Here is a 45,161-nt window from a genome sequence, read left to right on the forward strand (position 1 = left end):
ACATGGCACAGATTGCGGAGCCGTATCTGCCGCTGCGCGCCGACCGCCACCTAGAAAAGGGGCGCGTGGTTATCTTTGGCGCCGGCATGGGCATGCCGTACTTCTCCACCGACACCACCGCAGCGCAGCGCGCGCTGGAGATTGGTGCAGAAGTCCTCTTCTTGGCCAAGGCTGTCGACGGCGTCTATTCCGCTGACCCGCGCACGAATCCGGACGCGGAGCTCTACTCCGAGATCACCCCGCGTGAGGTCATCGAGAAGAACCTCAAGGTGGCTGATGCTACGGCGTTCAGCTTGTGCATGGATAATAATATGCCGATTCTGGTCTTCAACCTCCTCACCGAGGGCAATATCAAGCGCGCCGTGAACGGCGAGAAGATCGGCACGCTGGTCCAGTCTTAGTACAAACGGGCCGCGACCTGCTACATTCTTTCCCAGTACTTTTGACTATTTCAAGGGAGTTGTAACCCTCATGATCGACGAGATTCAGCTCGAAGCTGAAGAGCACATGACCGCCTCGGTGGAGCACGCCCGCGAGCAGCTGATCACCATCCGCACCGGCCGCGCCAACCCAGCCATGTTTAACGGCTTGGTCGCTGAGTACTACGGTGTGCCGACCCCGATTACCCAGATGGCAACCATCTCGGTTCCTGAGCCGCGCATGCTGCTCATCAAGCCTTATGAGCAGTCCGTGATGAATGAGATTGAGAACGCAATCCGCAACTCGGATCTCGGTGTGAACCCGACCAATGATGGTCAGGTGCTGCGCGTTACTATTCCGCAGCTGACTGAGGAACGCCGCCGTGAGATGGTCAAGCTGGCTAAGAGCAAGGGTGAGGACGGCAAGATTGCTATCCGTAACATTCGCCGCCGTGCCATGGAGCAGCTGAAGAAGCTGCAGAAGGACGGCGATGCTGGCGAGGACGAGGTCATCGCTGCAGAGAAGGAAATGGAAAAGATTACTTCCGGCTACATCGAGCAGGTGGACAAGCTCGTCGCCAATAAGGAAGAGGAGCTCATGGAGGTGTAGCCTCCACACACGAGCTTTGACTTGCCGCCGCGCCAGGCACCGACCAGCACGGCGGTCTTTTCTGTGTAGAGCTTAAGCACCCACGACTACCTGAGGAGCATGCGTGAGCACTGAGCACCCGAGCCGGATGCCGAAACCCAAGAATTCCGCGGGCCGAGACATGCCTGCGGCGATTGCCGTCGGCGTCGGCTTGGGCGCGCTCGTCGTTTTTGCGGTGTGGGCCGGGCCTTTGGTGTGGTATCTCGTCGTCGCCACCGCAGTGGGCTTGGGCATGTGGGAGGTTCTCACCCGGTTGCGGGAGCACTCCTACTATGTCCCGCGCACCCTGCTGATCGTTCTTGGCCAAGCCATGGTGTGGGTCTCGTGGTTCCTCAACGCCCCGGGCCTCGTTGCGGTGTATGTGGTTGCGGTTCTGGCGCTCATGTTCGGGCGCCTCTTCCACAACGGCAGGCACCGTCCGCCAATTAACTATCTCCGTGATATGTCGATGGGCATCTTCGTGCTGACCTGGATACCCCTCTTTGGCACGTTTGCCGCGATGCTTTCGCGGGTGGAGACGCCGTTTGCTTCGGGGGCGGCGTCGATTGTCGTGTTTATGCTCTGCGTGGTCGCCTCAGACACCGGTGGCTTTATCGCCGGCGTGATGTTTGGCTCGCACCCCATGGCCCCGGCGGTCAGCCCCAAAAAATCGTGGGAAGGTTTTGCCGGTTCGGTTGTTTTCGGAACCCTTACCGGCGCGCTTTCTTTCGCATTCCTGCTTCACCACAAGCCGTGGGTGGGCGCACTGATGGGATTGGGTCTTGTCTTTTGCGCCACCCTCGGTGACTTGGTGGAATCCCAGTTCAAGCGCGAGCTAGGCATCAAGGACATGTCTGCCTTGTTGCCGGGACACGGCGGCATCATGGACCGCTTGGACGGCATGCTGCCGTCCGCGATGGTGACGTGGGTGGCAATGAGCTTCCTTACCACCCTCGCACCTTAAGGCTTAGCGGCGAGCTTGCTTGCGCACCTGGCGGCGTAGCTCGAACATGCGCCAGCCGCCTACTAGGGCCATGATGAGCGCACCGGAGATGGCGCAGATGAGGTAGGTGACGCCGGCAGGGAACTGGACGGTCCAGTTAAGGAAGTTGAGCGGTACCTGGTGCTGGTTCTGCAGGATGAAAATGATGAGGACGATGAGCAGTAGGAAGCCCACGATCAGGGCGATCCACGTGCTGGCTGCGAAGGAGCCCTTCACCTTGCCATCATTTTTCTCCGCATAGTCCGAAGTTGTCGGAACCGGCTCTACTGGCCCTTCGGTCGCGGGGGCTTCCGCGGTGTAATCATTCAGCGGCTCCTCGGCCGGAGTGGTGGAGGGGCGGAATTCCTCGGGGGAGTTTTCTGGATTCGTCATGCATCTATTAAATAGGTTGAGATGTCACTTTCGCCACTCCAGCAGAACTTAGATTGGATAATGTGGCCGAAAACGTGGAAAATGGGCTCTACCATGGCTGAACCACTGAAACTGAATTTCTCCGCTCCGCGGCGCGGGCTACCCCCGAAGCACTTCGCGGACCTGACCGAGGCCGAGCGCATTGAGGCGCTCGCGGAACTTGGCCTGCCCAAGTTCCGGGCAAAGCAGCTGGCCAAGCACTACTACGTCCACCACACCGCCGATGTCTCTGAGATGACGGATATCCCGGCCGCCTCCCGCGAGGCGGTGCAGGAGCGTTTGTTCCCCACGCTCATGGAGCCCATTCGTCAGACCTCTACCGATGATGGGGAAACCACCAAGTCCCTGTGGCGTTTGCACGACGGCACTTTGCTGGAATCCGTGCTCATGCGCTACCCAGGGCGCGCAACACTGTGTATCTCCTCCCAGGCTGGCTGCGGCATGGCCTGCCCGTTCTGCGCCACCGGCCAGGGCGGGTTGGACCGCAACCTGTCCACCGCGGAAATCGTGGAGCAGTTTAGGCACGCTGCTCGCCTCATGGAAGAGGAAGGCGGGCGCCTAAGCAACGTTGTTTTCATGGGCATGGGTGAGCCGCTGGCTAACTACAAGCGCGTGGTTCACGCGGTGCGCCAGATTACCGGCGCTGACCTCACCGGTTTCGGCCTTTCCCAGCGCAATGTCACGGTGTCGACGGTCGGCTTGGCACCGGCCATCCGCAAGCTCGCGGATGAGGACTTGTCCTGCACCCTCGCCGTCTCCTTGCACACCCCGGACGATGAGCTGCGCGATACCCTCGTGCCAGTCAACAACCGCTGGCCGGTTGAGGAGGTACTTGATGCCGCTAAGTACTACGCCGATAAGTCGGGCCGCCGCGTTTCCATCGAGTACGCGCTGATCCGCGATAAGAATGATCAGGATTTCCGCGCTGACATGTTGGGCCGGAAGCTGCATGCGGCTCTGGGCTCCAAGGTTCACGTCAATGTGATCCCGCTGAACCCCACGCCGGGCTCGGAGTGGGATGCTGCCCCGAAGGCGCGCCAGGACGAGTTCGTTCGCCGCGTCATCGCGCAGGGCGTGCCGTGCACCGTGCGCGATACCAAGGGCGATGAAATCGCTGCCGCCTGTGGCCAGCTCGCTGCCGACGAGCGCGAGAGCGCTTAAGAGCTCTGCTTACAGTTTCCTAACAATAGTTTCGCCGGAGGAGAAAGCATTAATGGTTCTTGATACCGTTAATGCTTATGACTCATCCTTATCGCGAGGACTTAGCGGCAGATCCACGCACCCAAGCTTTAGCGGTGCGCGATCTGCGCAAGTCTTTTGGTTCTCAGATTGCCGTCAACAGCCTCAACCTGGATGTACCGCGCGGATCCATCTACGGGATAGTGGGGCCGAATGGCGCGGGCAAGACCACGATGCTGACCATGGCGTGTGGCCTCCAGCGCCCTGATGCCGGCCACAGCTTCATCGCCGGCCACAACGTGTGGGAAGAGCCCATCCCCGCCAAACAGGCCATGGGGCTGCTCATGGATGGGGCGCCGGTCTTTGACCGTCTCACTGGCGCTGAATACCTTCACTACCTCGGCGCCCTTCACAAGTTGGAGCGCTCCGAGTCGCTGCGCCGTGCGCAGGAGCTTCTCGACGCCCTCTCCCTCTCCGAGGCCGCCGATAAACGCATCGCGGACTATTCCGCCGGCATGACCAAAAAGATTCTCCTGGCCGGGGCCGTCCTGCACAACCCGGAGGTGCTTATCCTTGACGAGCCTCTGGAAGCCGTGGATCCGGTCTCCGGGCGCCTCATCCAGCAGATGCTGCGCGCCTATGCCTCCCGCGGCGGCACGGTTATTTTGTCCTCGCACGTCATGGAGCTCGTCGAGGGGCTGTGCGACCACGTCGCCATCATCAACGGCGGCCAAGTCATCACCGCGGGTCACGTCGACGATGTCCGCCAGGGCCAAAGCCTGAGCGATCTCTTTATCGCGGCCGTCGGCGGGCGGGACCTGGATGCCTCGAAGTTTGGGTGGCTGCGCTCGCCAGCGGCAGGTGACGCTGAATGACATCCACTCTGTTCAGCCTCCATCGCACTCTGTGGTGGCGAAGCGTTTCCTCCAACCCGGCGACGCTCATGATGGGGCTCATGATGCTGATCTACGGAGCAATCGGCCTCTTTTCCATCGCAGCCATGGTGTATGCAGATATCACCACGCCCGGACACGGCTACCAAGCACTGACCGTCGGCGTGGCGGGCGGCATGCTCATCTACGTACTCCTCGCTCTCTTTATGCCGGCGGGGGAGAATCAATTGAGCCCGACAACTCTGGGAGCCCTTCCTCTGACTCCCCGTGAGGTCCTTCCGGGCTTGTTCTTCTCCGGTCTGCTGACCACCCGCGCCATCATGTCGGTCGTCTTTTCCCTGGTGTATGCGATCATCGGCAGCATTTTCCTCATCCTGACAGGAACCGGGTGGGCTGCGGTGCCCTTCGTCGTGGGCATGGTGCTGTCGTGCGCGACGACCATCATCGTTGGCGAATGTCTTGGCCAAGTGGCTTCCGCTATCGCGGATTCCCAAAAGTCGCGCACCCAAATTGCGGCGATGGTGGTTATGGGCCTGCTGGTCTTTGGCATGCTGCAGGCACAGAGCGTCCTCGAGTCCTTGCCTCCGCTCGATTCGGTGGGCACCATCATGGCCTGGACCCCGTTGGGTGCCGGGGTGGGGTGGGCGCTCGCGCTTGCCGACGGCCACCTCATCACCGCCCTATCCCAACTACTGATCGCGGTGGGCAGCCTTGTCCTGCTGGTATGGGCATGGTCCCGTCAGATAGGCGGCCTCATGCGCAACCCCGGAACAGGCGGTGACGCAGCCAGCGAAGTGACGGGCAAGGGTGTGTCCAAGTTGGAGTTGGGCGCTTGGTCTTATTCCAGCCCGGCGGCGATGGAATACTCTCGCGCACTGCGTTATCTCACCCGCGATAAGCGGCAAACCGGCATGCTCTACACGATGCCTTTGTTTGGCGTGCTGACCCTATATCAGTTGTGGAAGGGCGATGATTTCACCGCATATTTCATGCTGTGCTTCAGCGCGATCGTGCTCTCTTCGCTCTTGGCTAATGATTATGGCTTCGATGGGCCGTCGAATTGGGTCCACATGGTGGCGCCGGTTGCTCCGCGTACCATCCTTCATGCGCGCCACCTCGCACACGTCACTATTCCCTTGATCGGGTTTGTGCTGCTTGCTGTAGTGGTTCTTGTCTTTAGCGACAACTTCACCTTGGGCATGTTGTGCACAGCTGTGGCTCTAGGCGTGTTCATTTCCACGGCGGCGGTGGGCTTGGGACTGACCGTGCTCAACCCTTATCCCTTGTCAGCCCCGGGACAGAACCGGTGGAATGACAAATCCGGCTATTCCGCTGGCGCTTTCTTCACGGCGTTCGTCGGCATGATGCTGGTGTGGGTGCCCGCGCTTCCCGGCATCGTGGTTTCTGCCCTCAGCTATGAGCGCGGCGGCTGGCTGCTGTATGCCGCTGTGATAGTTTCTCTGCTGGTTCCGTCACTTGTCTACGCCGCTGTCTGGCGCTTCGCCGGAAAGAGGGCGCAGGAGCGAACCCCGGAGATTTACGCCACGGTAAACCGTTACGTGAGCTAGGGGTTGAGCAGATAGTACAAAAGCTCCCTTCCCGCAGTTCATGAATGAACTGCGGGAAGGGAGCTTTTGTTTACAGCGAAGAAGCTTTAGTTAGCCACCGGCTTGGCAGCGTGGCGGCCGTCGGACACGCCGCGGAGGTGAGCGACGCGGGAGGGCTCAATGTTGAGGGCACGCAGCTCGTCATCGGTCAGGGAAGCGTAGACGTTGCCAACGGTTTTCTGCTCGTATGCCCAGTCCGGCTCCTCGTGGCCCACCGGCTTGTTGCGGGCAGTCAAGGTGCGTACCTGGGAGAGCTTCGGCTGTAGAGCGTAAATGACCAAGCCGAGGGCGATGAGGACTGCCAAGGCGATAAGCCAGACCGTCTCTACGTGGCCCTTGTGGTTACCAAAGTTATAAGCAAGCAGGAACGCGACGGACGTCCAGCCGGCGATCTGTACGCCCGAGCGGCTGATGCGGGACCAACCGAAACCTGCGGACGGGACGTCATCGGTGGATACGCCGTCGAAAACCTGCGATGCCGGCTTGTGGGAAGACACTTGCTCTCCTTTGCGTGTACATGCGGCCCGCCCTGGTTAGAACTAGTTGCGTGAGGCGAGCGCACGAAAATGCCAGTTATTCTGTGTAGTAGTTTAAATGATCCTGCCGGCAACCGCGATTAAACACCCCCGCTTATCGCTATCGGAGCGCACAGGACTCCGACTAGGGTTGACCGGCTAGGGTTGAGAGGGTGAGTACCCAACGCATTCTTATTCTCGGCTCTACTGGCTCGATCGGCACCCAGGCTCTGGACGTTATCGCGGATAACCCGGATAAGTTCACAGTCGTAGGCATTGCCGCCGGCGGCTCCAACCCGCAGCTCATTATCGAGCAGGCTCGTGCCCTCAACCTTTCGTTTGACCACGTGGCCGTCGCCAAGCCCGATGCGGCACGGACCGTCTCCGAGGCCCTCGGCGGCACCGTGCTCTCCGGCCCAGATTCCGCAGAGCAGCTGGTCCGGGCCATCGATGCGGATAAGGTCCTCAACGCGCTCGTCGGTTCAATGGGCCTAGCCTCCACGGTTGCGACTTTGGAAAAAGGCGAGCTTCTAGCGCTAGCGAATAAGGAATCCCTCGTCGCCGGTGGCTCCATCGTGACCCGCCTGGCGGGGGAGGGCCAGATTATTCCGGTGGATTCCGAGCATTCTGCTATGGCGCAATGCTTGCGCGCGGGCAGTGATGCGGAGCTTGATCACCTCGTCCTCACCGCCTCCGGTGGTCCCTTCCGAGGCTGGACCCGCGAGGAGATGTGGGATGTCACCCCGCAGCAGGCTGCCCAGCACCCAACGTGGTCGATGGGGCAGATGAACACCCTGAATTCCGCCACGCTGGTCAACAAGGGCCTGGAGCTCATTGAGGCCACGCTGCTTTTCGACGTCTCCCCAGAGCGCATCGAGGTCACCGTCCACCCCCAGTCCATCGTTCACTCGATGGCAACGTTCACTGACGGCTGCACCATCGCGCAGTGCTCGCCACCGTCGATGAAGCTGCCGATCTCCCTCGCATTGGATTGGCCGCGCCGCGTACCGGGTGCCCAGCCGGCATTGGATTTTTCCACCGCGCATGACTGGCATTTCGAGCCGCTGGATGATGAGTCCTTCCCGGCCGTTCGCTTGGCGCGCGAGGTTGCCGCCGCCGGAGGTACCCACGCTGCCGTGTACAACGCTGCCAACGAGGAGGCGGCCGCGGCCTTCTTGGCGGGGCGCATTCACTTCCCGGAAATTGTTGACGTTGTCAGCCACGTCGTGGATCAGGCCGCGCAGTTCGCTGGTGTACCCTCTAGCGTCGATGATGTCCTCGCCGTGGAAGGCGAGGCCCGCCGTCGCGCCAACGCGATGGTGGATTCGCTCGCTCGTTAGAAAGCCCTACGATCTATGGCAAATGTCCTCGGCATAGTTCTCTTCGCCTTGGGGATCGGCATCACCGTTGCCCTGCACGAGGCCGGTCACATGTTTAGCGCTCGTGCCTTCGGCATGCGTGTGCGCCGCTATTTCATCGGCTTCGGTCCGCGCGTTGCGTCCTTTACCCGTGGCCACACCGAGTATGGCCTCGCTGCCTTCCCGGTGGGTGGTTTCTGCGATATCGCAGGCATGACGGCGCAGGATGAGTTCCTCACGGAAGAGGAAAAGCCCTATGCCATGTACACGAAGCCGGCGTGGCAGCGCATCATCGTGCTGGCCGGCGGCATCACCGTCAACCTGCTTTTAGGATTTATTATCCTGCTGCTCATCGCCATGACGACGGGCTTGCCCAACCCAGACGCGGATGTGCGCCCGCGCGTTGGCGAGGTGTCCTGCGCGGCGAATCAGAAGGCCGATGGCGAACTCGAACCGTGCCAGGGAGTAGGCCCTGCTGGTGAGGCGGGCGTGGAACCTGGGGACATCGTTCTCGCGCTGAACGGCGAGACCATGGACTCCTTTGCGCAGCTTCGCGATACCGTCATGAACTATCCCGGCGACACTGTCACCCTCAAAGTCGAACGCGATGGCGAGCCGCGTGACTTCGACATCACGCTTGCTACAGTGACTCGGCTCAATGCCGAGGGGCAATTGGTGAAGGTCGGTGCCATCGGTATGAGCAACCAGATTATCGATATCAGGGAGACCTACTCCTTCGTCGATGCCTTCCCGGCGACCGCCCGCTACTCGGGCTATGCGCTCAACGCCACGGTCCAAGGAATCGCGCAATTCCCAGCGAAGATCCCGGGCGTGGTGGCCTCCATCTTTGGGCAGGAGCGCGACGTTAACGGACCAATGTCCGTGGTGGGAGCCTCCCGGGTGGGCGGCGAGTTGGTCGAGCGAAGCCTGTGGTCATCCTTCTTCATGATGCTGGCCACCCTCAATTTCTTCCTCGCGCTGTTTAACCTCATCCCACTCCCGCCGTTCGATGGCGGCCATATCGCCGTCATCATTTATGAGAAGATCCGTGACGCCCTGCGCCGCCTCATGGGCAAGGACCCGAAAGGGCCCGCGGATTACACCAAGCTCATGCCGGTGACCTATGTGCTGGCTTTCCTCCTCATGGCGGTGGGTGCTCTCATCATGATCGCGGACGTGGTTAACCCAATTCGGCTGTTTGGCTAGTGATCCACCTGCGGTGCGCGGTGCTAGAGTAGGGGCGTTAAAACCCAATTAGCAAGGAGCACACATGTCGACCCCTATTGGTCTTGGAATCCCCGACGGCCCGCCTCCCACCCTGGCGCCGCGCCGCAAGACGCGTCAGCTCATGGTTGGCCAGGTGGGCGTGGGCTCTGATCACCCGATTTCAGTGCAGTCGATGACCACGACGAAGACGCACGACGTCAACGCCACCCTTCAGCAGATTGCTCAGCTGACCGCCAGCGGCTGCGACATCGTTCGCGTTGCCTGCCCGAAGACGGTTGATGCGGAGGCTTTGCCAGCGATTGCGCAGAAGTCCCCGATCCCGGTGATCGCAGATATCCACTTCCAGCCCAAGTACATCTTTGCTGCCATCGATGCTGGCTGCGCTGCGGTGCGCGTCAACCCGGGCAACATCAAGGAATTTGATGGCCGCGTTAAAGAGGTGGCGAAGGCCGCCGGCGATGCCGGTATCCCGATTCGCATCGGCGTCAACGCGGGCTCCCTGGATAAGCGCATCATGGAGAAGTACGGCAAGGCCACCCCGGAGGCTCTCGTCGAGTCTGCGTTGTGGGAGGCCGGCCTCTTCGAGGAGCACGGCTACGGCGATATCGCCATTTCCGTCAAGCACAACGACCCCGTCGTCATGGTGGAGGCCTACCGCCAGCTCGCCGCTCAGTGTGACTACCCGCTGCACCTCGGTGTCACCGAGGCTGGCCCGGCATTCCAGGGCACCATCAAGTCTTCCGTCGCTTTCGGCGCCCTGCTCGCCGAGGGCATCGGTGACACCATCCGCGTGTCCTTGTCAGCGGATCCGGTCGAGGAGATCAAGGTCGGTGACCAGATCCTGCAGTCCCTCAACCTGCGCCCGCGCAAGCTCGAGATTGTTTCCTGCCCTTCCTGTGGTCGCGCACAGGTGGACGTCTACAAGCTCGCCAACGAGGTCACCGAAGGCCTCGACGGCATGGAGTTCCCGCTGCGCGTGGCTGTCATGGGCTGCGTGGTCAACGGTCCGGGCGAGGCCCGTGATGCCGACCTCGGCGTGGCCTCCGGTAACGGCAAGGGCCAGATCTTTGTCAAGGGTGAGGTCATCAAGACCGTTCCCGAGTCCAAGATCGTGGAAACGCTCATCGAAGAGGCAATGCGCCTAGCTGAAGAACAAGGCCTGGAAGCCGTAGAGGGTGCCAAGGCTGAGGTCCGCGTTACCAAGTAACTCACCTGCGGTGTGGGGCGGCCGTCTAGCCGCCCCAGGCTGCTACGCTGCCCAAGCATGAAGAGGTTCGTGGCGCTGCTCGGTGCGGCAGGTATCGCGGCGTCGTCATTGGTGGGATGCACCCCCAAGCCGGTGTCCGCACGTCCAGTCGCTGAGCAATTCCTGGAAGACATGGAAACCCGCAATAATGAGGACTTGGCGCAGCTTGTCGATGATGGCAGCACAGCTACGAACACGCTTGACGCAACCTTCGCGGGCCTGCAAGCGGAGGGGCTCGACGTCGAATTGACCGGGGTTGATCAACAAGAGGCCCAAGCCACCGCGCACTATTCGGTGACGTGGACCCTGCCTCGCAATCGTTCCCTGCGCTATGACACCTCGATGGCCTTAACGCGCAAGGAGAAAGACTGGACGGTGCGCTGGCAGCCCAGCATTATCCATCCCGATCTCGGCGCGCACCAACACCTCGAATTGCGCTCAATAGCTCCAAAACGCGCCGGCGTGGTCTCCTCCGATGGAGTGGAACTCATGTCTCCGGGCTTGCAATACCGCCTCGTTGTCGATACCGACGCCGTAGACGACCCACGCCCCGTCGCCGCGAAAGTATCCGGCGCGCTGAGCCAAGCTCATCAAGAGGATGATTCCATCCCGGAGATTGACTCTGGTGAGCTAGCCAAGAATCTCGAGGAGGTCGATGGTTCCTACTCAGTCACCATGCTCAATGAGGCTCAGGCAGCGCGGCTGCGCCCGGTTCTGGAGAACCAGAAAGGGATCCGCTTCAACGAGGAACCCGCGCTTATCACGCGCGATACTGGCTTGGCCCCGGACATCCTCGCCCGGGTGCGGTCGATGGTCTCCGAGGAGGTCGACGGAACAAATGGATGGTCCGTTTCTGTTGTCAACGAACACGGAGCCGCGCTTTCCGACGTCGAGCACCACGAACCCGAGGCAGCTCCGTCCATCAAGGTATCGCTGGACTATGACGTCCAGCGTGCCGCGCAAGAAGCCGTCAATCAGCGTGCTGAATACGAGGCCATGCTCGTGGCCATGCGTCCTTCGACCGGCGAGATTCTAGCCGTGGCCCAAACCCCGGAGGCAGATAAGAAGGGCGATATCGCCCTCCAAGGCCAGTTCCCACCGGGTTCGGTGTTTAAGATCATTACGGCCTCGGCGGGCGTCGACAAGCAAGGCCTTTCCCCAGACTCTATCGTTCCGTGCCCCGGCACCATGGAGCTGTATGGGCGCACCGTCACCAACTACAACGGGTTCTCCCTTGGCTCGGTGCCGCTGCGCCAAGCCTTTGCACAATCCTGTAACACCACTTTTGCGCAGATCTCTACGGATCTGCCGAAGGGTGAACTGCGCGATGTGGGCAAACAATACGGGCTGGGTATCGATTATGAGGTGCCGGGCTTATCGACGCTCACCGGCTCCATCCCAGAGGGCGAGACGCCCCTCGAGCGCACGGAATCCGGCTATGGACAGGGCCTCGACCTTGTTTCTCCCTTCGGCATGGCGCTTGTCTCTTCGACGGTTGCGGCGGGCAAGACCCCGACGCCGACGCTTATTGAGTCACGTGAGACCAAGGTGTCCGAAAAGGTCCCCGCGCCCAGCGAGGAGACCTTGACTCAGGTGCGGGACATGATGCGCCAGGTGGTGGCAAGCGGTACCGCCTCGGGGATGCAGGCACAGGGCACCGTCTACGGCAAGACCGGTGAGGCGGAGATCAATGGTGGCTCGCATGCCTGGTTCACCGGCTACCGCGACGACGATATCGCTTTCGCAACTCTGGTTGTTCTGGGCGGTGGCTCGACGATTTCGGTCAACATCACGGACAATTTCCTGCAGCGCCTCGACGCCCTCCGCGCGGAAGGCCACGGCGAGGTGGCCCCCGCACAAGAGCAGTAGCGCGTCGTAGTCAGCGCGCCTGTGGTGTCCTTTGTCGGGCGCTGGGGAAGAGGGCTACCATGAGTAGTTATGACTAAGCGCGCGATGCTGAAGCAAGAAAAAGATACTCCAATCCGCAAGGTACCGAAGGACATTGAGCGCCCGGAGTACGTGTGGAAGGACTCGGTTCAGGAAGCCCAGGGCGAGCCATTCGTGCAGACCCCAGAGGTTATTGAGGCCATGCGTGAGGCCTCCCGAATCGCCGCCAATGCTCTCCAGGAGGCCGGAAAAGCAGTGGCGCCTGGCGTGACCACGGATGAGATCGACCGCGTGGCGCACGAGTACATGTGTGACCACGGTGCTTACCCGTCGACTTTGGGCTACCTGGGGTTCACGAAGTCCTGCTGTGTCTCCCTCAATGAGATTGTCTGCCACGGCATTCCGGACACGACGGTGATTGAGGATGGTGACATCGTCAATATCGACGTCACTGCGTTCAAGAATGGTGTCCACGGCGATACGAACGCTACGTTCCTCGCAGGCAACGTCACCGAAGAACACAAGCTGTTGGTCGAGCGCACCAAGGAAGCGATGATGCGCGGCATTAAGGCCGCAAAACCGGGCCGTGAGATTAACGTTATCGGACGCGTCATCGAGTCTTATGCACACCGCTTTGGCTACAACGTGGTCACTGACTTTACCGGGCACGGCGTAGGCCCTACCTTCCACAACGGGTTGGTTGTGCTGCACTACGATTCCATGACCTACCGCGACATCCTCGAGCCCGGAATGACCTTGACCATCGAGCCGATGATCAACCTGGGTTCCCTGGATTATGAGATCTGGGATAACGGCTGGACCGTCCAGAACACCGATGGCAAGTTCACCGCCCAGTTCGAGCACACCATCGTCATCACCGATGACGGCAACGAGATCCTCACCCTGCCGGATGAGGCCTAGCGTTTAAGCGCCGAGCGTTTAAACGTCGAGCGTTTAAACATAGCCGAAACAAAACAAGCCCTCCACCTTCCCCGTGCAATACACGGTGGGGTGGAGGGCTTTGTGCTGCCAGTAAAGAGCGCTAACTAGAAGGAAACGTTCTTCAAAGCCTGGCCAACGTAGTCCGGAATCATGCCGGAGAACACGGCGTAGTTGTAGCCGGCGACTGCGGTGGAGACAGCGGCAGCGGCGACCATAGCGATGGTGCCACCACGCCAGAGGTCCAGCCACTGCGGAACCTGGGACTCGTTCTTGGTGGAGCCGAAAGCGTCGGCGCCGTTGCCGGTGATGTTGCCGTCGGTCACGCCACCCAGCTTGGAGGAGAGGGAGCCTTCGCCCTCAGAAGAGAGTGCGGAAGACATCTCGGAAGAGGTAGCGTCCTTCTGGAGCTCCTCCTGAACCTGCTGCTCGGTCAGGCCGGAGCCCTCAACAGCCTCAGCGGCGGAAGCAACGGTGGTGCCAGCGAAGGCGATGGTAGCGGCGGTTGCAGCAGCAACGGCGGCGGTGCGGAATTTACGCATCTTGAGTAAAGCCTTTCAGAAAGTGGGTTAGAAGGGGAAGGGGAGAACTACATGCCGTACTTGAGGTAGTTCAGTGCCGGGCCAACCAGACCACCGGCGATGGTGATGATGGTGGCGACGATACCGATGCCGGCGAGGGCCTGTGCCCACTTCGGCTCACCGGAGATAGAAGACTTCTGGCCGAAGATGTTCTGGCCGTTTGCTTCCTTCTGGGCGTCGAGTGCCTTGCCCAGCTCGGAGGAGCCGCCTGCCTTCTGGTTGCCCTGCTGCTCGCCAGCAGATGCGGAAGAGTTGGTGGCGGAATCGTTGCTGCTGCCCTCTGCGGCGGAAGCAACGGTGGCGCCGCCGAATGCAACAGCGAGAGCGGTAGCACCAGCAATGGTGGCCTTGCGAATGCGCATAGTGTGAATCCTTTTAAACCTCGTAGGAACTGGAGTAACTAGGGTGTCCCAAGTCACTTGAGCGATTCTAGCGTAAACATTGGAGGGATTCACGGAATCTTCACCACTAACTTTCCCATTTCCCTCTTAGAGAGCTCTAGTTACTTAGCTACGTTCACAGCCACATTAAACCGCTAAGAAATGATCAAGCCAGCATCAAGATTGTCCCGAATCATTAGAAAATCGGGCATGCAAAAGCGCCCATCCTCAAGAAAAGAGGATGGGCGCTAGAAAAAGCGCGCTGAGCTAGTCAGCGTACCCGCAGCTTAATTAGCGGCGGAAGATCGGATCGAGCACGTGCTGCGGAACGATGTTGTTGTACACAGCGAAGTTGTAAGCAGCGATCAGAGCGCCAGCGATAGCGGTGCCGAAAGCAGCGAAGGTGCCATCGCGCCAGATCTCAGCCCACAGCGGGTTGTCTTCAGCCTTCTCCTTGCCGAAGAGATCCTCGCCGGAGACCTTCTTGTCACCCTCGGTAGCGTCGCCCCACTTGGAGGACAGGGTAGCGTCGGAGTCGTTCTCCTTGACCTTGTCGCCAGCGGAGGACAGCTCGGAGGAGGTGGTGTTGGTCTCGGTATCGGCCTCTGCAGCGAAAGCAACGGAGGTACCAGCGAAAGCAACGGAAACAGCGGTTGCAGCAGCAACAGCGGCGGTGCGGAAGTTACGCATGAAATTTAAGCCTTTCGGAAAAGTGTGTGGGGGAGACGTCTTAGAAGGACGGGCCGTGGACGAAGAAGTTGTAAACAACGCCGATCAGGCCAGCCACGGAAGCGACGGCGCTAGCGATGCCCAGGCCGTAGAAGGTCTTGGCCCAGGTCGGCTGATCGCCGAGGGAGGTGCAGTCCTGGTCGGTCTCGTCAGCGTCGCAGTGCTCGTGCTTGGAGGAGCCGAAGATGGCGCGGCCGTCAGCCTCAGTGCCCTTGTTGTCGTTCTCATCAACGTAGAACCAGTCACCAATCTTGGAGGACAGGGAAGCCTCGCCCTTGGTGCCTTCCTCGGAAGCGGAGGAGCCGTTCTCCTGGGAGGTGGAGGAGGCGTTCTCGTCCTGCGGAGCAGCGTCCTGTGCGAAAGCGACGGTGGAGCCGCCGAAGGTAACAGCGAGAGCAGTAGCGCCGGCGAGGGCTGCATTGCGGATACGCATATCAAAAGTCCTTAGTGTCGTACGTGCAAGGCCTCCGGTTGAGAGGTCTTGATTTACAGGGATAGGGATTAGTTTGGTATCCCCAAAACACACTGAGCCGGTAGAGAGTATCGGCTCGTTCCGGTGTCCGTAATTAACCTAGCCAACGGTCAGGCAAAATGCACGTCAGTTGGAGCGTTCTTTTATGCACTGCCAGCAATCACCCCCGAAATGGGTGATTTTCTTAAAGGTTGCTGGCAGATGTTGTTGGTGTTAAGACGTGCTTGTAGTGGCTTTCAGTGGGAATGGCGAAATTAGTTTAACGCCAATGTGAAAAACGTTACATGATTCGATGTAACTTTCACTCTAGCCACTCTAGTCCCAAAACGGCGTTCTCCACTACTTCTGGCAGTGCCGGGTGGATCCAATACTGTGAACGGGCGAACTCGCGCATGTCGAGGTCGTAGCTCATCGCGGTGATCAATTGTTGGATAAGCGTGGAGGCCTGTGGGCCCATGATGTGGGCGCCGAGGAGCTTGCCCGTGGTCCGGTCCGCTACCAGCTTGCAGATGCCCGTCGAGTCCTCCATGGCCCAGCCATAGGCAACGTCGCCAAAATTTTGCACCTTTACAGTGACGTCATAGCCCTCCTCGCGGGCTTGTTCCTCAGTGAGGCCGACCGTCGCAATCTGTGGGTGCGTAAAGATGGCAGAGGGCACGTGCTCGTGGGGCATGGGCTGGAGATCGTCCGGGTGCAGCAGATTGTGCTGCACTGCTCGTTGCTCCGCATTGGCCACGTGCTTGAGCATGTACGGAGATGAAACATCCCCGAGCGCCCACACGCCCTCGCAGGTTGTACGGCCAAACTCGTCGACCTTGATTCGACCGTCCTCATGCATTTCAATGCCGCTGGCAGAAAGATCCATCTGGTCGCCGTTGGGCTGGCGGCCGGTGGCAACGAGGATGGCATCTGCCTCCACGACGTCCCCGCTGTCCAAGGTAAGGCGTACGCCGTCTTCGGTTTCATCGAGCGTAGTGGCGGTGCCGATGCGGACGTCGAAGCGCTTTCGTGCGAGGTCGTTGAAGCGGGAGCTTAGGTCCTCATCGAGGAAACGGAGGAATTTCTCCGAGCGGTTGACCACGGTGACGTCGGTCCCCAGGCCGTCGAAGACGTGAGCAAACTCCATGGCGATGTAACCGCCACCTACCACTATGAGGCTGCGCGGCTGCTTCTCAAGCCGCATGATGTCTTCATTGGTGTGAACCGGGGCAGTGGTGCTGGCATATGGCTCGGGTAGCACGGGGCGTGAACCGGTAGCGATGACAATATTGTCACCGGTGATGATGTCCTCACCCGCCTGCAGGGTCTTCGGTCCGATGAACCGTGCGTGCTGATCAAAGACTGTAATATTGGGCGTTTCCTCGCCACGGCGGTACTCTTCGCCGCCCTGGGCAATCTGATCAATTCGGTTGTGGAACACGCGCTTGACGATGCCCTCCCAATCCACAGCATCCACGTGGGTGCTGAGCCCAAGGCGCGTGGCCTCGCGCGCGGCGAGCGCAACGTCGGCGGCGTAGACGTACATCTTCGTGGGGATGCAGCCTACGTTGAGGCACGTGCCGCCGAACGTTCCCTTCTCAATGATGGCGATGGATTTATCGTCAAACTCGGGAGAGGGTATTGAATTTCCCGAGCCGGTGCCGATGATGACGAGGTCAAAGTGCTGTGCGGAAGTCATGCCGATCATTCTAAAGGTTGACTAGCCGCAAACCGTGGAGGCTTTTAGGAGCGCGAGGCGCGGGAGGCTAATCCGTCTCAAGTGGTGCTACTGTGCTCAACCATTCCGCCGTGGCGGAGAGAGCGTCTTGGAGCGGCTCGGGACGCGAGAGAAAGAGATCGTGGCGCCCATTGTTGACAACGTGAAGCGTGTAGCGAGCACTGAGTTCCTTGGCCCAGCGCTGGCTTTGCCGTACATCAACGACAGTATCGGCGGTATTGGAGGACTCGCTGTATGGCCGGTTGAGCTCGGAGCGTCCAGAGGTCATAGTGAGCAGCGGGAGCCCAATGTTGATGCGGCCGGAGTGGATTGCGTCGAAGCCGCGGAAGACTGCTGCAACCCAACCCAGGAACTTGGGGTGTCCGCCCAGCGGCTTCAGGCGAAGATCGAAGTCCCAGTCGCCCTGTTCCCCGGAATGGACCGACTCCCCATAGGTTGTGAGGTCACCGGCGGGTATTTCGAGTCGTGGGGCGATGGCAGCGCCGGCATAGATAACGTGCTTGAGTGCCTCAAAGGCACTATTCGGTATTCCCATCATGGCAAGCCAGGGGCTGTTGAACACGACACCAGCGATGCGTGCGAATCGCTCGCGATCATGGCGGCGAAGGCGATCGAGCCAGAGCGCGGTGATGGTGCCGGCGGTGGAGTGGCCCATGATGATGACACGCTGGTTGGGGATGGCATCGAGAGCTGCATTGAGATCAGCGTCGTAGTACTGCAAGTCGCTGATGTAGTGCCAGGTCTGACCGTCCCGTCGAGAGCGTCCGCACTTGCGCAGATCGAGGGCGTAGAAGGCATAGCCGAGCTCATAAAAGTACCGTGCCACGTGGTCATGGAAGAAATAGTCTGTCATCCCGTGGACCCACAGTAAGGCGGGGCGATCATCATGGGCGTCGCCGCCGGGGCAGTAGCGCACGAGCGTCGCGCAGACAGTGTCTTCGCCGTCAGGGTCGGTGCCGAGTTCGAGTGGAGCGGCCTGGAAGTCGGGGCCGAGGATGTCTTCTGACCATTCGAGTTCGTTATGCGTCATGGGATTCATGATAGGTTGCGCGGCCAGATGCGTCCGGCAGAGCGGAGCGCTGACGGGAAACACCCTGCACCACAAATGGGGTAACAAATTCGAATTCGGGCATTTATTTTTTCAGGAATGCCTATTTCGCAATAAGGGGCGTAAAGTGGAATTAATGCTTGACGGACCTTCCGCAGGGGTGGTCTGTATGCCAGCTTGGACCCTAGCATCGTCGAGCGCTTTCTCACCGCGCCCTGTGCACCCACATGTGCGGGGCATTTGACCACATCGAATACATCGACTTAAAGAGGTAATAAGTACAGTGTCCTCCGATAAGAAGACAACACAAGTAGTAGACGAGGTTGAGGTCGCACTCATTGGTGCAGGTATTATGAGCGCCACCCTCGGCGCCATGCTGCGTGAGCTCGAGCCCAGCTGGACCCAGATGGTCTTCGAGCGCCTGGACGGCCCTGCGCTTGAGTCCTCCTCCCCGTGGAATAACGCTGGTACTGGCCACTCCGCGTTGTGCGAGTTGAACTACACCCCGGAGAAGAACGGCCGCATTGATGTTTCCAAGGCCATGAACATTAATGAGAAGTTCCAGGTTTCGCGCCAGTTCTGGTCCCACCAGCTCAACAACGGCATTCTGACGGACCCGAAGGCCTTCATCAATCCAGTCCCGCATGTGTCCTTTGCACAGGGTTCCATCCAGGTTGACTACCTGAAGCGCCGCTTCGATGCGCTGAAGGACAACCACATGTTCCCGAACATGCAGTTCAGCGATGATGACGCTACCTTCCAGGAAAAGCTTCCTCTGATGTCGGAAGGCCGTGACTTCAACGCCCAGAAGGTCGCTATTTCCTGGACCGAAGTTGGTACCGACGTCAACTTTGGTGCCCTGGCGAAGCAGTTCTTCACCGCGGCTAAGGCAGCGGGTACCGAGATCCGCTACGGCCACGAGGTCGTCGATATCAAGCGCGATGGTTCCAAGTGGCGCGTGGTGGCAAAGAACCTGCACACCGGTGACTACGAGGCCGTCCACGCCAAGTTCGTCTTCGTGGGTGCAGGCGGCTACGCGCTCGACCTGCTGCGCAAGGCTGGGGTCCGCGAGGTTTCTGGTTTCGCAGGCTTCCCGGTTTCCGGTCTGTGGCTGCGTTCTAAGAACCCGGATCTGATTAAGCAGCACCACGCCAAGGTTTATGGCAAGGCTGCTGTGGGCGCTCCGCCGATGTCCGTGCCGCACCTGGATACCCGCGTCATTGATGGCGAGCAAGGCCTGCTGTTTGGCCCGTACGGCGGCTGGTCCCCGAAGTTCCTCAAGAAGGGCTCCTACCTGGACCTGTTTAAGTCCATTCGTCCGGATAACATCACCTCTTACCTGGGCGTTGCGGCACAGGAGTTCGGCCTGACCAAGTACCTGGTTACTGAGGTCCTCAAGGACTTCGACAAGCGCGTCGAGACCCTGAAGGAGTACGTCCCGAGCGCAGACCCGGCAGATTGGGAGACCGTCATCGCTGGCCAGCGCGTTCAGGTGATTAAGCCGGCGGGTGCACCGCAGTTCGGTTCCTTGGAGTTCGGTACCACCCTCATCAATAACCCTGAGGGCAACATCGCCGGCCTGCTCGGCGCTTCCCCGGGAGCGTCCATCACCCCGGCCATCATGGTGGAGCTGCTGGAGCGCTGCTTCGGTGAGCACATGATCCAGTGGGGCGATAAGATTCAGGAAATGATTCCTTCCTACGGCACCAAGCTCTCCAAGGACAAGAAGCTCTACAACGAGATGTGGGAGTACACGCAGAAGACACTGCAGCTTGAGTCCAAGTAATTTCTCCTTTCGGCTCGTAGGTGCTTGCCTCGCAGGTAATTCTCAGTAACTGGCAGGGAGCGTCCAGTGCACCGGAACGCTCCACCAAGGAGAGCGCCCCATAATAATGGTGTGCGTTTGAGAGAGCGCATGCGAGAGAGATAGAGAGAACCCCAGCCGCGCGGGGCGGTCGGCCTGAGAAACCGACCGGGAGCGCGGCAGTGAAAGATAGAGACGCACCGCCGCCCCGAGACTCCGTTTCCTTTCCTACGGAGGCCTCGGGGCGGCGGTGTGTTTTCCTTTTCTTCTCTTACGTTCCGCAGTAGGTGAGGTAGCCTTCCGTGCCACCCGGTTGCTCGTATTCTGGCGCGGCAGTAAAGGGACGCGTGGTGGCGTGAAGCAAGCGGGGGAATTCTTCAGCATCACTCAGTGCGGCCTCGACCAGACGCGGGCGGGGAATCACGCGGGGCACGGTTTGCTTGAGAGACTCGACGTTGGGGCCACTAGCACAGTAGGCATCAACAAATCGAGCGTCACCAAACATCTCATAGGCGTCTGCCGGTTCACCCGCCGCTGCGCTGACGAGACTGCGGTGGGCCTGCGTGAGATCCGGAGCGGACTGTGCAAGGGCCGCACTATAGTCCTGGAAGAGCTCGTCGGGAATCTGCAAACGGCTCGCGGCTTCGCGGCGGCGCGCCTTTTCATAGCGCTCGCCAAAGGAATTGATGGCCTCCTGGGCCCAGGTAAGGGAAGCGTCGGGGGAGACGTCGAAAAGCGGCAGCAGTGATTCCGCCAACCGCGCAAGGTTCCAGCCCAGCATGTCGGGCTGGCGCCCAAAGCGGTAGCGGCCCTGCGTATCGATGGAGCTAAACCAGGTATTGAGGTCATAGTTTTCCATGAACGCGCACGGCCCGTAGTCAATCGTCTCACCCGATAGCGTGGTGTTATCGGTGTTCATCACGCCGTGGATGAAACCCACCTGCATCCACCCGGCAACTGTCGCTGCCTGTGCGTCCATGACGCGGGTAAACAGCTCCCGGTAGTCGGCGCCAGGGTAGTGGCGTTCAATGGTGTAATCGGCGAGCCGCTGGAGCAACCCGGGTACCTGCGAGTGCGCGGCGAAGTGGAAGGAACCAACACGGATGTGGCTCGCGGCAACGCGCACGAGAACGCCTGCTTCCTCCACCATCTGGCGCTGAATGGGACGGCCGGTCCCGATGACCGCCAGCGACCTTGTGGTGGGTACACCGAGGGCGTGCATCGACTCGGAGAAGAGATATTCACGCAGCATCGAGCGCAGCGTGCCGCGCCCATCAGAGCCATAGCGCGAATAGGGGGTTAGTCCTGTCCCTTTGGCATGCAGATCCCAGAGGCCCGTGGGGTTGTGCGCAGCGGTGGGGCCGGTGACTTCACCCAAGAGGAGGGCACGGCCATCACCCATTGTCGGGTTGTATTGGCCGAACTGAAAGCCGGCGTAGGCCATTGCGTGGGGAGTAACTGGACCGCGGCCGAGGAGAAACTCTAGGCCGTCTTCGCTGCGCAGCCAGTCCAGGTCGAGGCCCAGTTCGGCGGCTAGCTCTTCGTTGAGCGCCACCAATCGCGCCGTTGGCTGTTCCTCGCCTCGGCTCGCCGTGACCATGTGGGGAAGGCGTTGGGCGAATTCGCTGCGTAGCTCGAAGGGGAGGGAGGCATCAGACATCGCGTGACTCCAGGGTTCCGCGCACGCGAACGTGGGCGTTGCCGCCGACCCAGATGTCATGACCATCGTCGTTGATATAGACGCGGCCATCGCGCCCTACCTGGCCGCCCTGTGCCGCGGTATAGCGGGCAGGAACAGCACCCTTGGCGCGCAGGAATTGGGCAGCGCCGCCGTTGAAGGAACCGGTGACGGGATCCTCGAATTGCCCGGTGATGGCGCGGACTACATAAGCGGGGTGATCATTACCGGTGAGCCCGACTACGCCCACTTTGACGCGCGGGGTGGGCGTGGGGCGAAGATTTTGCACGGCCTCGGCAGACTCGAGCTGGACTAGGCGCCAGCCGGGCCCGTTGTCTACCCAGCCGGAGTCAAGGATGCTGTCCTCGTCGATCCCAAGGGCGGCGGCTGCCTCAGCCCGCTCCTCATCACTTAGCGCCCCTTCACGCACCAAGGGCGGGGTAGCGAAGGCGAAGCGGCCCTCTTCCTGGCGCACGGTGACCAACCCAACTCCGCATTCCTGAATCAGGGTGCCGTTCTTTCCGAGTAGTTCCGCCGCCACGCGTGCGCTGCCCAGCGTCGGGTGGCCGGCGAAAGGAAACTCCTCGTACGGGGTAAAAATCCTCACTCGGTAGTCTGCACGTGGATCCGTAGGCGAGCACAGGAAGGTTGTCTCCGAAAAGTTTGTCCAGTGTGCGATGCGCTGCATCTCTTCGGTGCTCAAGCCGTCGGCATCCGCCACCACAGCAAGGGGATTTCCCGTAAACGGCCCAGTGGCAAAGACATCTACTTCAAAGAATCGGTGCTGCATGAGGCTTAAGTCTAGTCGCACCGGTGAGCAGGGAGGTCTACGCTGGGCTGCATGAGCGAAGCACTCTTTAGCCGCGTCGAACCTATCCAGACCATGGCGGATGGGACCGTCAAACAGGTCAACCCCTTCTCCGGAACGGAGGTGTGGACGGTGCCGGGACGTGGAAACCGTCCGCTCTCGCGTCCTGCGAAGGATCCGCAGCCCCTGACGGCCGATGCCATGACGCACAGCTGTGCTTTTTGCTCCGGGCGCATGTTAGACACCCCGCCGGAAAAGTCCCGCATCCTGGCTTCGGGGGAGATCCAGCGCGGGCTCCTTCCACACGAGCTGGACACAACCCAGCCGGTGTTTCGCCGGGTTCCTAACCTTTTTGAGATCGTGTCTTATGACTACTGGCATGAGAACTATGGCTTCACCATGGACCCAGACCTAGCTCAGCACAAGGAGAAATATGAAGCCGATGAGGCCGGGCGCCTGCACGTACTCAACGTGGTGCGCACCAAACTCAAGGCCGCGGGCAAAGACGCCGCGCTGGGCGACGACTCTCTCCTCGCCCTCGCCGATGGCTTCTTCGGTGGCGGGCACGATGTCATCATTTCTTCGCGCCACTTCGTGGAGGGGGCGGTCGACGACAGCCAGCTGGCTTCCTCCGGCACGCTGAGCCCCGATGAGCACTTTCTGCTCACAACCTTCACCGCGGAATCAACGCGCGAGCTCTACCAGCGAAACCGCTATGCCTCTTATGTCGCCGTGTTCCAGAACTGGCTGGCACCGGCGGGCGCGTCCTTCGACCACCTGCACAAGCAGCTCGTCGCGATTGATGCTCTGGGCATGGCAGCCCAGCAAGAAAATGCGATTCTACGTGCACACCCCAACATGTACAACGATTGGGCAGTTGGGTATGCGGCAAAGCGCAACCTTGTTATCGCAGAGAATGACTATGCGGTCCTCTTCGCCGGCTTTGGCCACCGCTATCCCACGCTGGAGATCTTCTCCAAGTCGCCCCGCTGTGAACCGTGGGAACAAACACCTGGCGAAGTCCGTGGAATGTCGGATCTGATCCATGCTGCACACGCCGCAGTGGGGCCGGATGTGGCATGCAATGAAGAGTGGCACCACCGCCCACCCAGCGTGGATCTGCCGCAGCCGTGGCGCGTGATGATCAAGCTCAGGGTATCGACCTTGGCCGGCTTTGAAGGCGGCACGAAGGTCTACATCAACACCATCGATCCATGGGGCTTGCGTGATCGCGTCGTGGACGCCATGTTCCGCCTTCGTGAGCGCGGAAAGATTGCCTCCGGCATCTCTATCGCCACTGAGTGCGAGCTCAAACGCAATAGTTTGCGTTATAACCCGCTGGTGTAATCAGTAACGTTTAGTCCACGTAGGTTTGTTCGCCGCCTGCGTGAAGATAATCGCGGAGGTACGGCAGGGCGAGAGCAACCGTGCCGTGCCGTGGGGCATCGATAAGCCCCTGCTCTAGCAAACGCGCGCGCACTTCACTGAGAGACGTCGTCGTTGTCTTCAGCTCGTGAGCGATAGCGCCAGATGTGGCCGTCCCCGCCTCATCTGCGATATCAGCCAGCGCGTGAAGGTACTCAAGTTGTCGTTGGCTGAGCGCACGTACCGCAGGATCGTGCACTTGGGTTCCCATTGTCGTGATTGCCTCACCAAGAACTGCGTCGACGGTTGTTGAGGAAATGGTCGTCTCACTGGCTTGGGATGCAGCGTTCCAGGCCAAGTACCCGATGAGCTGGATGAGGAAGGGATAACCGTGGCTCGCTTCAGTAGCGCGGTCGGCGGCTTCGTCGTTGAAAGCAATCGAAGTCAAAGCTGCCGTATCTTTGAAAGCGCTGGTCGTAGCTTGCGGGTTAACAGGTCCTAGGTGAAATCTGCGGGCACGGCGCAGAAACGTTGTTCCCGGCAGGTGTAGAAGCTTGTCAACACCGGCAGTAAGCCCTGCCATCACGATGGAAACGTCGAGTTCATCGCGAACAAGATGCTGGAATGCGACTGCGATTATCTCAAGGTCATGAGGATCGGCGTCCTGAATCTCATCGATAGTAAGTAGAATTCCGCTGTCTCGGAGATGAGCGGAGAGTTCGCGCAAGCGCGATTCTAATGTTGGCACTGGTGGCGTACCAATCTCTTCAGTACCAATGCCACCGAGGCCCGCTATACGTATGTCTTTGATTCGACGGGTTGATGGAGAAGCCAGCTGGTTGATCTTTTCTGGGATGATGGAGTCGATGAGCTGAGTGACTGAATTGCTTCGACCACTGACTCGAATAACAGCCCATCCTTGTTGGGCTGCGATGTCCTCGAGCTCAGTCAACAGGACCGTTTTGCCCATCCCACGATGACCGCTAATAAGCATTGCGCGATTAGGGTTGCCAACTCCGCCGTCGAGCCCAACCGTGAAGTCATTGAGGACCGCACTGCGGCCAGCCCACTTAAGTGGGCTGGCACCAAAGGTTGGGCGAAAAGGGTTTCCAGTCATGCTGGAAGTATATAGCAACCAGATAAATTGATAAATAGATAAATTGATAAATAGATAAATCGGCGGGCGTAGATAAATTGATAAATAGATAAATCAGACCACGAGCACCAGCTCGGTGCCGCGCAGTTCGGTGCTCATGCCCGCCTCCTGGGCTACGCGGGCGGCATCCTCGAGGGAGGAGACATTCTCGCCCTGGAGGGCGAGTACGCGAGCGAGTTCCCCCTTGTAGTGCTTGTTGAAGTGGGAGACCACCTTTCGGGAGCCATCCTCCTGCACTGACTCCACGCGCACCGTGGAGGCTTCTTTGAGCTTGCCCAGCTGTTGGTAGGTGCCCGAGCGCATGTCGATGAGGAACTCGCCTGCGTCGATAAGCGCGCGCAGCTCATCGGTGATGGCCGTACCCCAGCGAGACTTGAGAGTCTTCCCGCCCAACTTGGTGCCACCTGAAAGCCGGTAGTGGGGGATGAGATCATCGGCGCGCAGCAACCCGAAGAGAGCATCACCCACAGCGAGGTGTTGACGTGCGGCTGGGGGAAGGGAGGGGGAATCGAGGGCGTCGTACAGCACGCCCGTAAATCGCTCAAGGGCGGGCATGGTGGGGGAGGACGCCAACTCGCGGTTGGACTCGGCTTCCCCGCGCAGCTTCTCCGAGAGCTTGAGCACCTTTTGCGCCTCGTCGAGGTCCAAAGAAGACAATTCAGCAGCGATTTCTTGGCGTATCGGATTCAGCGCGGGGAAAGAGAGCTCTTCCCAGTTGAGGGGCGCGCCGCTGCCGCCGTGTGCTTTGGTCTCAGAAGGAGGGAGGATGATCAGCATGGCTACATGCTAGCGATGTAGACTGAGCAACCATGATTACACGTCTTTCTGAGCTTTTCCTCCGCACTCTTCGTGAGGATCCGGCTGATGCCGAAGTCCCCAGCCACAAGCTTCTCGTCCGCGCAGGCTATGTGCGCCGCGTCGCGCCGGGTGTGTACACCTGGTTGCCATTGGGACTGCGCGCCATGCGCAAGATTGAAGACGTTATTCGCCAGGAAATGAACGCCATCGGTGGTCAGGAAATGCTCTTCCCGGCGCTGCTGCCGCGCGATCCTTATGAGCAGTCGAACCGCTGGACGGAATACGGCGATAACTTGTTCAGGCTTAAGGATCGCAAGGGCGCGGACATGCTGCTGGGCCCGACCCATGAGGAGATGTTCGCCACCGCGGTGAAGGATATGTATTCCTCCTACAAGGACTTCCCGGTCACGCTGTACCAGATTCAGACGAAGTACCGCGATGAGGAGCGCCCGCGCGCTGGCGTGCTGCGCGGCCGCGAGTTCACCATGAAGGACTCCTACTCCTTCGACATGACGGATGAGGGGCTCGAGGAGTCCTATGCCCGCCATCGCAAGGCCTACCAGAACATCTTCGACCGCCTAGAGATCGATTACGCGATCTGCAAGGCCACCTCCGGTGCGATGGGTGGCTCGGCCTCCGAGGAGTTCCTTGCCGTGTCCGAGGTGGGTGAAGATACCTTCGTCCGCGCCACTGAGGGCGATTACGCAGCCAACGTGGAAGCAGTAGTGACCCAGGCGCCGGAAGAGATTCCCTTCGACGGTCTGCCGGAGGCACAGGAACACGAGACCCCGGACGCCGAGACCATTGAGTCCCTGGTGGAGTGGGCCAAGGGTGCTGGCATTACTGTCGACGGCCGCGAGGTCACCGCAGCGGACACCCTCAAGTGCATGATGATCAAGGTGGCTGCGCCCGCAGCCGCTGAGGAAGAAAAGGAATGGGAGCTGGCCGCCGTTCTCATTCCGGGCGACCGCGAACTGGATGAAAAGCGCCTCGAAGCTTCGCTGGAGCCGGTCGAGTTTGAGCTCGCCGGCGAGGGCGACTTCAAGAAGAACCCCTTCTTGGTCAAGGGCTACGTTGGCCCGCGTGCCCTCAACGCTCACGACGTGAAGGTTTATGCCGACCCGCGCGTTGTTTCCGGGTCGTCCTGGATTACCGGCGCGGATGCCCCGCAGCGTCACGTCGTCGGTTTGGTGGCCGGCCGTGATTTCACCGTGGATGAGTTCATCGAGGTCGCGGAGGTCAAGGAGGGTGACCCGGCGCCGAACGGTCAGGGCACTCTGACCCTGGAGCGCGGCATTGAGTTGGGCCACATCTTCCAGCTGGGCCGCAAGTACACCGAAGCATTCGACGTCCAGATTCTGGATGAGAACGGCAAGCGCGCCGTGCCGACCATGGGCTCCTATGGCATTGGTGTCACGCGCATGCTCGCCGTGCTGGCGGAGCAGCGTCACGATGAGAAGGGCCTCAACTGGCCAGTGGCCGTGGCGCCCTACCAGGTGCATGTCGCCGTGGCCAACAAGGACGCCGCTGCCCTTGAGGCCGGCCAGAAGCTTGTGCAGGACTTGGACCGCGCGGGCATCGAGGTGCTTTTCGACGACCGCCCCAAGGTTTCCCCGGGGGTGAAGTTCAAGGATGCGGAGCTTCTGGGCATGCCGTTCGTCGCCATCCTGGGCCGCGCTTTCGCTGAGGGCATCATTGAGCTACGCATCCGCGGCGGCGAGACCCGCGAGGTTCCCGCAGACTCCATCGTGGACACCTTAACGGAGCTCATCCGCGGCTAGGTACGTTAAGCGCGTAGGCTCGCGGGTATGAGTACTCACAACCCCGCACTGACATATTCAATGGCTGCAGCACTCTCTGCCATGGGAGTGCTGCATTTTGCTAAGCCGAAGCCCTTCGAGTCCATCATCCCGCCACAGCTTCCAGGGTCGGCTCGCTTCTACAACTTCACCTCTGGCGCCTGGGAAGTGGTGACCGGTGCACTCCTGGCGAACCCATCGACGCGGCCTGCAGGCGGCCTTTCAGCCCTAGCTTTGCTCGCCGCCGTGTGGCCGGCGAACTTCTACCAGGCCTACAGGGACTTAGAAAGCGGCAAGGCATCAACCGGCAAGAAGATCTACCATGCGGTGCGTCTGCCGTTGCAGATTCCGGTCATGCGCTATGCCTGGTCGCTGTACGCCGAAAAGAACGCCAAACGTCGGTAGCGCAGGAAAATCGAGCCCGCGAGGAAGGAATCAAGCTGCACTGATGCGGTGAGATTGGGCGGCTACAGAAATAAGCCAGCTTCGCCATTCAGCATTGGGTGCCGCTTGGTCGGGCACCTCCTGTGAGGCGGCGGAGGCCCATGTCACCGTGTCACTATGCGCGACGTAGTCAAGGAACGCGCGCGCTGAGGCGGCGTCTACGGGCAGCTCACCGGAGGACGAGGTGTAGGCCGCTGCGGGCTGTGGCACTGGTCCGATTTTGGCTACTGCTTCTTGGAGCGCGAGGACGCGGTTCTCGTGCAGAGCGAGGCGCTCATCAACCAGCTCTTCGACGTCAGGTGTGACATAGGAACGAGCAAAGTCCAAGGCATACACCTGCTGGTATTCCCAGTCCAAGAGTTCGGTGGCGAGGTCAGCGTCATCCTCCGTCAGCTCCGGCACAGCGCCCGGTTCATCGGTGGAGCGGGCCTCCATTGCGATGGCTTGGGCGACGAGCAAGGGCCGAGATTCCGGGGAGACCGCGTCAAGCTGCTCTTCAGTCGATGAAGAAGCTGCGGCAAGCACGGCAGCCGCATCAGTGGCCTCGTGTGCTTCACCCTCACGATTCACTTCGCAGGAGCGCGGAACGTGTCCTTCCTCGTCGCGGCCGCAGAGGCGCTCAATTTCGGAGTAAAGCTCGTCTGCGTGCTGCGCGCGCAGGGACGCGGCATCGGGATCGAGTTTCTGCAGTGCGTGGGCGTCGGCGCTGGCATCGTGAGCCAGAGAGGTCAACGTAGGGTCTGCATGGGGGCCAAAATAATCCACGATCGCGTCGGTGGCTTGGCAGCCACCCAGCCAGGGGGCGGCGCAGACTAAGAGGGCGGGCACAACTACTCGGCGGTTCACGCGATAGACCCTACCCGGGTGTCCTAGTCTAGAGCGCATGGCATTCCCAACACCCGCGCAACTAACCGAAATCCTGCAGCCTGTCGCCGCCGCGCGCGGCCTCGACATCGAAGACGTGAAGACCACTCGTGCAGGAAAGAAATCTCAGGTCATCATCCGTGTTGACGGTGACGAACGCCCAAGCTCTGATCTCATTGAGGAGCTCTCGCAGGAGATTTCGGCGCTCTTTGATGCCCAGGAAGAAGCGGGCACCCTCAACTTTGGCGCGGGTTACACCCTGGAGGTGTCGACGCCGGGGGTGGACTTTCCGCTGAGCGCCCCGCGCCACTGGCGCCGCAACCAAGGAAGGCTCGTGGGCTACGCACTCACCGAGGAACCTGGCACGACCCGCGTCGCCCGTATCGGAGCGCTGTCCAAGGATGAAGAATCCGTGGCGCTCATCACCACCGTGAAAAAGGAGGTGCGCTATCAGGTTGAGCGATTGGAAAATCTAAGCCGCGCAGTGGTAGAAATTGAATTTGCCCAACCTTCAGCTATGGAGCTGGAGGCGGCACAGCAGACGTTCGACTTCGCCGAGCAGAACTCGGCAACCCGAGAGGACTAACAAGTGAATATTGACCTAGAGGCACTTCGCACGATTCAGCGCGAGCGCGGCGTCCCGGTAAAGGACCTGCTCGAAGCGATTGCGGGTGCCCTTTTGTATTCCTACCTGGATCACCGTGCCGAGTCAGCCGAGACCAAGGCGGAAGGTACGAAGTCTCGCGTCGACATCGACGCCGATAGCGGTGCTGTCACCGTCGTCGTGACCGAGAGTGATCCGGAGACTGGAGAGGTCATCAGTGAATACGACGACACTCCCGACAACTTTGGGCGCATCGGCGCGCAGGCGGTCCGCGATGCCATCTTGCGTAAGCTGCGCGAGAATGAGGCGGAACGAACCTACGATTCCTATTCGGAGCTCACCGGAACGGTTGTGTCGGGCGTCGTCCAGCGCGATATTCACGCGAACAAGCGCGGCGTCGTCGTGGTGCAGCTGGGTACCGAACACGACTCGCAGGATGCTTTCCTGCTGCCTGCTGAGCAGCTGCCGGGGGAGAAGCTCGAGCACGGCGACCGCGTCAAGGCATATGTCGTAGGCGTGAACCGCAACGGAGCCAAGGTGCAGATCACGTTGTCGCGTACTCACCCAGAGTTGGTTCGCGGCCTCTTTGAACTTGAGGTCCCGGAAGTCGCAGACGGCGCAGTTGAGATTATCGCCATTGCCCGCGAGGCTGGCCACCGCTCCAAGATCTCCGTTCGCGGCCACGCCAAGGGCCTCAACGCCAAGGGTGCGTGTATCGGCCCGAAGGGCTCCCGCGTTAGCAACGTGATGCGTGAACTCGGTGGCGAGAAGATCGACATCATCGATTTCAACGAAGATCCTGCCGTCTATGTGGGCAACGCTCTTGCTCCGTCAAAGGTCGTGCGCGTAGAAATCCTCGACTCGGAGGCGCAAGTGGCCAAGGTGACTGTGCCGGATTACCAGCTCTCGCTCGCAATCGGTAAGGAAGGCCAGAATGCCCGCCTCGCGGCGCGCCTGACTGGATGGAAGATTGATATTCACTCTGATGCCGCTCGCGATTAGCTTTCCGACGGGCCTGCGGTGGGATTAAAGGTTTGGCCCGTTTTCGCGTAGAGTAGACAACGGCCCACATGCAGGAATGCTGTGGCGCAGGAATAGTGGCGATACGACGTAAGGAGTTGGATGTCTCAAGGACAGCGGCTCCGCACGTGTATTGCTACGCGTCAAAAGCATCCCGACACGGAACTGCTCAGGGTGGTCGCCGATAGGGACGATCCTTCAGGACGCCGTGTTGTTCCGGATCCAGGCCGCCGCCTTCCTGGGAGGGGAGCGTGGATTAGACCGGATCTGGAAGCAGTAGAGCTGGCGGAGCGAACCCGTGCCTTCAGGCGCGCGCTCCGATTGTCCACAGACGTGGACACAGGTCACGTACGTGAGTACCTCGCTGCTCAGCAGCAGGTGCAGTCGGCGGGCAAGCGCCCGTGCGACCCAGAGTTAAAAAGGAAGACCGAACACTGATGAGCGCACAACGATGAAGCAGCATCAGCGATGAAAGTCCATAGCCATTAACTAGGGGTCAAGCCGTGTTCCGCGGCCTTGGCTCCTAGAAAGATTAAAGAGGAGACAAGTGCCCGGAAAGCTACGTGTACACGAGTTGGCAAAGCAGCTCGGTGTAACCAGCAAGGAACTGCTCGCCACGCTGAAGGAACAAGGCGAGTTCGTCAAGACCGCATCCTCGACCATCGAACCGCCGGTGATCAAGAAGATGCGCGCACACTATGAAGCAAAGGGTGGCAACGACAAGCCCGCAGACAAGAACGCGTCTGCAGCTACCCCTGCTTCCGCTGCCAAGAAGACTGCAGAGAAGAAGCCGGCGGAAAAGAAGCCAGCAGCCACGCCAAAGCCTGGCCCCAAGCCGGGTGGTGCCCCGAAGCCAGGTGCTGCTCCGACACAGAGCGGCGCCCCCAAGCCGGGTGCCGCTCCCAAGCCGGGCGGTGCCCCGAAGCCGGGTGGCGCTCCCAAGCCCGGAGCACAGCGCAAGGGCGGCGAACGCGCAGTTACCCCGCGTTCCATGCCGAAGCCTGGCGGTACCCGCCGCGTGGCCAATAACCCGTTCTCCACGGGTAGCTCCAGCGATCGACCCAGCCCAGGGCCGCGCCCGGGCGGAAGCAAGGGTCAGCGCTCTGGCGGCAAGCCTGGAGATAACCGCGGCGGTAAGGGCGGCGCACGCCCGCAGGGCGATGGCAACCGTGGTGGTGGACGTCGTCCTTCGCCAGCGATGATGCCTTCGCATCCGAATCCGGCCAGTATGCCGTCGAAGGCCGCAGGTAGCGGCGGTGGCGGTCGCGGTCGTGGCGGCCGCGGTGGTGGCCCAGGCCATGGCGGTCCAGGCCACGGAGGTTTCCGTGGTGGACGCGGCGGACGCCGCGGTGGCACCGCTGGTGCATTCGGACGTCCCGGTGGCGCACCGCGTCGCGGTAAGAAGTCGAAGCGTCAGAAGCGCCATGAGTTTGAAGAGCAGCAGAAGCATGAGGTAGGCGGCGTACGCTTGCCTGACGGCGGCGGTAAGGTTGTTCGCCTTCGCCGCGGTGCTTCCCTGGCTGACTTCGCCGAGAAGATTGGTGCGGATCCCGCAGCATTGGTGCAGGCGCTCTTCAACCTCGGTGAGATGGTGACCGCTACGGCCTCCGTATCTGAGGACACCCTGCAGCTCTTGGGCTCGGAGATCAATTACGAGGTCCAGGTTGTCTCCCCTGAGGATGAGGACCGCGAGCTGCTCGAGTCCTTCGACCTGCAATTTGGTGAGGACGAGGGCGGCGAAGAAGCCCTTGAGAAGCGCCCGCCAGTCGTGACCGTGATGGGTCACGTTGACCACGGTAAGACCCGCCTTCTGGATACCATCCGTAAGACCAACGAAGGTGCGGGCGAGGCCGGCGGCATTACGCAGGGCATCGGCGCCTACCAAACCACGGTGGACGTTGAAGACGGTCCGCGAACCATCACCTTCCTGGATACCCCGGGTCACGAGGCGTTTACCGCCATGCGTGCCCGCGGTGCTAAGTCCACCGACTTGGCCATCCTGGTGGTTGCTGCTGATGACGGCGTGATGCCGCAGACCATCGAGGCAATCAACCACGCGAAGGCAGCGGATATCCCTGTGGTCGTCGCGGTTAACAAGATTGATAAGCCGGAAGCTTCCCCGGACAAGATTCGTGGTCAGCTCACTGAGTACGGACTTGTTCCGGAGGAGTACGGCGGCGACACGATGTTCGTGGACATTTCTGCGAAGAACAACATCAACATCGACGACCTGCTCGAGGCTGTCATCCTGACCGCGGACGCTTCCCTAGAGCTCACCGCTAACCCGGACATGGACGCGCAGGGCTCTGCCATCGAGGCTCACCTCGACCGCGGTCGAGGCCCGGTGGCTACGGTCATCATCCAGCGCGGTACGCTGCGCATCGGTGATTCCATCGTGGTCGGCGATGCCCACGGCCGCGTGCGTCGCATGCTCGATGAATTCGGTAACGATGTGGAAGAAGCCGGTCCGTCCCGCCCGGTCCAGGTGCAGGGTCTCAATGGCGTACCAGGTGCCGGCGATAACCTCTTGGTTGTTGAGGACGACCGCGTGGCTCGCCAGATTGCCGCACAGCGCGATGCTCGCAAGCGTTCCGCTCTGCAGGCGAAGGCGCGCAAGCGCGTCTCCCTCGAGGATCTGGATGCCGTGCTCAAGGAAACCTCGACGCTCAACCTCATCCTCAAGGGCGACAACGCCGGTTCCGTCGAGGCACTGGAAGACGCCCTCTTGGATATCGAGGTCGACGACGAGGTACAGCTCAACATCATCGACCGTGGTGTTGGTGCGGTGACGCAGACCAACGTCACCTTGGCTGCTGCCTCCGACGCCGTCATCATCGCCTTCAACGTCCGCGCTGAGGGTAAGGCAACCGAGGAAGCCAACGCTGAGGGCGTTGATATCCGCTACTACACGGTGATTTACCGTGCTATCGAAGAGGTCGAGGCAGCGCTGAAGGGCATGCTCAAGCCTATCTACGAGGAGCGCGACACCGGTGCAGCGGAGATCCGCGCGCTGTTCAAGTCCTCCGCGGTCGGCACCATTGCCGGTTGTATGGTCACCGAGGGCAAGGTCAAGCGCAACGGCAAGGTGCGCCTCGTACGCGACGGGAACGTCATTACCTCCGATGCCAAGATCGAGTCCCTGCGCCACGAGAAGGATGACGCCAACGAGATTAACGCCGGATACGAGTGCGGTATGGTTCTGTCCTACCCGGACATCCAGGTAGGCGATATTATTCAGGCCTTCGAAGAAGTCGAGGTCCCGCGCGACTAGCCGCACCTGAGTTCTTCACTTTGTGACAGAGCTCAGATACTAAAGCCCAGCCAGTAAATATTCTGGCTGGGCTTTAGTCGTTTCGGCCGAACGGCGTCGAATCGGTATCCTAGACTAGTTGCCAGTAACCGTACGCAAAGGAGCTTCACCATGGTTGATCACGCACGCGCCGCACGCATGGCTAAGCGCATTCAGACAATCGTTGCGAGTGCGATTGAACGCCAGATTAAGGATCGCCGCCTTGAACTGGTAACCATCACAGATGCCCGCGTAACGGGTGACCTGCACGATGCCACCGTGTATTACACGGTGCGCGGAACGGATATTGATTCTGAGCCGAATTTTGACCAGGCGGCCGAAGCACTCACAAGGGCCAAGGGCCAATTGCGCAAGATCGTGGGTGATGAGCTGTCCGTTCGCTTTACCCCGACGTTGTCTTTTGAGCTCGATACCGTCCCTGAAGCCTCCGCTCACATGGAGGATGTGCTCGCACGCGCACGCGCACGCGATGCGGAGTTGGCCAAGCTGAAGGAAGGCGCGAAGCCGGCTGGGGACGCGAACCCATATAAGACCTCGGATGAGGAAGAAGACTAAGTGTCACGAACCAACTACGAAGCCGCAGTTGATGCGCTGGTACAGGCCAGCAGCATTTGCATCATCACCCACTTGCGCCCCGACGCCGACGCTGTTGGCTCAGCGGCGGCCCTCACGTTGGCGCTTCGTCAGCGCGGTAAGCAGACCCGCACCGTGATTGGCCAGCGCCGAGACATTTCCGCCAACCTGTTTTCGATTCCCACCGTGGATGAAATCGAGTTGGTAGATGAGCTCCCGCAGGGCTATGACCTTTATGTCACTGTGGACTGCGGATCGATCGACCGGACCGGATCGGTAGCACGGGGCATTGAGGAGATGGCGGCCGTTGGGCGCGTCCTGTGCATCGATCACCACGCCTCGAACGACGGCTTTGGTGCGATCAATGTTGTGGATCCGGTGTGCGAGTCCACCACGGTGGTGTTGCTCGATATCTTAGATAGGCTGTCCATTCAGATTGATCGCGTCATCGCGCACTGTCTGTACGCCGGGCTAGTGACCGACACAGGTAACTTCCGGTGGGGCCGCCCAGCGATGCACGATATTGCCGCGCGCCTGATGCTCTATGGGCTTGATACCAAGCAGATCGCGTTGGAGCTTATGGACGCCAGCACCGCCGATGACCTGCAGATGATCGGTCGCGTCCTCTCGGACCTCAGGATCGAAGCAGCGGGAGAGCACAGACTCGCTGTCCTCTTCGTGCCGCATGAGGAAGTCAGTACGCACGCAGATTCCGCGATCGAGTCCTTCGTCGACTATGTCCGCGCCTTGAAAGGCACAGACATCGGGGTTGTGTTCAAGGAACAGGCCCCTGAAGTGTGGGCGGTGTCTCTGCGCTCCTCAGCAGTGAACTGTGCCGAGGTGGCCCTCACCTTTGGCGGAGGAGGCCATATTCCAGCCGCCGGCTATACCGCGCACGGCACGCCTGAGGAGGTTATTGCGCAGCTGGTAGGTGTGTTGTCTTAAATGGCTTCCGAGCAACCCGTCAAGGTTTCTGCGGCGGAAGTCTTCCGTCTTGCCGTGCCCGCTTTGGGTGTCTTAGCGGCCATGCCGCTGTATTTGCTTTTGGACACCGCGGTCGTGGGACGGTTGGGCGCGCAGGATCTGGCCTCGCTGGGGGCTGCGGCCACGATCCATTCGGTGGTCACTACCCAGCTGACCTTCCTGTCCTATGGCACTACCGCGCGTGCTTCGCGTTTGTTCGGCGCAGGCAAACGTGAGGAAGCTGTAGCCGAAGGTGTTCAGGCCACGTGGGTTGCGGTCGGCGTCGGCCTGGTCCTAGCGGTCCTTATGTGGCTCTTCGCCGGGGTTTTTGCCTCCTGGTTGACCGGCAACCCCGAAACGGCGAAGGGAACCGCACAGTGGCTGCGCATCGCCGCCATCGCGATTCCTTTTACCCTCATCACGATGGCTGGTAACGGTTGGATGCGAGGTGTACAAGACACCCGCAAGCCCTTGTACTTCACACTCGCCGGTATGATTCCTGGCGCTAGTGCAGTGCCTATTTTCGTGCACTTGTGGGGGCTGCAGGGGTCCGCCTTAGCCACGGTGTTGGGGATGGGAATCATCGCGGCATTCTTCCTCAGGGAACTGCGCCGCGAACATACCGGCTCGTGGGAAGTTCGCTGGCGCGTCGTACGCCGGCAGCTCGTGCTGGGGCGCGATCTCATTGTGCGCTCGTTGAGTTTTCAAGTGGCCTTTCTATCCGCAGCAGCTGTGGCTTCGCGCATCGGAACCGCACAACTGGCCGCGCATCAAATCTTGATGCAGTTGTGGAACTTCTTGTCCCTTGTGCTGGATTCCCTGGCAATTGCCGCCCAGGCCTTGACCGGCGCGGCACTGGGTGCAGGCTCAGCGCGTTATGCCCGCACGGTGGGTACTAAGGTGACGCTCTACTCGACGTCCTTCTCCCTTGGACTTGCTGTGATTCTTGCGCTTGGTTCCGGGATCATCCCGCGGATCTTCACCACGAGCCCGGAAGTCCTCGAGGTGCTCTCCGGACCTTGGTGGGTTATGACTTTCCTCGTCATCATCGGCGGGGTGGTCTTCGCCTTGGACGGCGTTCTCCTCGGCGCTGGGGATGCAGCGTTTCTTCGCACGCTTACCTTGGCGTCGGTACTTCTAGGCTTCCTTCCCGGCGTCTGGTTGGCTTTTGCTCTAGGCACCGGGCTTAGTGGAGTATGGGGCGGGATCGCCGCGTTCATTTTCATCCGCATGGTGGGCGTCGTCTGGCGCTTTCGCTCGATGCGGTGGGCGCGGGTCTAAGCCTGTGGTAGAAGTAGAGGGAATGTTCGTGTGAAGGAGGCATTATGACCACTCTGTGGGCCGTCTCCGATCTCCACGCGGCGGTGCGTGTCAACGGTGAGCGCATCGATGAACTCGTGCCGCCGAATCCCCATGACTGGTTGATTGTCGCAGGGGACGTCGCCGAGCGCATTGACCTGGTGATCAACACCTTGGCGCGGCTGAAGAACCGCTATGCCACCGTCATTTGGGTGCCCGGCAACCATGAGCTTTTTTCTCGGGGACAGGATGCATTTAAGGGGCGCGCAAAATACGACCGGCTTGTTGAAGGCTGCCGTGAGATCGGCGTGATCACCCCAGAGGATCCTTATCCGGTCTTCGGAGGGGTGACCGTCGTCCCACTGTTTACGCTGTACGATTACAGCTTTCGCCCGCCGGGGACCACGGTCGAACAAGAGCTTGCGAGCGCAAAGCAAAAGCAAATCGTCATGACCGATGAATTCGCCATCGCCCCCTTCGTCGATGTGCGTGCTTGGTGCTGGGACCGGCTGGCCTATTCAATTAAGCGCCTGTCCCGGGTGGAAGGGGAGACCGTCCTCATCAATCACTGGCCATTGGTCCAGGAGCCGACCCTCTACTTGCGCTGGCCCGAAGTGGCCTTGTGGTGCGGTACCCGCCACACGCGTTCGTGGCCGCGGCGCTACAACGCCAAAGCCGTGGTCTATGGACATCTTCACATGCCAAACCGTGCCAATATCGACGGCGTGGACCACATCGAGGTTTCGCTAGGGTATCCGCGTGAATGGCAGGCACACGGTGGCCTCCAGCAGTGGCCGTATCCGGTGCTCACCATCGATGAGACGACGGGGAGGGCCGAGCATGCTTGAGCCTTTCCTCTTCCCAGAGTCTGCGCGCTACTGCTATGTGCGCACGGATGAGTCGATGACTAATCTCCTCAATTTCCACCACCTATCCCCAGAGGAGCGCGCTGTGGTCTCGCAGGCCGTGGACGTCCGCAAGTCGGAATTTGGGGATGCCCGCTGGTGCGCTCACCGCGCGCTGAAGGAGCTTAATTACACCGGCGACGAACCTATTCTGCGCGGTGAGCGGGGCATGCCGCTGTGGCCGGAGGGCTACACGGGATCGATGACGCACACCGAGGGGTTGCGCGCGGCGGTGGCAGCGCCCACCACACACGTCCGCTCGATGGGACTCGACGCCGAGCCAGCGGAGCCCTTGCCGGAACACGTGTTGACGATGATCGCCCGGCCAGGGGAGATGCCGCAGTTGTCCCGCCTCCGCGCGGCGGGCATCTCCTGCCCGGACCGCCTGTTGTTTTGCGCGAAGGAAGCCACCTACAAGACGTGGTTCCCCATGACGCGGCGGTGGCTCGATTTCGATCAGGCCGAAATTGACTTGCGCCTCGACGGAACTTTAGTCTCCTACCTCCTAGCGCGACCGACCCCGGTGCCGTTTATTACCGGCCACTGGATCATTCGGGACGGCTATGTCATCGTCGCCGCCGCCGTCCCGGCGCTCAATTTTGAGAACTAAAGAGTGGAGGGGCGAGCGACAAAAACCGTGGCCAGGCGCTTGCCTTTCTCTTTGATCAGGGCGACGGATCGGCCCTGCGGATCGACGGCCGCGTAGGTGCCTTTCAACCCACGCGGCTCCAGCCACTTACCCATGGCCAAGGCCTGAGCCTCGTCATCGGTGACCTCCAAGACCGGATAGCTACGGGCGAGCGCCTCGTCGAGGCTCAAGGACAGCTTCGGGGAGGTCTCGAGGGTGTCGAGGGGGAGGGCGTCGTCAAGCGTAAAAGGCCCTACCTCCGTGCGGCGCAGCTCGGTGAGATGTCCGCCGACGCCGAGTGCTTCTCCCAAATCCCGCGCCAGCGAGCGGATGTAAGTACCCGAAGAACAGGCCACCGACACGTCCAGATCAATGAACTCTCCGGTGCGCCGCGTATCGAGGATATCGAAGCGGCTGACCGTGACGGGGCGCGCTGGAATCTCAACCTCTTCGCCCGCACGCACCCGTTCGTGGGCACGCTTGCCATCGATTTTGATCGCGGACACCGCTGCCGGACGCTGCATAATATCGCCGGTTAAGGCATCAACTTCCTGCGCAATGGCTGAATCTTCCACAGCGGTTGCCGGTTCGCCCCACGTTGGTTCCCCCTCCGCGTCGTCGGTGTGGGTCGCCATCCCGAGGCGAATCGTGGCGTCGTAAGCCTTGGTGGAGGCCACCATGTGGGCGAGGAACTTGGTGCCACGCTCAATGCCCACGATGAGCACCCCCGTGGCCATGGGATCTAGCGTGCCTGCGTGCCCCGCCTTGCGGGTGTGGAAGAAGCGCCGTAGTTTTCCCACGACATCGTGCGAGGTCATGCCGGCGGGCTTGTCGACGACCACGAGGCCAGAACGTTCGAGCGGATCAGTCATGCCCTGCAGTCTAGGGCACCGTCTGCTGTGGGATAGCATGGTGCCCGTGGATATTTGGTACGGAATCGATAGCATCCCCGCTGACCTCGGTCCGACGTCGGTGACAATTGGCGTCTTCGACGGCCTACACCGCGGCCACCAGCAGCTCGTGACGAAGGCCGTCGAGCACGCGCGCGAACACGGTCATAGTGCGGTCATGGTGACCTTCGATCCGCACCCAGTTTCGGTGTTCCTTCCGGAGCGCGCGCCGTTGTCCGTCATTACTTTTGAGCGCCGCATGCAACTGGCGGAAGAAATGGGCATCGAGGCCGTGCTCGTCATCGATTTCACTGAGGAGCTCCGGGGCGTTGAGCCGCGCGAGTACGTGACGGACCTCCTTGTGGGGCGCTTGCATGCGGAACACGTCGTGGTGGGGGAGAACTTCACCTTTGGCGCGGGCGCGGCTGGTACGGCGGCGGCGCTGGCGGAGTTCGGAGCCGAGTTCGGCTTCGGCGTTGACATCGTGCCCTTGCTTGACGACGACGGCGAGCGCGTCTGCTCCACCAACATCCGCGCCGCTCTTGCCAAGGGCGATATTGCACGCGCGAATTGGGCGCTGGGACGTCATTTCACGGTGACTGGGCCCGTCGTGCGCGGTGCAGGACGCGGCGGAAAGGAACTCGGTTTCCCGACCGCCAACCAGTACTTCCCGGAATCCGTCGCTATCCCAGCCGATGGCGTCTATGCGGGCTGGTTCGTGGTCGAGCCCACCGGCGCCCCTTTGGAAGGAGACATGGAGCCCGGTGTTCCTTATCCAGCGGCCATTTCGGTGGGCACAAACCCCACCTTCGGCGACGAGGAGCGCTCTGTGGAGTCCTTCGTGCTGGACCGCGACGCCGACCTCTACGGCCACGAGGCCACCGTGCATTTTGTCGATCACGTGCGCGACATGGAGAAATTCAACTCCGTTGAGGAGCTCCTAGCGGCCATGGAGCGCGACGTCGCCCGAGTTCGTGAGATTCTTGCCCGTGAGGCCTAAATGAAGATCATCCTCGACCTCGACACAGGAATCGACGACGCCCTTGCGCTCGCCTATGCCGTTGCGCACCCTGACCTCGAGCTGATCGGGGTCACCGGCACCTATGGCAACGTGCCGGTGGCCTTGGGAGTGCGCAACTCGCTGGCGTTGCTCGAGCTTCTCGACGCCTCGGACGTCCCCGTCTTTTCCGGCCCGACGCGGCCGGGCTTTAGCGTGGCTCCCATTTCGGCGTTCATTCATGGACGCAATGGCCTCGGCGAGGTTCTCTTGCCTCCGCCGCGGCGCAAAGCCTACGAGGATGCGGTGGGCTTTCTTGTCCGTTCGGTCCGCGAGCATGGCGAGGACCTGGTTATAGTGCCGACGGGGCCGTCGACAAGCATTGCAGCCGCCATGCGCGAGGACCCGGACTTTGCCCGCAACGCCCGCATCGTCATGATGGGCGGCGCGCTAACCGTGCCCGGAAACGTCACTCCTTATGCCGAGGCCAACGTCTTCCAAGATCCCCAAGCCACGGACTATGTCTTCCGTCATGCACAGAACCTCACGATGGTGGGGCTCGACGTCACGTTGCGCACGTTGCTCACCAGGGAGCATACGAAGCAGTGGCGAGGCACGCGGACGGGCCGGATCTACGCGGACATCGTGGACTACTACATCCGCGCCTACAAAACGACGTCTCCGCACCTCGGCGGTTGTGGGCTCCACGATCCCTTGGCGGTGGCAGTGGCAGCGGATCTTTCGCTGGTCACATGCCTCGACCTCAATCTGCGGTGTGAGGAGAACGGACGCACCATCGGTGACCCTGAGCGCCTAAACAATCCCACCACCCGCGTGGCCGTTGCTGTCGACGACGCGCGCTTCGTCGAGGATTTGATGTCGAAGCTGGGCAGCCTCTATACTTCTACTTCGGCTTGCTGACTGCGGTCCACAGTAGTCACGGGCAGCGCCTTTCAGGCGCAACATTTCATGTGGACTGAAATACAATAGGAGATTTTTCCATGGCTTTGAGCACCGAGAAGAAGGCTGAAATCCTCAAGGAGTACGGCCTGCACGAGACCGACACCGGTTCCCCGGAGGCACAGGTTGCGCTGCTGACTTCCCGCATCAACAACCTGACCGAGCACCTCAAGGATCACAAGCACGATCACCACTCCCGTCGTGGTCTGCTGCTCATGGTTGGTCGCCGTCGTGGCCTGCTGAAGTACCTGGCCGCTAACGACGTTGACCGTTACCGCGACCTGATTTCTCGCCTGGGTCTGCGCCGCTAAGCGCTGAACTTTTCAACCCCCGCACCTTGTGTGCGGGGGTTTTCTTGTCCCATCTGCTAAAATCCTTGGGCGTTGTCAGAAAACATCGAAGAAGAGGCGGCACCGAAGATCGCCATGACAGCTCCAAGGAGAGTTTCATACATGAGCGCTAAGAACGCTAAGAATCAATCGAACAACTCCGTCGAGTTCGCAATCGACGAGGACTACGGCATTACCGAGGCCATCGCCACCCTGGATAACGGCGATTTCGGCACCCGTACTATCCGTTTTGAGACGGGCCAGCTTGCTCGACAGGCTGGTGGCTCCGTGACCACCTACCTGGACGAGGACACCATGCTGCTGTCCACGACCACCGCTTCCAACCAGCCGCGTGAGGGCTTCGACTTCTTCCCGCTGACCGTGGATGTGGAAGAGCGCATGTACGCCGCGGGTAAGATCCCGGGCTCCTTCTTCCGCCGCGAGGGCCGTCCTTCCACCGAAGCTATCCTGGCCTGCCGCCTCATCGACCGCCCGCTGCGTCCGACCTTCGTGAAGGGTTTGCGCAACGAGGTTCAGGTCGTTGTCACGGTCCTCTCCATGGACCCGGAGGAGTACTACGACGTCGTTGCCATCAACGGTGCTTCTGCCTCCACTCAGCTCTCCGGTCTGCCGGTTTCTGGCCCGGTGGGTGGCGTGCGCATGGCGCTGATTGCCGATGACAAGCACCCGAAGGGACAGTGGGTGGCCTTCCCGAACAACGAGCAGCACGAGCGTGCTCTCTTCGAGATGGTCGTTGCCGGCCGCATCGTGAAGAAGGGCCGCAAGGACGACGTTGCCATCATGATGGTGGAGGCGGGCGCCGGCGTGAACGTGGCCGAGCGCATCAAGGAAGGTGCCCCGGCTCCGCAGGAATCCACCGTGGCTGAGGGCCTTGAGGCTGCCAAGCCTTTCATTAAGACCCTGTGCGAAGCGCAGGCAGGCCTGGCCGAGCGCGCCGCCAAGGAGACCCAGGAATTCCCGCTCTTCCCGGCCTATGGGGATGATGTCTACGCTGCTGTCGAAAAGGCTGCCTCCAAGAAGCTGGAGAAGCTGCTTACTATCCCGGGCAAGCAGGACCGCGACGATGCTACCAATGACTACATGGAGCAGGTTGAGGCACAGCTCATCGAGGACTTTGATGACCTCGATGAGGCCGATGCCTCCAAGCAGATCCGCAATGCTTTCAACGCCGTGATGAAGGCCATCGTCCGCAACAAGATCCTCACTGAAGGGTTCCGCATCGATGGCCGCGGCGTCACCGATATCCGCGACCTCGGCGTTGAGGTCGATCTCGTTCCGCGCGCCCATGGTTCCTCCCTCTTTGAGCGCGGTGAGACCCAGATTCTGGGTGTGACCACCTTGGACATGCTCAAGATGGAACAGCAGGTCGACTCCCTGACCCCAGTGGAGTCCAAGCGCTACATGCACCACTACAACTTCCCGCCGTATTCCACCGGTGAGACCGGCCGAGTGGGTTCCCCGAAGCGCCGCGAAATCGGCCACGGTGCTCTGGCTGAGCGTGCCTTGCTGCCGGTTATCCCGTCCCGCGAGGATTTCCCTTACGCCATCCGCCAGGTTTCTGAGGCCCTCGGCTCCAACGGTTCCACCTCCATGGGGTCCGTCTGTGCATCCACCCTGTCCCTCTACAACGCGGGCGTTCCGCTGAAGGCACCGGTGGCAGGTATCGCCATGGGCCTTGTTTCCGGTGAGGTCAATGGCAAGGAAAAGTTCGTGGCGCTCACCGATATTCTCGGCGCTGAGGACGCTTTCGGCGATATGGACTTCAAGGTCGCCGGCACCTCCGAGTTCATCACTGCGCTGCAGCTGGATACTAAGTTGGACGGCATTCCTTCGCACGTGCTTGCCGACGCCCTCGAGCAAGCCCGCGACGCCCGTGCCGCCATCCTTGACACCATGGCTGAGGTCATCGAAGGCCCTGATGAGATGTCTGGCCTGGCTCCGCGCATTACCTCTGTGACCATTCCGGTGAACAAGATTGGTGAGCTCATTGGCCCGAAGGGCAAGACCATCAACGCCATCACCGAGGAGACCGGTGCCGATGTCTCCATTGAGGAAGACGGCACGGTGTATATCTCTGCCGCTACCGGCGAAGCCGCTGAGGCAGCTATTGAGCGAGTAAATGGCATCGCTAACCCGCAGCTACCCAAGGTGGGCGAGCGTTTCCTTGGCACCGTGGTTAAGACCGTGGCCTTTGGTGCCTTCGTCTCCCTGACCCCGGGCCGTGACGGCCTGGTGCACATCTCGAAGCTGGGCGGCGACGAGCGCATCGAAAAGGTCGAGGACGTCGTCAACGTTGGTGACAAGATCCAGGTTGAAATCGCGGACATTGATAACCGCGGCAAGATTTCCCTGGTTCCGGTTGAGGAGGACTAATCCTCAGATCACCTAGGAACGACTAGGACGAGGGCCCTGCCATCCAGCGCTTAAGTAGCTGAGGCAGGGCCCTTAGCGTTGCCGCGGCCGCTATTCTTGGAAGTCGAGTACCAAGCGCTTGGGGTGCTCAAGGAAAGTCACCGAGTACGGCGTCTTCTTTTTCAGGCCAATGACCAGTTGGGATTGTGCCTCGAATGAGGTGGTGTATACGACTTCGCTCACCACGCCGGCACCAGGTGTAGTTCCCGGCTTCATATATTTTTCTTCAAGCTCAGGCGTGGAAGGCCGCGGGGTGCCTTCGATTCCCAGGTTGAGAAAAGCGCTTCCTTAAAAGCAGCGGCATTGGCTACCTGCCGGGAAGAGGAGCCAGCGTGTCATTGGACTGCTGCGGTGCATCGGCGGTGCTTGTGCTCGACGGAATCGTGCTGACCAGCGGCGCCGGTAACGTATCCGCGCCGCGATCCGCGCATCCGCCCAGCGGCATGATACATACAGCGGTGATGATTGCGACGATGGAAGCGGAAGAAACTGGACGCGACAATTTCGCTATCTCTTAAGCTGTACAAGTTGGATGAGGTTTCCTACGGTGTCATCGAAGACAGCGATGATAGAGGGGCCGACGTCGGTGGGCTCCATAGTGAAATCCACGCCCTTTTCAGTGAGCTCCCTATATTCCTTCTCCACGTCTGCGGACAAGAACTGGGTGGCAGGAATGCTATCGGCCTTGAGCGCTGCTGCGTAGTCCTTGGACACCGGGTGGGCCTTCGGCTCGAGGAGGAGCTGCGTATTTCCTTGACCTTCAGCATTGGTCACCGTGAGCCATCGAAAGTCTCCGTGGGTTACATCGTCCTTGGCTCGAAAGCCGAGCGTATTGACATAGAAGTCGTGCGCGCGAGCAACGTCATCGACAGGTACTGAAGCAATGTAGATCTGCATTCGCCCCATATAAACGAGCATGACGAAACCACGCCGGCGGCCCTGCCTGCAGCAGGGGAGACCTGACTAGGGCTGAGTGATACAGTCGTCGTTCTTTTCGACGGTGGGTGTGTTCTTGGTTTCTTGTCCTTGCGGTTGTTTGGAGTGGTGTCGTCGTTTGATTCGACGACTCGGGGTTTAGAAGGGGATGTCCTCGCCGTTGTCGGTGTTGGTCTGGGTTTCGGCTTCGGTGTTGGCTTTGGTTTTGGCTTGTTGTTGTGCGTAGTCGTCGAGTTCTTGTTTGAGGTGTTGGGCTTCTTCACGCACGCGTTTTCTGGTGGCGGTGATGTGTTGGGCGACTGTTTGTGCCCACCGTTTCTGTTTTGGTGCCAGGGGGCCTTCTGCTTCGTTGATGGTCC

The 45,161-nt window shown here is 60.5% G+C and carries 45 protein-coding genes and 1 pseudogene (1 of these 46 only partly in view); 28 read left to right on the forward strand and 18 right to left on the reverse strand.

Going from position 1 to position 45,161, the window contains the following annotated elements:
- The 3 genes from pyrH to HMPREF2698_RS05760 form a co-directional block, all read left to right on the forward strand.
- Positions 1-401: the 3' portion of a UMP kinase gene (pyrH, locus tag HMPREF2698_RS05750; protein WP_070533165.1), read on the forward strand. Its footprint begins 337 nt before the window's first position; the window shows 401 of its 738 coding nt (coding positions 338-738); its start codon lies off the left edge, out of view; it ends in the stop codon at positions 399-401.
- 70 nt (positions 402-471) lie between these two features.
- Positions 472-1,029: a ribosome recycling factor gene (gene frr, locus HMPREF2698_RS05755; protein WP_070533163.1), complete on the forward strand. Its 558-nt coding sequence runs from the start codon at positions 472-474 to the stop codon at positions 1,027-1,029.
- 127 nt (positions 1,030-1,156) lie between these two features.
- Positions 1,157-2,011 carry a phosphatidate cytidylyltransferase gene (locus HMPREF2698_RS05760; protein WP_180952038.1) on the forward strand — a complete coding sequence of 285 codons (855 nt, stop codon included), beginning with the start codon at positions 1,157-1,159 and terminating at the stop codon, positions 2,009-2,011.
- A 3-nt stretch (positions 2,012-2,014) separates the two neighbouring features.
- Here the strand turns inward: HMPREF2698_RS05760 and HMPREF2698_RS05765 are convergent, their stop codons facing one another.
- Complete coding sequence (locus tag HMPREF2698_RS05765) at positions 2,015-2,422, reverse strand: LapA family protein (protein ID WP_070562827.1); 408 nt, start codon at positions 2,420-2,422, stop codon at positions 2,015-2,017.
- Between the two features lie 93 nt (positions 2,423-2,515).
- Here HMPREF2698_RS05765 and rlmN point away from each other — a divergent pair, with 93 nt between their 5' ends.
- From rlmN to HMPREF2698_RS05780, 3 genes are all read left to right on the forward strand, one after another.
- A complete protein-coding gene (gene rlmN, locus HMPREF2698_RS05770; RefSeq protein ID WP_070533381.1) occupies positions 2,516-3,622 on the forward strand; it encodes a dual-specificity RNA methyltransferase RlmN in 1,107 nt (368 codons plus the stop codon).
- Between the two features lie 71 nt (positions 3,623-3,693).
- The gene (locus tag HMPREF2698_RS05775) at positions 3,694-4,515 is read left to right on the forward strand and encodes an ABC transporter ATP-binding protein (protein WP_070533159.1); all 822 of its coding nucleotides are present in this window, start codon (positions 3,694-3,696) and stop codon (positions 4,513-4,515) included.
- Positions 4,512-6,101 (forward strand): ABC transporter permease, encoded by a 1,590-nt coding sequence (locus tag HMPREF2698_RS05780; RefSeq protein WP_246818426.1) that lies wholly within the window; start codon positions 4,512-4,514, stop codon positions 6,099-6,101. Before HMPREF2698_RS05775 ends, HMPREF2698_RS05780 begins: the two co-directional genes overlap by 4 nt.
- An 86-nt stretch (positions 6,102-6,187) precedes the next feature.
- Here the strand turns inward: HMPREF2698_RS05780 and HMPREF2698_RS05785 are convergent, their stop codons facing one another.
- Positions 6,188-6,637 (reverse strand): DUF2631 domain-containing protein, encoded by a 450-nt coding sequence (locus HMPREF2698_RS05785; RefSeq protein WP_070533158.1) that lies wholly within the window; start codon positions 6,635-6,637, stop codon positions 6,188-6,190.
- Between the two features lie 191 nt (positions 6,638-6,828).
- Between HMPREF2698_RS05785 and dxr the strand changes: the two genes are divergently transcribed.
- From dxr to map, 5 genes are all read left to right on the forward strand, one after another.
- The gene (gene dxr, locus HMPREF2698_RS05790) at positions 6,829-7,995 is read left to right on the forward strand and encodes a 1-deoxy-D-xylulose-5-phosphate reductoisomerase (RefSeq protein ID WP_070562830.1); all 1,167 of its coding nucleotides are present in this window, start codon (positions 6,829-6,831) and stop codon (positions 7,993-7,995) included.
- A gap of 15 nt (positions 7,996-8,010) precedes the next feature.
- On the forward strand, positions 8,011-9,219 hold the full coding sequence (locus HMPREF2698_RS05795) for a M50 family metallopeptidase (RefSeq protein ID WP_070562833.1): 1,209 nt from the start codon (positions 8,011-8,013) through the stop codon (positions 9,217-9,219).
- Between the two features lie 64 nt (positions 9,220-9,283).
- The gene (gene ispG / locus HMPREF2698_RS05800) at positions 9,284-10,447 is read left to right on the forward strand and encodes a flavodoxin-dependent (E)-4-hydroxy-3-methylbut-2-enyl-diphosphate synthase (protein WP_070445607.1); all 1,164 of its coding nucleotides are present in this window, start codon (positions 9,284-9,286) and stop codon (positions 10,445-10,447) included.
- Positions 10,448-10,504: 57 nt separating this feature from the next.
- Entirely contained in the window at positions 10,505-12,355 is a 1,851-nt protein-coding gene (locus HMPREF2698_RS05805; protein WP_070562836.1) for a penicillin-binding transpeptidase domain-containing protein, read from the forward strand.
- A 69-nt stretch (positions 12,356-12,424) separates the two neighbouring features.
- Positions 12,425-13,294, forward strand: a complete 870-nt coding sequence (gene map, locus HMPREF2698_RS05810; RefSeq protein ID WP_070533153.1) for a type I methionyl aminopeptidase — start codon at positions 12,425-12,427, stop codon at positions 13,292-13,294.
- 125 nt (positions 13,295-13,419) lie between these two features.
- On the opposite strand, the gene HMPREF2698_RS13620 is transcribed toward map, so the two are convergent.
- The 6 genes from HMPREF2698_RS13620 to HMPREF2698_RS05840 all read right to left on the reverse strand — a co-directional run bounded on the left by HMPREF2698_RS13620 (position 13,420) and on the right by HMPREF2698_RS05840 (position 18,221).
- Entirely contained in the window at positions 13,420-13,854 is a 435-nt protein-coding gene (locus HMPREF2698_RS13620) for a hypothetical protein (RefSeq protein WP_230310860.1), read from the reverse strand.
- A gap of 47 nt (positions 13,855-13,901) precedes the next feature.
- Entirely contained in the window at positions 13,902-14,255 is a 354-nt protein-coding gene (locus HMPREF2698_RS05820) for a hypothetical protein (RefSeq protein ID WP_070562839.1), read from the reverse strand.
- 309 nt (positions 14,256-14,564) lie between these two features.
- On the reverse strand, positions 14,565-14,963 hold the full coding sequence (locus tag HMPREF2698_RS05825) for a hypothetical protein (RefSeq protein WP_070533149.1): 399 nt from the start codon (positions 14,961-14,963) through the stop codon (positions 14,565-14,567).
- Positions 14,964-15,003: 40 nt separating this feature from the next.
- Positions 15,004-15,435 carry a hypothetical protein gene (locus tag HMPREF2698_RS05830; protein ID WP_070533147.1) on the reverse strand — a complete coding sequence of 144 codons (432 nt, stop codon included), beginning with the start codon at positions 15,433-15,435 and terminating at the stop codon, positions 15,004-15,006.
- A 340-nt stretch (positions 15,436-15,775) separates the two neighbouring features.
- Positions 15,776-17,161: a mycothione reductase gene (gene mtr / locus HMPREF2698_RS05835; RefSeq protein ID WP_070562842.1), complete on the reverse strand. Its 1,386-nt coding sequence runs from the start codon at positions 17,159-17,161 to the stop codon at positions 15,776-15,778.
- Positions 17,162-17,219: 58 nt separating this feature from the next.
- Complete coding sequence (locus HMPREF2698_RS05840; RefSeq protein WP_209167820.1) at positions 17,220-18,221, reverse strand: alpha/beta hydrolase; 1,002 nt, start codon at positions 18,219-18,221, stop codon at positions 17,220-17,222.
- A 301-nt stretch (positions 18,222-18,522) separates the two neighbouring features.
- Here HMPREF2698_RS05840 and mqo point away from each other — a divergent pair, with 301 nt between their 5' ends.
- Positions 18,523-20,025, forward strand: coding sequence for a malate dehydrogenase (quinone) (mqo, locus tag HMPREF2698_RS05845; protein WP_070533141.1), 1,503 nt, complete (start codon positions 18,523-18,525; stop codon positions 20,023-20,025).
- Positions 20,026-20,314: 289 nt separating this feature from the next.
- Here the strand turns inward: mqo and HMPREF2698_RS05850 are convergent, their stop codons facing one another.
- Together HMPREF2698_RS05850 and HMPREF2698_RS05855 are read right to left on the reverse strand one after the other, a co-directional pair.
- A complete protein-coding gene (locus tag HMPREF2698_RS05850; RefSeq protein ID WP_070520086.1) occupies positions 20,315-21,703 on the reverse strand; it encodes a protein adenylyltransferase SelO family protein in 1,389 nt (462 codons plus the stop codon).
- Positions 21,696-22,511, reverse strand: coding sequence for a PhzF family phenazine biosynthesis protein (locus tag HMPREF2698_RS05855; protein WP_070533138.1), 816 nt, complete (start codon positions 22,509-22,511; stop codon positions 21,696-21,698). The genes HMPREF2698_RS05850 and HMPREF2698_RS05855 overlap by 8 nt, the downstream gene beginning before the upstream one ends.
- A gap of 51 nt (positions 22,512-22,562) precedes the next feature.
- On the opposite strand from HMPREF2698_RS05855, the gene HMPREF2698_RS05860 reads away from it, so the two are divergent.
- A complete protein-coding gene (locus HMPREF2698_RS05860; RefSeq protein WP_185963332.1) occupies positions 22,563-23,876 on the forward strand; it encodes a DUF4921 family protein in 1,314 nt (437 codons plus the stop codon).
- A gap of 10 nt (positions 23,877-23,886) precedes the next feature.
- Here HMPREF2698_RS05860 and HMPREF2698_RS05865 read toward each other — a convergent pair whose 3' ends face one another.
- Positions 23,887-25,011 (reverse strand): ATP-binding protein, encoded by a 1,125-nt coding sequence (locus HMPREF2698_RS05865; protein WP_070520090.1) that lies wholly within the window; start codon positions 25,009-25,011, stop codon positions 23,887-23,889.
- Between the two features lie 93 nt (positions 25,012-25,104).
- Complete coding sequence (gene yaaA / locus HMPREF2698_RS05870; protein ID WP_070562846.1) at positions 25,105-25,827, reverse strand: peroxide stress protein YaaA; 723 nt, start codon at positions 25,825-25,827, stop codon at positions 25,105-25,107.
- A gap of 32 nt (positions 25,828-25,859) precedes the next feature.
- Here yaaA and HMPREF2698_RS05875 point away from each other — a divergent pair, with 32 nt between their 5' ends.
- Positions 25,860-27,629, forward strand: coding sequence for a proline--tRNA ligase (locus HMPREF2698_RS05875; protein WP_070562849.1), 1,770 nt, complete (start codon positions 25,860-25,862; stop codon positions 27,627-27,629).
- Between the two features lie 27 nt (positions 27,630-27,656).
- Positions 27,657-28,052, forward strand: a complete 396-nt coding sequence (locus tag HMPREF2698_RS05880) for a DoxX family protein (protein WP_070562852.1) — start codon at positions 27,657-27,659, stop codon at positions 28,050-28,052.
- 30 nt (positions 28,053-28,082) lie between these two features.
- Here HMPREF2698_RS05880 and HMPREF2698_RS05885 read toward each other — a convergent pair whose 3' ends face one another.
- A complete protein-coding gene (locus tag HMPREF2698_RS05885) occupies positions 28,083-28,937 on the reverse strand; it encodes a hypothetical protein (protein ID WP_070562855.1) in 855 nt (284 codons plus the stop codon).
- A 37-nt stretch (positions 28,938-28,974) separates the two neighbouring features.
- Between HMPREF2698_RS05885 and rimP the strand changes: the two genes are divergently transcribed.
- The 9 genes from rimP (at position 28,975) to HMPREF2698_RS05925 (ending at position 38,239) form a co-directional block, all read left to right on the forward strand.
- Positions 28,975-29,541 (forward strand): ribosome maturation factor RimP, encoded by a 567-nt coding sequence (gene rimP, locus HMPREF2698_RS05890; RefSeq protein WP_070562858.1) that lies wholly within the window; start codon positions 28,975-28,977, stop codon positions 29,539-29,541.
- A gap of 3 nt (positions 29,542-29,544) precedes the next feature.
- On the forward strand, positions 29,545-30,561 hold the full coding sequence (gene nusA / locus HMPREF2698_RS05895; RefSeq protein WP_070520103.1) for a transcription termination factor NusA: 1,017 nt from the start codon (positions 29,545-29,547) through the stop codon (positions 30,559-30,561).
- 120 nt (positions 30,562-30,681) lie between these two features.
- Positions 30,682-31,017: a YlxR family protein gene (locus tag HMPREF2698_RS12935; RefSeq protein ID WP_083303800.1), complete on the forward strand. Its 336-nt coding sequence runs from the start codon at positions 30,682-30,684 to the stop codon at positions 31,015-31,017.
- Positions 31,018-31,126: 109 nt separating this feature from the next.
- On the forward strand, positions 31,127-33,850 hold the full coding sequence (infB, locus tag HMPREF2698_RS05900) for a translation initiation factor IF-2 (RefSeq protein ID WP_070562860.1): 2,724 nt from the start codon (positions 31,127-31,129) through the stop codon (positions 33,848-33,850).
- 150 nt (positions 33,851-34,000) lie between these two features.
- Positions 34,001-34,444, forward strand: a complete 444-nt coding sequence (gene rbfA, locus HMPREF2698_RS05905; RefSeq protein WP_070520108.1) for a 30S ribosome-binding factor RbfA — start codon at positions 34,001-34,003, stop codon at positions 34,442-34,444.
- Positions 34,445-35,407: a DHH family phosphoesterase gene (locus tag HMPREF2698_RS05910; protein WP_070562863.1), complete on the forward strand. Its 963-nt coding sequence runs from the start codon at positions 34,445-34,447 to the stop codon at positions 35,405-35,407.
- Positions 35,408-36,706, forward strand: coding sequence for an MATE family efflux transporter (locus tag HMPREF2698_RS05915; protein WP_070520112.1), 1,299 nt, complete (start codon positions 35,408-35,410; stop codon positions 36,704-36,706).
- 44 nt (positions 36,707-36,750) lie between these two features.
- Positions 36,751-37,572 (forward strand): metallophosphoesterase family protein, encoded by an 822-nt coding sequence (locus tag HMPREF2698_RS05920; RefSeq protein ID WP_070520114.1) that lies wholly within the window; start codon positions 36,751-36,753, stop codon positions 37,570-37,572.
- A complete protein-coding gene (locus HMPREF2698_RS05925; protein ID WP_070520116.1) occupies positions 37,565-38,239 on the forward strand; it encodes a 4'-phosphopantetheinyl transferase family protein in 675 nt (224 codons plus the stop codon). Before HMPREF2698_RS05920 ends, HMPREF2698_RS05925 begins: the two co-directional genes overlap by 8 nt.
- On the opposite strand, the gene truB is transcribed toward HMPREF2698_RS05925, so the two are convergent.
- Positions 38,236-39,129, reverse strand: a complete 894-nt coding sequence (truB, locus tag HMPREF2698_RS05930) for a tRNA pseudouridine(55) synthase TruB (protein ID WP_070520118.1) — start codon at positions 39,127-39,129, stop codon at positions 38,236-38,238. The genes HMPREF2698_RS05925 and truB overlap by 4 nt on opposite strands.
- A gap of 37 nt (positions 39,130-39,166) precedes the next feature.
- Between truB and HMPREF2698_RS05935 the strand changes: the two genes are divergently transcribed.
- From HMPREF2698_RS05935 to HMPREF2698_RS05950, 4 genes are all read left to right on the forward strand, one after another.
- Entirely contained in the window at positions 39,167-40,147 is a 981-nt protein-coding gene (locus tag HMPREF2698_RS05935; protein ID WP_070562866.1) for a bifunctional riboflavin kinase/FAD synthetase, read from the forward strand.
- Positions 40,148-41,065: a nucleoside hydrolase gene (locus HMPREF2698_RS05940; RefSeq protein ID WP_070562869.1), complete on the forward strand. Its 918-nt coding sequence runs from the start codon at positions 40,148-40,150 to the stop codon at positions 41,063-41,065.
- Between the two features lie 80 nt (positions 41,066-41,145).
- The gene (gene rpsO / locus HMPREF2698_RS05945; RefSeq protein ID WP_010190317.1) at positions 41,146-41,415 is read left to right on the forward strand and encodes a 30S ribosomal protein S15; all 270 of its coding nucleotides are present in this window, start codon (positions 41,146-41,148) and stop codon (positions 41,413-41,415) included.
- A 141-nt stretch (positions 41,416-41,556) separates the two neighbouring features.
- Positions 41,557-43,827 carry a polyribonucleotide nucleotidyltransferase gene (locus HMPREF2698_RS05950; RefSeq protein ID WP_070562872.1) on the forward strand — a complete coding sequence of 757 codons (2,271 nt, stop codon included), beginning with the start codon at positions 41,557-41,559 and terminating at the stop codon, positions 43,825-43,827.
- 90 nt (positions 43,828-43,917) lie between these two features.
- On the opposite strand, the gene HMPREF2698_RS12940 is transcribed toward HMPREF2698_RS05950, so the two are convergent.
- From HMPREF2698_RS12940 to HMPREF2698_RS13240, 4 genes and pseudogenes are all read right to left on the reverse strand, one after another.
- The gene (locus HMPREF2698_RS12940; RefSeq protein WP_227485663.1) at positions 43,918-44,082 is read right to left on the reverse strand and encodes an AMIN domain-containing protein; all 165 of its coding nucleotides are present in this window, start codon (positions 44,080-44,082) and stop codon (positions 43,918-43,920) included.
- 91 nt (positions 44,083-44,173) lie between these two features.
- On the reverse strand, positions 44,174-44,368 hold the full coding sequence (locus tag HMPREF2698_RS13235; protein ID WP_141748929.1) for a hypothetical protein: 195 nt from the start codon (positions 44,366-44,368) through the stop codon (positions 44,174-44,176).
- 5 nt (positions 44,369-44,373) lie between these two features.
- Positions 44,374-44,763, reverse strand: coding sequence for a VOC family protein (locus HMPREF2698_RS05955; RefSeq protein WP_070562875.1), 390 nt, complete (start codon positions 44,761-44,763; stop codon positions 44,374-44,376).
- 177 nt (positions 44,764-44,940) lie between these two features.
- Positions 44,941-45,161: pseudogene (locus HMPREF2698_RS13240) on the reverse strand (HNH endonuclease); the annotation flags it as partial.

The organism is Corynebacterium sp. HMSC072A02 (assembly GCF_001810085.1).
Classification (GTDB): domain Bacteria; phylum Actinomycetota; class Actinomycetes; order Mycobacteriales; family Mycobacteriaceae; genus Corynebacterium; species Corynebacterium hesseae.

Bases quoted from the DNA above. Each gene is read 5' to 3' on its own strand.
- frr (WP_070533163.1), top strand. From the start codon at position 472: ATGATCGACGAGATTCAGCTCGAAGCTGAAGAGCACATGACCGCCTCG.
- HMPREF2698_RS05760 (WP_180952038.1), top strand. From the start codon at position 1,157: ATGCCGAAACCCAAGAATTCCGCGGGCCGAGACATGCCTGCGGCGATT.
- HMPREF2698_RS05765 (WP_070562827.1), bottom strand. From the start codon at position 2,422: ATGACGAATCCAGAAAACTCCCCCGAGGAATTCCGCCCCTCCACCACT.
- rlmN (WP_070533381.1), top strand. From the start codon at position 2,516: ATGGCTGAACCACTGAAACTGAATTTCTCCGCTCCGCGGCGCGGGCTA.
- HMPREF2698_RS05775 (WP_070533159.1), top strand. From the start codon at position 3,694: ATGCTTATGACTCATCCTTATCGCGAGGACTTAGCGGCAGATCCACGC.
- HMPREF2698_RS05780 (WP_246818426.1), top strand. From the start codon at position 4,512: ATGACATCCACTCTGTTCAGCCTCCATCGCACTCTGTGGTGGCGAAGC.
- HMPREF2698_RS05795 (WP_070562833.1), top strand. From the start codon at position 8,011: ATGGCAAATGTCCTCGGCATAGTTCTCTTCGCCTTGGGGATCGGCATC.
- ispG (WP_070445607.1), top strand. From the start codon at position 9,284: ATGTCGACCCCTATTGGTCTTGGAATCCCCGACGGCCCGCCTCCCACC.
- HMPREF2698_RS05805 (WP_070562836.1), top strand. From the start codon at position 10,505: ATGAAGAGGTTCGTGGCGCTGCTCGGTGCGGCAGGTATCGCGGCGTCG.
- map (WP_070533153.1), top strand. From the start codon at position 12,425: ATGACTAAGCGCGCGATGCTGAAGCAAGAAAAAGATACTCCAATCCGC.
- HMPREF2698_RS13620 (WP_230310860.1), bottom strand. From the start codon at position 13,854: ATGCGTAAATTCCGCACCGCCGCCGTTGCTGCTGCAACCGCCGCTACC.
- HMPREF2698_RS05820 (WP_070562839.1), bottom strand. From the start codon at position 14,255: ATGCGCATTCGCAAGGCCACCATTGCTGGTGCTACCGCTCTCGCTGTT.
- HMPREF2698_RS05825 (WP_070533149.1), bottom strand. From the start codon at position 14,963: ATGCGTAACTTCCGCACCGCCGCTGTTGCTGCTGCAACCGCTGTTTCC.
- HMPREF2698_RS05830 (WP_070533147.1), bottom strand. From the start codon at position 15,435: ATGCGTATCCGCAATGCAGCCCTCGCCGGCGCTACTGCTCTCGCTGTT.
- mtr (WP_070562842.1), bottom strand. From the start codon at position 17,161: ATGATCGGCATGACTTCCGCACAGCACTTTGACCTCGTCATCATCGGC.
- HMPREF2698_RS05840 (WP_209167820.1), bottom strand. From the start codon at position 18,221: ATGACGCATAACGAACTCGAATGGTCAGAAGACATCCTCGGCCCCGAC.
- HMPREF2698_RS05850 (WP_070520086.1), bottom strand. From the start codon at position 21,703: ATGTCTGATGCCTCCCTCCCCTTCGAGCTACGCAGCGAATTCGCCCAA.
- HMPREF2698_RS05855 (WP_070533138.1), bottom strand. From the start codon at position 22,511: ATGCAGCACCGATTCTTTGAAGTAGATGTCTTTGCCACTGGGCCGTTT.
- HMPREF2698_RS05860 (WP_185963332.1), top strand. From the start codon at position 22,563: ATGAGCGAAGCACTCTTTAGCCGCGTCGAACCTATCCAGACCATGGCG.
- HMPREF2698_RS05865 (WP_070520090.1), bottom strand. From the start codon at position 25,011: ATGACTGGAAACCCTTTTCGCCCAACCTTTGGTGCCAGCCCACTTAAG.
- yaaA (WP_070562846.1), bottom strand. From the start codon at position 25,827: ATGCTGATCATCCTCCCTCCTTCTGAGACCAAAGCACACGGCGGCAGC.
- HMPREF2698_RS05875 (WP_070562849.1), top strand. From the start codon at position 25,860: ATGATTACACGTCTTTCTGAGCTTTTCCTCCGCACTCTTCGTGAGGAT.
- HMPREF2698_RS05880 (WP_070562852.1), top strand. From the start codon at position 27,657: ATGAGTACTCACAACCCCGCACTGACATATTCAATGGCTGCAGCACTC.
- rimP (WP_070562858.1), top strand. From the start codon at position 28,975: ATGGCATTCCCAACACCCGCGCAACTAACCGAAATCCTGCAGCCTGTC.
- HMPREF2698_RS12935 (WP_083303800.1), top strand. From the start codon at position 30,682: ATGTCTCAAGGACAGCGGCTCCGCACGTGTATTGCTACGCGTCAAAAG.
- rbfA (WP_070520108.1), top strand. From the start codon at position 34,001: ATGGTTGATCACGCACGCGCCGCACGCATGGCTAAGCGCATTCAGACA.
- HMPREF2698_RS05915 (WP_070520112.1), top strand. From the start codon at position 35,408: ATGGCTTCCGAGCAACCCGTCAAGGTTTCTGCGGCGGAAGTCTTCCGT.
- HMPREF2698_RS05920 (WP_070520114.1), top strand. From the start codon at position 36,751: ATGACCACTCTGTGGGCCGTCTCCGATCTCCACGCGGCGGTGCGTGTC.
- HMPREF2698_RS05925 (WP_070520116.1), top strand. From the start codon at position 37,565: ATGCTTGAGCCTTTCCTCTTCCCAGAGTCTGCGCGCTACTGCTATGTG.
- truB (WP_070520118.1), bottom strand. From the start codon at position 39,129: ATGACTGATCCGCTCGAACGTTCTGGCCTCGTGGTCGTCGACAAGCCC.
- HMPREF2698_RS05935 (WP_070562866.1), top strand. From the start codon at position 39,167: ATGGTGCCCGTGGATATTTGGTACGGAATCGATAGCATCCCCGCTGAC.
- HMPREF2698_RS05940 (WP_070562869.1), top strand. From the start codon at position 40,148: ATGAAGATCATCCTCGACCTCGACACAGGAATCGACGACGCCCTTGCG.
- rpsO (WP_010190317.1), top strand. From the start codon at position 41,146: ATGGCTTTGAGCACCGAGAAGAAGGCTGAAATCCTCAAGGAGTACGGC.
- HMPREF2698_RS05950 (WP_070562872.1), top strand. From the start codon at position 41,557: ATGAGCGCTAAGAACGCTAAGAATCAATCGAACAACTCCGTCGAGTTC.
- HMPREF2698_RS12940 (WP_227485663.1), bottom strand. From the start codon at position 44,082: ATGAAGCCGGGAACTACACCTGGTGCCGGCGTGGTGAGCGAAGTCGTA.
- HMPREF2698_RS05955 (WP_070562875.1), bottom strand. From the start codon at position 44,763: ATGCAGATCTACATTGCTTCAGTACCTGTCGATGACGTTGCTCGCGCG.